Here is a 57671-nt window from a genome sequence, read left to right as displayed (position 1 = left end):
TTGTCTTTTTTAAGCACATATAATTCTAATTACTCTTTTTATTAAATCCGTTTCATTTAACCTTGATGCATTGATAAATATTATTTTAGGTATTTTAAACTTAGCAAGGTTTTTTTTACTATAAAATTTTGAAAAAAAATCTAAAAACTTAAAATTAAACCAATAATGGTATTCATTTATTTTAGAAAACATTGATCTTCTTGATATACTTTCCTTTATAGGCAGTGAAAAACAGATGACATGTGTCGGTTCTATGAAAAAATCTTTTTCATCAAGTTGCCTAAAATAATCTAACAACATTGAGTATTGCTTTTTGTCGTTTTTTATTTTTGCTCTAGCATAGCAATACGCCAATGTGGTTAAAAAGGTTCTATCTAACAAAATATAGTCGTATTTCCTTAGGAGGTTAGTGATTTTATTAAATTTCTGTCCTTCAGCGTCTAAATAAAGCATAGACACTTCTAAATCATTCTTTAAGTCACATAATTGTTGAGAAATCTCTAATTGAGGAATGTTAATACATTTTTTTAATAGATTTTTCTCAATAATTTTTCTTATTAAAGTTGTTTTCCCTGCTCCTGGCACACCCTCAAAAGCAATAATTTTTGTCATAAAATTATTTTATAATACGAAATTTATTGTTTTGTATGATAGCATATTGAAACCGCTCTTTCATTTTATTGCGCTCTGTGAATCTTTTTTTCTTTTTTGCCTCCTCAAGCCATACCGGCTCCTTGTTTTTAAGTTTTGGAATATTTCCTATCAATGAGCTTTTGTTCTTTAACGGTAACTGTAATATTTTTTGATAAATCAATTTAGTTCTTTCTGCGATATTTTTCCATTTAAAATCTTTACACATCATTGCCCTGCTTATTCGTGATAACATTATGGATCTGTCTTTGTTATTTATTAAATCAATGATAATTTGAGGATATTTTTTAAAATCATCTTCTATGATAATATTTTTTTTATTGGTTAGACCAGAAACAGCTACATTTGTAGCGATAACAGGTATACCTGCGGCTAAATAATTTAAAATTTTAATTCGCAATCCCGTTCCACTTAGAATCGGAGCCAACCCGAATGTAGACTTTCTAAATATTTGATTTAAATTTTTAACCGTACCCGTAAATTTGAAATTAGCGCTTTGATATCTGGCTTTAACCTTTTTTGGGCAATCACCGACAATTAAAAAACGAAAATTGTATTTTTTTAATTTAGGGTAAATATATTTATAAATTATTTTAACCGCTTCTAAATTTGGTTCAAAAAAAAGATTTCCTAAAAAAATAATTGTTTTCTCTTTAAAGTTTGGACCCCAATATTTAATATCCTCTGTATCAACCCCGCTCGGCATGACCGATATTCTGCTTTTAGATAGATTCATGTTTTTTATAAGAAATTGTTTGTCGTCTTTACTGAGACATATTAAATGGTCTATCGATTCGCCAACAGTCTCTTCTATTTTCTTTATTGTTTTAATCCTCGTCGCAGAAGCCCCAAGGTCTCTTGCTAAAGATCTGACCACATAATGCATTTCACTTACAAGATAAGTTTTGGTTAAATGCGATAGATTTATCCCCTGTAATATAATGGGTTCTAAATTATCAAATTGGATAATATCTATTTTTTCTTTTTTAATAATAGACGCAATTAGATCTAAATTATTGTAATAACATTCAATTGGAAAAATATATGTTTTAAATTTCTCTTTTTTGATTAACTTTAGATCAGACCAACCGCGATAACCGTGAAAAATTACCACCTCGACACCTGCCCATAGAAGAGATCTAGATAAATAATGAAATCTATTGGCGGCTCCATCAAAAGAAGGGATAAAATCACCATCTACAAAAACACCTAATCTTATTTTTTTATCATTATTTTTTCTCACAATAGCCCTTTTAATTAATAATTAAGGGGCTATTAAATTTAATAGCCCCTCCCTCAAACATCCCGTTGCCATTTAGGAAAAAAATACAGAATCTCCCTTGCCGCGCTTGCTTCGCTATTAGGCGAATGCACGGCATTATGTCTAAGATCTGTGCCAAAACGATATCTCAATGTATTCTCGCTATTATTTTGGGGATCAGTGACGCCTACTAACCTATTTAAAATTTCAGTGGCAGAATCTCTTTGTACCATTAAAATTTCCGATGGGCCTGAATCCATAAACGCGACAATGTTATTAAAGAATACTTCCTTAATATGCATGGGATATAGAAACATTATATCTCTTCTGCTAAGCACCCTCGTTTCTCTTGCTAACACCTTAAAACCTCTTTTTTCAAGAAATTCTATAATCTTTTTGACATAACCATTTCTTACAGCATCGGGCTTTATTAGAAAAAAAGATGTTTCCATTTGTTTCCCTCCTATGTTTTATTTGTACTATTAGTAGTATGAATACTTTTTATAATATTGTCAACTATTATACTCCGTTTCTGTCTCATTTTGACACCAATCAAGTATTCATATATAATTCAACTATACAATTACTTAATATTATGACTACACAATTATTTAAAATCACTCAAAATGTTATTATCCAGAATCAAGAAAAAGCTGTTTTAATCTTAAAACACAACACTGGCAAATGGCTCTTGCCAGGTGGGAAAATTCAAAAAGGTGAATCTTGGATTGATGCTTTAAAAAGGGAAATAAAAGAAGAAACAAAAATTACTGAATTTGAAGTAAAAAAGATATTAGACATTGACAGTTGGACAGAAAACGAAATTGGCTATTATGTTGCAACTTTTGTTGCTCAAGCGCTCGAAGCAGATAAAATCACTTTAAGCGATGAACATATTGATTATGCGTGGGTAAAACTTTCAGATTTAGATAATTATGATTTCTGGCATGAGAATATAAAAAAGAGAATTAAAAAAGCCTTATTATAAATTTATTGTGTCAATCAAAAAATCGCCCATTCGGCGATTTTTTTATACCTCTCGGTCTCTCGATAAAAAAGTCGGGCTGGGAGGACAGGATTCGAACCTGTATTGCAGCGTCCAGAGCGCTGTTGCCTACCATTAGCAGACCTCCCAATGTATTAATATTGTCTAAATGATATTAAATCTTTGCAACGATAAACCTCTTCTTTTCGTGAAATCTGAATATTTTTATATGTTTTATGCGGATTAAATCCTAAAATTCTTAACGCGCGAAAAACATTTTTAAGCAAAGATTCGTTTCTATTAGCAAATATAAACTTATAAGTATAGGTGGGCAAATGAACATTAAAAGACCCTTCTGCTTCAAATAACCCACGAAGGTATCTTATTAGATATTCCTTATTATTGCAAATCCAACGAGGAATATGAAAACATTTATCTCCCCTCGCGCCAGCGGGGATACCCAAGCGTTTACTAATATTTTTCTGATAAATTACAATGTTGATGCAATTACTTGTCTTTCTTTTTGATACCTTAGGTTTTTTGTTAAATGTTTGCTCAACCAATGTTGTATATCTATTCACAAATCCAGGATTGTTTGAGTTAGAATAAATTTCTAAAACTTCTGTTCTTGGAAATTTCCCAATATGACCATCTCCTAAAATCACACCAATTAATTCAGCTAAATCGCCTGTTTTTTCAAAAGGAGGATAATCTGTTTTTATTCGCCCTGCTTCAATTTCTTTCTGTCGCCACTGCTTGAAATTATCAATTTTATTTTTCTTAAAAGTTTTGGAAATTTTTGCAATGCTTAGGTGCGTATTTTTATTTAATCCCTTATTCCATGGAGATGGTCTATTCTTTAAGCTTTTTCTCCACTTAATATATCTTGGATCATTTTTATCTAATTTTTGCGATATAATAGGAAAAAATCCAACGCCTTTATCGCCAAATTGTTCTGCATACTCTTTAACACTACAATCATGCTTAGATTGTAAGTGTTTTTCTGTTATAAATTTAAAATAGCGGCCACAAAGCTTACACTTTATCATGCCACTATTATAACATAAAAACAATATTTTTAATACCACTTAGACGACTCCGTATCCACACCACTCCCTCCTATACTTTCAAATATCTCCTGACGGCGACTAGACTGCTTGTTGTTCCGAGGGCGATTCCGATGATGAGTTGCATCAGAAAGATAGCGAAGAAATTTGCCTGCAGGAAGTAAAAGAGGTCAGTTCCCGGCAGGTAAAGAGTAATCTTCGCGGACAAAGACCAAACGATAGGATACATTACGAATAAGGCGATTAAAGCGGCGATAATTCCGTAAAGCGCTCCCTCAACAATAAAGGGACCTCTGACAAACCAGTTGCTCGCGCCGACTAATTTCATTACTTTAATTTCTCGCCGAGCGCTGTAAATCGTCAAACGAATTGTGTTGAAAGAAACCAAAACCGCCAAGGCGGCGAGAACAAGCAAAACAATAAAACCAACCTGGCGAATACTTTTAGTAATAGCGGAAAGACGCGTAATGACCGCCTTGTTTTCTAGATAATTGATTTTATCAACAATTTCCTGATAATCGCCATTATTAAAGAACGCGACAATCGCTTCATATTGAGACGCCTGCTGCGCCTTAATATTTAAACTCGCTTCTAAGGGATTATTATCCAATTCGCCCAAACTCTGCATTAAAATTTCGTTGCTCTCGTGTTTTTCTTTAAATCTTTCCAATGCTTCGTCCGCGGAAACATATTCCGCGCTGCGAACCTCGCTTAGTTTAACTAATTTATTTCTAACTTCTAAAATATCTTCTTCTTCGGCGGTCAAATGGAAATAAACGCTGATGTCTATTTTGTCCTCAAGATTGGCTGTGAGCGAATTAATTAAAACATTGATTAGAAGCAAACTGGTAATGCCAAAAATAGCCAACGCCAACATTGAAATAGCCGAAGATGAAAGCCATTTATTTCTCCAAAAACTTAGCCAACCGGCTTTGGAAACCCTGATTAAAGATGTAATCATAATAATATATATTTCCCGTTTTGGGCGTCTTTTATAATCCTGCCCTTTTCGAGAGTGATGACCCTTCTGTCTAACCCGTTAATAATTTCGCGATTATGCGTTGATAAAACAACAATTGTTCCCAATTCATTAATTTTAATCAAAAGCCGAACAATTTCCCAGGCGTGAAGCGGGTCTAAATTGCCCGTTGGTTCGTCAGCGACTAAAATCTCGGGACGGTGCGCCAAAGCCCGCGCGATCGCGACTCTCTGTTTCTCCCCGCCTGAAAGTTGGCTCGGAAAATTTCCCGCCCGGTCGGACAAATTGACCAATTTTAGAAGTTTAGGAATGTCCCGTTCAATATCTTCGTCGTCTCTCCCCCCCACTTCCATCGCGAAAGCGATATTTTCGTAAGCCGTCTTTTCCGGCAAAAGTTTAAAGTCCTGAAAAACCATTCCAATCTTCCGCCGCCAAAGAGGCATTTCTTTCTCGGCGATTTCGCTTAAATCAAAACCGCGCCAAAGGATTTTCCCGCGAGTCGGAACTTCTTCGCGAATTAAAAGTTTAATTAAAGTGGACTTTCCCGCCCCCGAACGCCCCGCGATAGAAACAAACTCTTTATCTTTTATTTCCAAACTAACATTATCTATCGCCCTGCAATCCGGTGGATATATTTTTGAAACATTTTCAAATTTTATCATTTTACTTTTATGAACTTATCCAACTTCCCGTCCAAGACCCTTTCGGCGTCTCCAACCTTTACTCCCGTTCTATGGTCTTTGACCATTTGGTAAGGATGTAAAACATAAGAACGAATTTGATTGCCCCATTCAATATCCGTTGGCTGGCCTCTTAACAAATTTAATTCTTTTTGTTTATTCTTTAATAAATGAATATGAAGTTTGCCATAAAGCCATTTCATCGCCTGCTTCTTGTTATCGCCTTGCAATCTTTCGTTCTGGCAGCCAACAACAATCCCTGTCGGAAGATGCGTGATCCGAACGGCCGACTCTGTTTTATTGACATATTGCCCGCCCGGACCTCCCGCTTTATATGTCTCTACTCTTAAATCCTCTGGTCTGATAGTAATTTCTTTAAGTTCGTCCATTTCGGGCAAAACCTCAACCAAAGCGAAAGAAGTGTGGCGAAGATGATTGGCGTTAAAAGGAGAAAGACGAACTAGCCGATGAACGCCCATTTCTCCCTTAAGATATCCATAAGTGCTTGCGACTTCAACCACGAATGTCGCGTTTTTAAATCCCGCTTCCTTTCCTTCTTTAATTTGAAGAATGCGAACGGGCCAGTTTTTCTTTTTGGCGAACTTCAAATACATTTGAAAAAGCATTTCTGTCCAATCCTGCGCGTCGGCTCCTCCCGCGCCCGCGTAAATAGACAAAACTGCCCTTCGCCCGTCATATCCCGTTGATTTTTCCTCTAATTCACTCATTAGCGTATTCTAACACATTTCCGACTCTGGGGACAGTCCCCTCTTGGGGACTGTCCCTAAATTGCTAATTCGTGAGCCGAGGGTGGGAATCGAACCCACAACCTACGCGTTACGAGTGCGTTGCTCTACCCTTGAGCTACCTCGGCTTCGTGAGCGGGTGAAGGGAATCGAACCCTCGTCATCTGCTTGGGAAGCAGACGCTCTGCCATTGAGCTACATCCGCAATTATTCTACTGGAAAAAATACTCCCACCATTTCCAATAATTAGACGACTCTTCTTCTGTCGTCTCCGTATTATGGCTGCCATTAGATAAAGCGTCAAGATTAGAACTTGTGTTAAAATAGTCGGATAAAATAACAACCTTTTCGCCTGGTTTTTTCAGATTAAGTTTAAGACGAGCTTCTTTTTCTATAAACGACTCTTCTTTAAAATAGTCCATCAAATTCGCCAATTGCTGATTGCTTCCCTCTAACCGTTCAATCTCTAATTTTAAATTATCAACTTCTTTCGTTAATTGATGCTTGCGATAACTTTCTCTGCCTAAATTAATCACTAAATAAATCAAAGCCAAAACAGCTAAGAAGAGGAAAATCTTTGAACCCAAAACCTTTTTAATAATATTCTCGTCGCGAGATTGTTGAATCATTTGTCGTTTTGGTTTATTATAAAAATATGAAACTATCAACTAAAAACAAACTTTTTCGCTGGTCTTGGATTGTTCTTGCCGCGCTCGTTATTTTGAGCATGTCCTCTTTCCTCCTCGCGCCGATGTTTTAATCATACCTGTAATTTTTTACTTCTTCAACACCTTCAAAAACACATCTGAAGGAATATTGACTCTCCCTGATTGCATCATCTTTTTTTTACCCTTTTTTTGTTTTTCCAAAAGTTTTCTTTTACGGGAATAGTCGCCGCCATAAAGGTAGCCCGTCACATCTTTTCGCAAAGCGCTAATCGTTTCGCGAGCGATAACCTTTCCGCCAATCGCCGCCTGTAAAGCGATTGTAAATAATTGAGAAGGAATAACTTCTTTGAGTTTCTTAACCAAAGCCCTTCCTTCTTGGTCCGCCTTCGCGCGCGGGACAATCCGAGAAAACGCCTCTGCTTTTTCTCCGGCGATTAAAATATCAAGTCGCGTTAAGTCGGCTGGACGATAATCCGATAATTCATAACTCATGGACGCGTAACCGGCCGTTACATTTTTAAGTTTGTCATAAAAATCAATAATAATTTCGCCCAAAGGAGCTTCATATTTAATTAAAACTCTTTCACTGCTTAAATACTGGGTCTCGCCATAAATACCTCTTAAATTTTCCAAAATTTTCATTGTTTGACCCAAATAATTTACGGGCGTAATAATTTCCAAATTGATCCACGGCTCTTGGGTCTCCGCGAACCTGCTCGCGTCAGGAAAATCAGAAGCGGAAGAAATTACTTGATACCCTCTTTGTGAATCATCCAAAATACGGTAACTGACCGAAGGCGAGGTCGTCACCAAGTCTAAATCGTATTCCCTTTTAAGCCGCTCTGAAACAATTTCTAAATGAAGCATCCCTAAAAATCCGCAACGAAAGCCGCGTCCCAATCCTTCGCACGATTCTAATTCATAAACCAGAGAAGCGTCGCTTAAATTTAATTTAGCGAGTCCGTCTTTGAGAAGATCGTAATCGTTCGCGTCCACAGGATAAAAGCTGGCGAAAATGAGCGGACTCGGCTCTTTGTATCCGGGCAAAGGAAGAATAACGGGGACAGTCCCCATTTTGAATGGGGACTGTCCCCTTTTTGGCGAAATAATCGTGTCGCCCACCCGGCACTGCCCGATTTCTTTCAGGCCCGTGGCAACATATCCCGTTTCGCCCGCTCTTAATGTTTCTATCTTAACGAGCATTGGCCTAAAAACCCCAACCTCAATAACTTCCGTTTGAACTCCCGAAGCGAACATCTCTACTTTGTCACCCCTTTTAATTTCCCCATCCACGATTCTAATGTATGCGATCACGCCTTTGTATGTGTCGTAAGAGGAATCAAAAATCAAAGCCCTTAAAGGTTTTTCAAATTCGCCCGTTGGCGCGGGAATTTTTTTAATAACCTCTTCCAAGACCCGCTCCACATTCAATCCGCTTTTAGCGGAAATTTTAATAACATCTTCTTCGCCAACTTCAGTTAATTGGCTAATCTCTTTAATCGCTTCATCAACTTTAGCGTGTCCTAAATCAATTTTATTAACCACGGGGATAATAATCAAATTCTGCCCGCGCGCCAAATTAAGATTGGCGAGTGTTTGCGCTTGCGCTCCTTGGCTCGCGTCAACTAATAGAATTGTCCCCTCCACCGCCGCCAAACTCCGCGAAACCTCGTAAGCGAAATCAACATGCCCGGGCGTATCAATCAAATTCAAAAGATACCGCTCGCCCTTATATGTGTATTCCATCCGCGCCGGCTGAAGTTTAATCGTAATCCCCCTTTCTCTTTCCAAATCCATCATATCCAAAACCTGTTCCCGCATCTTTCTTTTCTCAACCGTCCCCGTCAATTCCAAAAAACGGTCAGCCAAAGTGGACTTCCCGTGGTCAATATGCGCGATAATAGAAAAATTCCGAATATGTGATTGAGGTATCATATTTTACTCCCTCCCGCTTCCAATTCCGAACCATGATATTTTCTTCCAAGGCAGGCGGCGCGATAATGCTTTGACAAATAAATCCAGTTCGCTTAATCGGAAGACCCAAGCGAAAAAGAAATACGACAAAACGCCGATTATGCCCGCCATTCCGCCCTGACAGCATATTTCAAAAACGCCCTTATGGCAAATAATTTCTCCGAAAGACCGCAAAAAAAGCCAACTCGCCAAAGCAGCGAGAAAAGAAGCTGAGACCATTTTTATTCCTGAAATAAGAACATCTTTTCCATTCAAATTAACGCCCGCGCCAAACTTTTTCCTAAGTTTCGCCCTAAAAAAGACCGCCAGTAAAATCAAATAAAAAATACTTCCTATGGCATAGCCAAGCGCCAAACCTGCCACGCCCAGCGAATAGGACAAAACCCAAGCCGCCGAGAGCCGCGCCGCCATTGCCGCGAAGCCGATTAAAAATGGCGTTTTGGAATCTTCCCAAGCGAAATAGCATCGCAAGAAAAGAAGAACCAACGCTTCGGCGAATAAAGCGATTGAAAAATACGCTAGTGTTTCCGCGGCTAAAGCCGTTTCTTGTGGACCGAATCGACCGCCTTGGAGAATGATACTAACGAGATGCGTTCGCAAAACAATAAACAAAGCAGACGATGGAAGAATAAAGAAAAGTATTTGGCGGACGGCGGAATAGAATGTTTTAATAAATCCTTCCAAATCATTTTTCTGCGCCGTTTCGGAAAGTTTGGGAAAAGCCGCCACAACGAAAGAAACGCCAAAGACACCCAAAGGAAAACTCCAAATATTCAAAGTCAAACTATAAATCGCGATGCTCCCAACCGTCAGAAGAGAAGCAAAAGCAGTCATAATCCAAATCGTAATCTGGGAAAGCCCTAAACTCAAGACCCGCGCGGGCATTAATTTGAAAATCCTTCTGACGCCGTCAAACCTGAAGTCAAAAACTGGACGCCACCTAAATCCGCAGAGAAAAGCAGTCGGAATTTGAATCGCCAAATGAAAAAAAGAGCCAAGCGCCACGCCATAAGCCAAACCTAAAAGACCAAAATAATTTGTCAAAACCAAAGCGCCAAAAATAATGCCTAAATTATACGCGATCGGCGCCATCGCGTAAGCGAGAAATCGACGAAAACTTTGCAAAATGCCTCCAAAAATCGCGGACAAACCCATAAAGAAAGGGCTTAAAAACATAATTCTGGTTAATTGGGAAGCAAGCGACAACTGCTCCGCGGAAAAACCAGGCGCGACTAATTTCATTATCCAAGGAGCGAAAATCGCCAAAAGAAAACACGCCGCCATTAAAGACAAGGCCATTAAATTAAGAACGCTATTGGCTAAATGCCAATGATTCGTATCTTGCGTTTTTTTATCTTGGTTGAGATAATTAACAAAGACAGGAATAAAGCCAGCCGAAACGGCGCCTAAAACAAGCAAAGAATAAATTAAATCCGGAATGCGAAAAGCGGCGTAATACGCATCCAACTCTCCGCCCGCGCCAAACATTCCTGCCAAAATTTTATCACGAATCAAACCCAAAAAACGACTTACAAAAGAAGCCGCTCCTAAAACAACAGCGGCCGAAAAAATCGTCTTTGATTGATTATTAAAAAATCGTTTTATCATCAAAATTCAAATGACGCGCCGATGAATTTATCTGTTTTTAGGTCGCCGTTAAAATTAATTCCTCCCGCGTTTAGTCTAGATGTTTCTGGATATCTCCATGAGACCTGCCAGTTAGACGGAAACTTTAATTGATGACTAAAGGCGCTTCCTAAACTGCCTAACTGCTTTTGCGTTAACAAACTATAACTATCAGTCGCCCCGGTCAAGCCAATCTTGAAAGGCAATTTGTATTTATAGGTCAAAACAACCGTTTCGCCCGGACTAACATAAGCCCAGTTGGCAAAAACTGTTTTGCCGCTTTCTTCAAAAATGCGCGTTCCAGTTTTAGAGTCAATAATCATACTACTCTCAATCTTCTCAACCAGCGGGTCTTTTTTAAAATTATTTTCTTCATAATCAATCGGCGGCTGATAAATTTCTAAACTTTGCCCCTCAGCGGAAATCAACTGACTCCCTAAAGGCAAATAAACCCTCAAATAATTCGCGTTAACTCTGTTCCACCAATCGTATGCCAAATCGCCTCCCTGATGCTGGCGAGTAATAGTGAGTGTGTCAATAACCGAACCGTCTCCTTGAATTTCCGCCTGATGAGCAATTGTTTCTTTAATCACCCAATCTGTTTTGTAGCCATTAATGTTTGACGAAACGACGCTTAAATAATCCTTATCCGTTGAAAGAATCTTTCCCGACCACCCCTCTTCGTCCGCTAATTTTTCCAAAGAAGGATTACTAAAAAACACTAAGATATGTTTTTCTTCTAAGCAATCAAAAATAATTTCCACCGCCTCTTTCTTTTTTTCCGCGGATAACTCGCCTATTTGTTTAATAAATTTCGGAGCAAAATCCGCCAAAATCTTTTTTGGCTGATTTAACTCTTTATCATAGTCGGTCTCCACTTTGTATTGAATTAATTCAACAAAACTGCTCGCGTCCAATTCAACGCCGTATTCCGGCATAGAAATAGGGCCAGTTAACGCCAAGAGGCGTTCAACTACAGTCGGTGTCAAACTAATCACACCATCAACCGTCGGCCCGCCTGTTTTTTCGTAGAACCAAGCCACTTTTTGGGCGGAAGTCGGAAAGTCAGCGAACCAGTTCGCGTCATGCATTGACCAAGCGGTGCTAATTTTTTGAATCGGCTGCGGAGGAATAATTTTTTCTCGCAACTGTCCGTCCGCGTTATAAATACCGTCTATGAAAAGGTTCGTCAACGCGCCTCTGTCTAATGTGATTAAGCCATAAGTCCCGATAAATCCGCCTGTCGCCCTCGCTTCACCGTTGTTTTGAAAAATTAAAAGATACTGGCGAGGATTATCATGCCCTAAAATGCTCAAAAATGCCACTGAATAATCAAGCGCTTGAGAAAGCGTTTCTTTAACCAAAGGCAAATTTTCTTTCAAAAAAAGAATGCCGCTTTGGATATCTTCCGGCAACGATTTGATTTTAATCTGTTCAATCTCCTGATTGGCCGTCTCAATCTCGGTCAAAGCCGCTCTTAAATTATCCTTACTTAAAGCGATTGAATCCGTTAGAGTCCCGCCTTGCGGCGATTCAACAAGATTAAATAAATTATTTAAAGAAAAAAGATTAACCGCCGCGGCAAGTCCTTCGCCCGCTCGCGCTAAACTCTCGCCAACTTTAACTAAATGACTGCCCGAAGAAATTAAAGAACCGCCCGGCATTTGTTCCAAGACGCCTAAAGTCAACCGACCTAATTGATTAATATCTTGATGCGCTTCAAAAAAATCTGAACGCGCCAATCCAAAATTATGCTCGGCATCCTGCCAATCAGACTCTTCTAACGACTGTTTGGCGGACAAAAGATTTTGATAAGCCGAAAGCCCGCTACTTAAAACATCCTCTTTGATTTTAAACCCATACCCAACCCAAGTGGCCGCCGGAACAATTAAAGCAATTAAAATCCCTGCCATTAAAAATTTAAACAAAGATTTATTCCCATCCGCCCGGACCTCTTTTTTATCCTCGCTCTCCGCGACTAAAACTGTTCCTCGCGCCACCTCGGGAAAATAAAATTCCTCTAACCCCGATATCCGTGGAAGAGAATTGAGGTCACGAGAATGTCGTTTTGAAAGGTCTGACCTTTGATTGTTTTTATCCAAAATATCCGCTTGCGCTTTTTCCTCTTGCGCTTTATTTTTTCTCTCCCCCTCTTCGGCCGCCCTTAAAAATTCTTCAAAATTTTCAATTTTATTCAACTCCGCCAAAATTTCCTCGCGAGTTGGCAAAACATCCAAATCGTCTGTATTTGTTAAAATAAAATTAAAAGATTCTTCTTTTGGCAAATCGTAAGGAATAAATTCTTTTTTCTTCTCCCCACTTAAATCCAAAATGTCGGTTATCTTCTCTATCCTTTCAACATCTAAAACGCCCGCCGCCGTAACGGGCTTAATATCATACAAAGCGGTAAAAACCCGCCCAAATTGTTTTGTCTTCCCCTCCATAATATACTTGTATTATACCACAAAATCTCCACAAGAAAAAATTTAACAAATCCGGGGACAGTCCCCATTCAGAATGGGGACTGTCCCCTCTTTAATTATATATCTTCACCGTTTCTCTCGCCATTTTTATCCAATCGTATTTTTTAACTCTTTTATATCCTTTTAAAATTAAATCTTTTCTTAACGCCTCGTTATCTAAAACCTCTTTAATTTTTTCCGCCATTTCATCTATGTTCTCTGAATTAAAATATACCGCCGCGTCTCCTAAAATTTCAGGCAGACAAGTCGCGTTTGAGGAAACCACGGGCAAACCGTAACTCATCGCCTCCAAAGGTGGAAGTCCAAATCCCTCACAGAGAGAAGGGAAAACATAAAGAGACGCCCCGCGATACAAAACTTCCAAATCGCTATCCGAAACAAAGTCGGTAAAAACCAATCCTTGAACATGAGAAAATTCTTTTTGAAGCCGTTGATAAAAATAGTCCATCTCCCCCACCAGAACTAATCTTAAATCCGAATGTTTAATTTTGGCAAAAGCCAAAATCAACCTTTCTAAATTCTTATGCGGGTAAGCATTCCCAACATAAAGCAAATAAGGGTTGGGGATATTAGATGGGGACTGGATATTAGGGGGCAGTCCCCCGCTTTCGGGGGCTGCTCCCGTCTGTATCACTCCCCCCTCATAAACCACCTCTATTTTCTCCGGACTAACTTTGAAATATTTTAAAATATCTTTTTTCGTATAATTAGAAATGGCGATAATTTTTTTCGCGCGACGCAAAGCGAGGGAAATAACAAAATGATAGGCAAAATTTTTAAACCAGTAAGAAAAAAAACCAAGCGTAGAAGCGCGGCGTGTGGGAAATCTTTTAAGAATTAAATCGTGGATAGTGACAACAAATGGTTTTGGGGCAAAAATTGGAACATTAAAATGAGGATAGTGTGTCAAGTCGGCTTTCTCGCGCCAAATTTTCCAAGGCATTAAAAACTGTTCTTTAAAACCATACCATCGGCAATCCGCCAAAACCTTTTTAAAATTTGGATTTTTAGGATAATATTCATCCCAATTTTCTCTTCTCAAAAAAACGAAGTATTTATTAATAACATCCTCCCTTTCTAAGTTTTCAACCAACTTCTGAACATAACGCCCCAACCCCTTTTGCTTAGGTCCGTAAAAACGCGCGTCAATTGCCATCTTACTTCGGATGGGGGCTGCCCCCGCAACGGGGGCAGCCCCCGTTTTCCCCAAAACAGCCATCGTCTTCTCCGCGCATTCTCGCCATGAGAATTTCTTCGCTTGCTCAAGGCCCGCCGCGATAATTCGTTTTCTTAATTCTTGGTCATTCAACGCGATTTCCATCGCCCAAGCAAGTTCGTCAATGTTGGCAGGGTCAACCATGAGAGCCGCTTTTCCAACAACTTCAGGCAGAGAAGAGTTACAAGAGACAATTACCGGCAAGCCGCAAGCCATCGCCTCTAAAGGAGGAAATCCAAATCCCTCAAAAAAACTTGGATAGACGAAAAGCTCGGCTAAGTTATAAAGAAATGGTTTGTCCGCATCTTCAACAAAGCCCGTAAAAAATATATCTTGGCTATATTTTGAATTTTGAGCCGCTTTGAAAATGTCTTTATAAAGCCACCCCTTTGTCCCGGCGATAACTAACTTCAATGACTTATCTTTTTTTAATAATTCAAACGCTTTAATAATACCGACAATATTTTTTCTCGGCTCAATCGTCCCGAAATATAAAATAAATTTATCGGGCAAATTATATTTCTTTTTAATCGCTTCTATCCAACAAGGGACAGTCCCTCGCGGCGAGGGACTGTCCTTGTCTATCTCTTTAAATCTTTCCGAAACCCCCGAATAAATCACCTCTATTTTTCTTTCATCAACGCCGTAAAGATTAACCAGGTCCGCCTTAGTTGAATTAGAAACAGCGATAATCTTGTCCGCTTTCTCCGCTTCTTTTTTTGTATTCATTAAAACCTTTTGCCACAATCTTTTTCTTTTAGAAAAAAATTCTGGATAATGCTCAAAGGACAAATCATGAAAAGTAATCACCTTACGACAATCGCGAGAAACGGGCGCGACAAAAAAATGCGGGTTAAAATAGACATCAATTCCGCCAAGCAGTTTGTCAATTTTTGGCGCGTTCAAATATCGCGCGACAGCAAAGAAAAAACGATTAGGGATTCTGCTGTCTTTAAGATGGACATTATCCAAACTAAGCCACGGATAATTCAGCTCCGCCTTGCGAAAAGCGTTGTAAAAAAGTTTGTAATTAACGCCCTTGTTCAAAGGCAAAAGTTCTGACAGGAGATTAATCGCGTATTCCTCCACCCCCGTCCTCGCCCCGCGCGCCAAAACTCTGATGTCAATTCCGATATTCATTTAGATACTCTTTTATTTTTTCCTACTTTACTTGCATATTCTCAGGGCAACCGTCATTGATTTCTCCTTCTCTTTCATTAATGTATGGTAAAATATCATTCGTGAAGCTGAATTTATGCCAGGGCTGTTCAACAAAAGACCAAAAAATATAATTTAGTTTCAATGTGTTTAAACCCATATCCCAAAATCCATCCAGAGTAAAAATTCCTTTCTTATTTCTTTCATCTTTCATTAAATTAGGTGTTTGAACGGCTACGCCCAAAGGCATTTTACCTGCGTATAGGGGGTAATAATCGTAAGCGGGTATTCTTTGTTTTTCAGGAAATCTTCCTTTATCAGGCACAAGGTCGGGACCGCCCGTACCAACTCCTGTTAAATAAAGATATTCAAAAAGATTAATAAATTCAGACGGACCATAATTCATGTACTGTATAACCACAGAATTGGGAAAAGCCAGAGCAGCTGCGTTATTTCTATGCATTATTCCGTCAACCAATTTTTCAACAGAATAACCCTCTGCTGTTGTAGTATCTATATCAAGAGCACTTTCCTCAAAAACTATTCCTTCAAAATTTTCTTTATCGTCAAATCTTTTTCCTAATTCTAATATAAGCAAGTTGAATCTTTCATTTACATTTGGGTCCCATATTCTCGAGACAGAACCCTTTCCTGATGTAAATAACTCAATGCCTCCATTATAGATTGGATCTTCATATAGATAATCAGGAACTGGCTTCTCACCTGCTTTAAATGTTCTATCTGATACTTGCACAAATAAGTGTTTATTATATTTTTTTACAAGTTCAAGCATCTCTTCAATTTTAGAAAAATCATAAACACCTTTTTCAGTTTCAAGTTGCCTCCACGTAAAGTAAGCTTGAAGTCCGGCAATATGATTTAAGGGGTTAGACAGAATTAACTCAATCTCATCAAGATCTTCTTCTGATGTAGGAAGAATATAATGGCCCGGATTCCATTTTTTGCAGGTAGTTAATGGTCCCTTTCCCCACTCGCTCATTAAGATGCCGAAGTCGCCTATGTCTATCTTGTTATCTTGGTTAAAATCAGTCATCTGTTTGTAAACTAAAACAGCTCCCGTAATTAATATGGAAAATAGAATGATGATTGTTATAATGATGATTGTTATAATGAGGGAGGTTTTGATTTTCATAAATTTTTGACTATTAACTAACCGTTATTAGAATAATATTATCTTAACCCCGCGCGCCAAAACTCTGATGTCAATTCCGATATTCATTTAGATACTCTTTTATTTTTTCCTTAAACCGCTCCTGGCTAAATTTCTCCGCCTGCTCTTTAATAATTTTTGGATTAAAATCGTCGGACTCAAATTGTTTTAAAGCGTCAATTAAACATTCTGTTGTCTGCTCTTTGAAAAACATCCCTGTCACTCCAGGCTGGACAATTTCCAGCGCTCCTCCGCCCTGATAAGCGATCACCGGACGGCCTGACGCCATCGCTTCAACAGGAACAATCCCAAAATCCTCTTCCTGAGGAAAGACAAAAGCCCGACAATGCGCGTAATAATCTCTTAACTTACTGTCCGGGACCAAACCAACAAACTCTATATTCCCCCGCGCCATTTTTTCCAACCGCGAGCGGTCAGGCCCGTCCCCCACAATTTTTAAAGGCCAACCAAGTTGGTTAAACGCCTCAATCGCCAAATCAAACCGTTTGTAAGTCAAAAGGCGGCCAACCATTAAAAAATATTTTTCTGGTTTTTCGGCTAAATAAAACAAGTCGGTTCTAATCGGAGGGTGAATAATTTCCGATTCGCGCTGATAATATTTTTTAATTCTTTTCGCCACAAAAGAAGAGTTAGCGATAAATCCGTCTACTCGCGCGGCGGCCTGCTCGTCCCAAAAACGAATATAATTCATAAAAAATGGAATAATTTTTTGCGCGGCTCTGGAGTAGCCAAACTCGTTAATATATTTATGCGAATCATCCCATGCGTAACGGATGGGCGTGTGGCAATAACAGATATGCTTTGTTCCTGGAGGAGTAATTACACCCTTAGCGTAACTGGAAGAATCGGAAAGAACCAAGTCGTATTGGGAAAAATCAAACTGCTCAATCGCGATTGGCATGAGCATTAAAAAAGAGCGATGATGGGATTTAACAAAGGGCGTTTTTTGTAAAAAAGATGTCTCAACGCGGCGATTCGCGAAAGCAAAACCAGTCCCTTTTTTGTCATAAAAAAGAGTGTAAATCGGCGCTTTTGGAAAGATCTGGCAAAACGCTTCCAAAACCCTCTCTGCCCCGCCGTACTGATTAAGATAATCATGAACCAAAGCAACGCGCATAATAATTAATTAACATGCCGACCTGTCCCTTACCAAAACAACAATTGTCTTTAATAAAATTTTAATATCCATTAAAAGCGACCATTTTTCAATATAGTATGTGTCTAATTTGACCTCCTCCTCAAAAGATAAATCCGAACTGCCGCTAATTTGGGCGAATCCCGACATGCCCGCTTTAATCGCGAGAACCTTTTTATGATGTTTTTGATACTGGGCGATTTCGTCTGGCTGATGCGGTCGCGGTCCGACCAAACTCATTTCTCCTTTCAAAACATTAATTAATTGGGGAAACTCATCAATCCGATATTTCCTCAAGAATCGTCCAACCGAAGTCACGCGTGGGTCTTTCTTTATTTTAAATAAAGGCCCGTCATCCCTCTCATTGTACGCCCAAAGAAATTTTTTCAAATCCTCCGCGCCATTCACCATTGAACGAAATTTATAAAGATTAAATTCTTTGCCATGGCTCACTCTTTTTAATTTAACCAAAACTGGCCCAGGCGAATCCCATTTAATCGCAAGCGCAGTTAAGGCGAAAAAGGGACTTAAAAAAACTATTCCAAAAATCGCTCCGCTCAAGTCAACGAATTTTTTAATAATTCTCCCCCATCCGTCCAAAGCGGTTCTTTTCAATTCAACAATTGGAATGCCTCCGATCGTTTCTACTGAGGTATTGCTCGTGAGTGTTTGGAAAAGATTAGGCGCGAATTTGAAGGACAAATGGTTTTCTTCGCAAAAATCAACTAATTCCAAAACCTTTTCTCTCGGCCAATCCGTATCGGCTAAAATAATTTCCTCAACGCCCGGATTGTTAACCTTGCTCCTGATTTCCGTCATGTCCGGCTCAATCAAATTGGCGGCTAAATAGTATCCTAAATTTGGATTTTGCTTAATGCACCCGCTAATCCTTTTACTAATACCGTCCCGACCAATAATCATAACCCTATGAGCGCCAAAATTGTATTTCCTAATTAAATAACTCCGCCAGAAATGGACAAAAAGCCGTCCAAAAAAAACAAAGGCGACTGACATTCCCCAGCCAGTGAGCATAATAAATCGAGAATCAAACCATTCGCGACTAAGAAAGATATAAAAAACCAAAGCAATCATTCCCGCCGAAACGCCGATTAATATCTTAAGAAAATCGTCCAGCAAAGACCGCCTGATTTGGATTTTATATAATCCGACTAAAGCGAAAATAATTAAAAGAAAAAGAGCCGCTCCAAAAACAAGCCAAAAATACCGTCCAAAAGGAAGGTTTAAGTAGAAAACTACTGGACGATATTGGGCAACCCATTCGCTCGTCCGCAGAAAATAAGCCGCCGCCCCCGCCCCCAAAAGCGCCAAAAAATCCAGCGGAACCAAAATAAATGTAAAAACCAATTCTGACTTCTTCATACCCCCATCTTACTCAATAAAACCCCTAAAATCAAGGAATCAAAAGAGAAAAGGTCTGCTATTTTAGGGGGGCAGCCCTCGCAGCGGGGACTGCTCCCGTCTTTCTCACCCCACAGAATGGGGGCTGCCCCCGCAACGGGGGCAGCCCCCATCTTCTAAAAATCAAGACAAACAAAAACCCGAGCAAATAATAAGCCGGGTTCTGTCTCACCCGCCATAGCCCAAAGGGCGACGGAGGGTCTTGGATAGTCATCTATCTAGGGTTAGCGTTGCCGCTAACCTCAAGCGAGCTACTTTTCATCATCCCGCAATATTGCGGAATGGTTTGCTCTTGCGTCAGGCAGGGCTTGCCACTCCGACAGGTCTCCCTGCGGAGAGAGGGGTCTTAATCCCTCACTTTTCACCTTTACCCCAGTTTTGGAGATTGCCCCAAAACCAAAGAAATATTGTCTCTGTGGCGCTTTCCCTAATCTCGCGACCGGCGGGTATTACCCGCTGCCATTTGCGACGCCCGGACTTTCCTCCCCACAAAATTGCGAGGCGACTATCTAATTTGCTCGGGTCCTCCCCATAATACCACACCCCCACCCTCTGTCAACCCCAATTGCGACTGGGGGCTGCCCCCGCCGCGGGGGCAGCCCCCATCTTAGTTACAGAAGCGTTTGTTTGTTTGATTTCTCATCTAAGGCGCGGTTGACCATTTCGTCGGCTTCTTTGTTCCCTCCGCGGAGAGTGTGTTGGAAATTGACTTGGTTGAAATCGAGCATTAGGTTCCAAACCTCTAAGAAAAGCGACTGAAGTTCGCCCTCTTTGATTTTGTATTGGTGATTTATATGTTTAACTAATAATTCACTGTCCGAAAGAACGGTTATTTCCGCTCCTTTCGCTTTTTGCTTGCCAAATAATTGTTTAACTTTTTTCAAAGCGAAAATAACCGCTTTGTATTCGGCTTGATTGTTCGTCCCCTCCCCGATATATTCTCCATATTTTTTTGACGCTTCTCCTTCTTGGATAATAACAACGCCAATCGCCGACGGTCCCGGATTTCCCCGCGACCCGCCATCGGTATAAATTTTAATTTTCATAAGTTTTTTGTATTTTTAATATCCACCACTTTTAATTCCAACTCCCGGCATCCGTTCCATTCGTTGATAATAAATTCAAAAACGATATCAACCGAGTCGCCTTTTTTAAGATGCTCGCCTCGCTCGCCTAATCCGAAAGCGATCGCTTTGAAATTTTTAGCTTTTTTCTGCTCGCTGTCAAACATCATTAAAGACAGTTTCAAGTGCTTGTCACCGTTGCCAACTGTTCTAATTTCGCTAATTTCCATTCCTTTCGCGCTAAATCTTGGTTCTAAATTACCTCTGCCAAAAGGAGTAAATTTTTGAATTTCGTCATAGGTCTGCCAATTCATTTCGCGAAGAGATAATTCCGCGTCAATTTCAAGCGAAGCAATCAACTCTTTGCCTTTCAATTCTTTCTCAACTATTTTTTTAAAAAAATCTTTCGCTTTTTTAAGATTTTTCTTTTTCATTCTAAATCCAGCCGCGTCTTTATGTCCACCATAATCGTCAAGAAAATCACTTCCTTGCTTGATAACGCCTACTAAGTCAACTTGCGAAGCGCTTCGGCCTGAAGCGTGAATTAATTCGCCCGCCTGATGATAAATAAACGCCGGACGGCAATATTTTGAAGCGATTTTTCCAGCAATTAAACCAACCAACCCGACCGGCCATTCTGCGCTGCCTTCAAAAATTAATTTAGAGCTTTTACCCTTTTTTTCTTTTTCCAAAATACACTTTTCTACTTCTTGAACAATTTTTGTGGTTAAATTTTGCCTCGCGGAATTATTTTGATTAATTTGCGCCGCCAATTCCATCGCTTCCCTTTTATTTTTCGTAATTAAAAGGCGAAGGGCGCTATTGGCGTGGTCCATCCTGCTGGCGGCGTTTAGTCGCGGGCCTATAACAAAACCAATTGTTCTTGTATCAAGATTTGTCAGAGGCGCTTCTCCGTTTAAAGAGGGCTTTGTGATGAGCGGGTCTATCTGCGAGACCTTCATTAATTCTTGAAGACCGAGCCATTTTGTTTGCGCCAAAACGCCCAAACCATATTTAACCAAAGTTCTATTTTCTCCGACAATCGGCATTACATCAGAAACAGTCGCGATCGCCGTTAAATCAAGAAGCCATTTTTTAAAAGTCTCATTTGAGGATAAAAGCGCGCAAGCCAGTTTATACGCGATGCCCGCGCCGCACAATTTCTTAAATGGATATTTATCTCCTTTTTGCAGAGAATTAATAATCGCGACCGTCTTTGGCAATTCATCTCTTAATTCGTGATGGTCGGTAATAATGACATCCATTCCCAAAGAATTCGCCAAACTGACTTCCTTTAAATCGGTGCTGCCGCAATCAACCGTAATAATTAAATTCACTCCCTCTTTCGAGAATTCTTTAATCGCTTTTTTATTCAAGCCGTGATTTTCTTTTTCTCTATCAGGAATATAAATTTTCAGTTTTTTAACTCCTAAATGTTTGAGCGTTAGACACAAAATGGCCGTTGAACAAACGCCATCAGCGTCAAAATCGCCGTAAATTAAGATCTTCTCTTCTTTTTCAACCGCCTGTAAAACGCGCTTAACTGCTTTTTTCATCCCTTTTAGCAAAAAAGGATTATGAATGTCCTCTTCATAATCAGAATTAAAAAATTCATCTATTTCTCTTTGCGTTTTCAACCCGCGCGCATAAAGAAGCCGCGCGGTTAGAGAAGAATATTCAGGAAATTTTTTAAAAAAACCGCTCGGCGGCGTTGGTTTAAGTTTCCATTCCATAAGATTTAAAAATTATTTTAGCGCTTCAATCCCTGGCAACTTTGCTCCTGTTAAAAATTCAAGCATCGCTCCTCCGCCGGTGGAAATATGGTCCATCTTACTCATTAAACCTAATTGTTCCAAGAGAGTTATCGTGTCGCCGCCACCAGCAAGCGCGAAGCCCTTGCTCCGAATAATAGCGCGGGCTGTTTCCTGACTGCCCGCCGCAAATTTATTCACCTCGAAAAGCCCCATTGGACCGTTCCAAATAATTGTTTTGGCTTGAGAGATAATCTTATTAAAAATATAACTTGTATCTATTCCGATATCTAAAATCATTTCATTCTCTCCAATATTTCCAACAGGAGCAATCCGCTTATCGGCGCCACCCAACGGATCGGTCGAAACAACAACATCTACAGGAATATGAAGTTTTGTATTAGTCAGTTGCAGTTTTTTAACCTCTTTTACCATGCTTTCTTCCGAGATTGAACGGCCAATAGCAAATCCTTTGGCGCTAATGACTGTATTCGCTAAAGCTCCACCAAGAAGAATATCGTCCGCTTTTTCTAAAAATTTCTCAATCACCTTAATTTTAGTTGAAATTTTTACACCGCCGATAATCACCACTAATGGATGGTCCGCGTTATTTAAAACATCTGAAAGAACTTTTACTTCTTTTTCCAAAAGCAAGCCCGCGCAACTGGGCATTTTTTTTGACAAACCGCTAATGGACGCGTAATCGCGATGAGATTGCCCAAAGGCGTCCATGACAAAAATATCCGCCAAATTAGCTAAAGAGCCGACAAAATCGGGGCTGTTTTCTATTTCCCCATCATGAAATTGAACATTCTCTAAAAGAATTAAATCCCCCGCCGCCATTTCTTTAATCTCTTTTTCAACCTTCTCGCCAATGCAATCATTAAGTTTTTTAACGGGCTTGTTTAATAATCGCGAAATTCTTTTTCCAACCGGGTCAACTCTTAATTGTTTTACCATATTGCCCTTGGGACGCCCCAAATGGGTTAATAAAATTACTTTCGCGCCTTCTTTAACCAAATATTTAATCGTTGGCAAAACAGCTTTAATTCTAAAATCACTGGTCAACTCTCCGTCTTTTAACGGCTCGTTAAAATCAGCCCTCAAAAGAACTTTTTTGTTCTTAAAATTAAAATCGCGAACTGTTTTCATAAAATTTCCTCCACATCTTTGACAATCTTTACAAACTCGCTGGCGTTAAGAGAGGCGCCGCCAATAAGCAGACCGTTCATCGCAGCTCCTTTGGTATAGTCGGACGCGTTTTGACTGTTGACGCTCCCTCCGTAAATTATCCTGACTTTTTCGGCGATGTTTCTGCTATAGAGATTTGTGAGCGTTTTTCTAATAAGCAAAGCTGCTTTCATTGCGTCATTTGGCAAACAAGGCATTCCCGTCCCAATCGCCCAAACCGGCTCGTAGGCAATAACGATTTCACCCAAACGGGAAGAAGAAATTCCGCTTAGGCCCTTTTCAACTTGTTCGCCCACGACCAAACTCATTTCGTTGAGCGGTTTGCCTTCTGCGGTAAAAGCGTCTCTCGCCTCTTCGCCAACGCACAAAATGGGCTGAAGGCGATTTTTCAAAACCGCTTTTAGTTTTTTATTGATAATTAGATCGCTTTCCTGAAAATATTTCTTTCTTTCTGAATGGCCGATAATCACAAACTCGCATCCTAAATTTTTAAGCATCAAAGGAGAAACCTCTCCCGTAAAAGCTCCTCTGTTTTCCCAGAAGCAATTCTGACCCCCCAATTTCAACGAACAGCGAGCAGGAAACAATGAAGAAAAAATAAATGGCGGGCAGATAACCACCTCTGTCTTTTTTATTCTTCTCAATTCTTTTTTTAAAACGCCAAAAAGATGCTCTGCTTCTTTTTTTGAAGCCGGGTTGCATTTCCAATTCGCGATGATTAATGGTTCCTTGCTCATTTATTGTTGTTTTTGCGAAAGATAATAAATACGATAAAAACGAAAAATACTAAGATAAAGAATAAGGAAATTTCTTTGTAATATCTCGTAAGCAATTCTTGATTCGCTCCGAAAAACCAGCCCAGGGCGGCTAAAATCATAACCCAAATTGCGGAGCCGAGCGAGGTGTAAAAAACAAAACTCTTAAAATTCATTTTTGAAAAACCGGCCGGAATAGAAACCAATTGCCTTACTCCGGGAACGAACCGACAAATAAGAGTTGAACTGTTGCCGTATTTTAGAAAATATTTTTCCGCCTTTTCTAATTTCTCTCCGTTAATTAAAAAGAATTTGGCAAACCTGCTTCTCGCCAACCCGTAAATAACTTTTCTTCCTAAGGTTAGCGCTAAAAAATAGTTGATGAGCGCGCCCAATAAACTGCCAATAACTCCAGCCAAAATCACTAAAAAAATATTCATCTCGCCTTGTTGCGCTAAATAAGCGGCCGGCGGAACAATGATTTCTGATGGAAAAGGAATAAAAGAACTCTCAACAGCCATAAAAAAAGCAATGCCCCAATAGCCCAAGGACGCGACGGCGTTAACAACAAAATTAGCAAGAGATTCTAAAATCATATCTTAAAATTACTGTTTCCTCAAAAACTCTGCCGCTTTTTCTGGTTCAATCGTGCTAATTTCTATACCAGCGCCCAATTCAAACCCCGCCCAGGTTGATGTTTTTGGAAAGATATTCAAATGCCAATGGTAATGGTCATAATTCGCTTTGTCAGAGGGGGCAGTGTGGATATAAAAATTATAGGCGGGGTCATTGAGGCCTTTGTGAATTTTGCTCAAAGCCGTTCGCAAAGCGTCGGCAAAAAGTTTCTTCTCACTCTCGGTAATTCTTTCAAAATACGATTGGTGCTCTTTTGGATAAATTCTTGTCTCAAAAGCGACCTGCGAAGCGAAAGGACAAAGAACAACAAATTTCTCGTTTTCATAAACAACGCGACGGCCATCTCTAATATCCCAATCAAGCATCGTACAATAAACGCATTTTCCTTGACTCGTGTAAAATGCCTCCGCGCCGTCCAAACTCCCTCTTAAATCTGGATCTATCACAGGAATGGCCAAGAGTTGAGAGTGAGGATGAGAAACCGAAGCGCCCGCCTCACGCCCGTGGTTGTGGAAAATAGAAATATATTTAATAAATTTTTTGTTCATTAAATCCAAATATCGCGCTTGATAAAGGTCAACGACCATCATTGTTTCTTCCAACGAAAAAAGCGCGAGCGGTCTCTCGTGAGGAGCAGTAATAATCACTTCATGATACCCAAAACCATTGATAATCCGATTAGGCCCTTCTTTCCGCTGACCCAGATCGTCACCTTCTGAAAAAGCGGGAAACTTATTGGGAATTGAAATCACAAACCATGAATCGCCATTATGTTCGCGCTTAGCGATAACATCTTTAATGTTTTCTGGTTGGCAAAAAGGACAGTCCTTTTTCGAGACAACTTTTTTGTTTCTTTCCTGTTTAGCAAAACTGCTTGGACGACGACTCCGACCGGTCGCGATCACGACCCAGTCATTGGAGACCAAATCCATCCGCAGTTCCGAAGGAAATTTGCTTTTAATTTTCTTTTTGATCATATCTTCCCCTAATTAAATTCCACCTAATTTTAAACAATTCTCTGAATGTGTTCAAGTATCCCTTTAAACTAACGCGGCTATTAGGATTATTAATCCAATAAACCGGAATAATCCCCATGCGATAACCAAATTTGCGAGTTAGAGCCAGCGCCTCAATATCAAACCCCCATTTGTCAATCAAACAACGCTTAAAAACATTATCCGCCGCTTCCGCCGTGAACGCCTTAAATCCGCATTGAGTGTCCCAAACGCCAGGAACAGCCACTAACTGAATCAAAACATTCCCCAAATTGCCCAATTGCCTTTTCAAAAACGACTGCGGAACAGCTTGCTTGGCGCCTTTCGCGTCCTTATTATCGCGCGAGCCAATTACTACCTGATAGCCCTCCTTGAAAAGAGGCGCCATTTTTTCAAAATGGTCAATCGTCGTTGCGTTGTCCGCGTCCGTAAAAAGACGAATCTCGCCCTTCGCCTCCAGCATCCCTTGCCTCACAACCCATCCCTTGCCGTGATTTTCCTTATTATCAATCAGCCGCAAATTCTTAATCAACCCGCTAAACTTTTCCACAATTGGGGCCGTTTTATCTTTAGAACCGTCGCTCACCACAACAATTTCATAAACATAATCCTGTTTGCTTAAATAATGGTCAATCGCCAACAAAGTGTTGCCGATGCTTTTTTCTTCGTTATAGGCCGGAATAACAATTGACAAATATATTTTTTGCATAAATTTTAAATTTTAATGATTAAATTTTAACTGCTTGTATTATACTATATTTTTAGATAGGATACAAAGAGAATTTTATGAATTATTACATTTTAACCTACGGTTGCCAAATGAATGTGTCCGATTCAGAACGGCTGGCGGCTCAATTAGAAAAGAAGGGACATAAACCAGTTAAAGAAATTAAACTGGCTAACTTAATTGTGATCAACGCCTGCTCCGTCAGACAATCCGCTATTAACCGCGTTTACGGCAAAATTAAAATATTAAATGAACGAAAACCAAAGCCGAAAATTATTCTTACCGGATGTATTTTAGAAAAAGACAAGAAAAAATTAAAAGACCGAGTGAACGAAATTTGGCCCGTCGCAGATTTCCAAACAAAACCAAAATGCAAATCATCATCCGAAGCGTTTTTGCCAATTATGAGCGGATGTAACAATTTTTGCTCTTATTGCGTCGTCCCCTACACGCGCGGAAGAGAGAGTTCCCGCCCCGCGCGAGAAATTATTAAAGAAATTAAAAACTTAATCAGCAGTAGATACAAAGAAATAACTTTGTTGGGACAAAATGTTAATTCATACAAAGATAAAACCAAAAAAATAAATTTCCAAAAACTTTTAAAATTAATCTGCGCTCTTCCGGGCGATTTTCAAATTAAGTTTTTAACTTCTCACCCCAAAGATATGTCGGACAAGTTGATTAGAATAATCGCTCAAAACAAAAAAATTTCAAAAGAAATCCATTTGGCGATTCAATCGGGCGACAATAAAATTCTCAAAGCAATGAACCGAAAATACACCGCTGAAGATTGCCAAAAACTAATTAAAAAAATCCGCCGCGCGATTCCCCAAGCGAAACTATCAACCGACATTATTGTCGGCTTCCCTAGCGAAACAGAAAAACAATTCCAAAACACAGTTAAAATCGTTCGGAAAAACAATTTTTACCAAATTTACGCCGCCGCCTACTCCCCCCGCCCAAACACAGCCGCCGCGAAATTAAAAGACGATGTTCATTTTATGGAAAAGAAAAGAAGAAAGAATATTATTTTGAGTTTGAGGCAAAATAAGTAAAAAGGGGGCTGCCCCCGCCGCGGCTAAATTTGGGGGCTGCCCCCGCAACGGGGGCAGCCCCCAAATTCAAATAAAAAAAGCGCCATTTTTTAGACGCTTTCGTTGCTTGGGTGGGAGAGATTGCCCGCAAGAAGGGGGTACGCACCGTAGCGGAACCACGGGTTCTTGTTTGAAGGGCAACCTCTCCATAAGGTTTTGGCGCCAAGGTCCAACCTTGGCGCCGTTCAAGGGGGAGGAAAATGAACTATTTAAAGTATACACATTATTGAAATTATGTCAAGTAAATACTCTCAAAATAAATTAATCGTTATTCTTGGTCCGACTGCTTCGGGCAAGACGAGTTTGGCTATTAAATTGGCAAAGATATTTTCCGGTGAAATTGTTTCTGCCGATTCAAGGCAGGTTTATCGCGAAATGGATATTGGGACCGACAAAATAGTTCCCGAGGGAATTCCTCATCATTTAATTGATGTTGTTAATCCCGACGAAAAATTCACCCTGGCTCAATACAAAAAAATGGCTATAAAAGCGATTAAAGATATACAAAAAAGAGGTAATGTCCCATTTTTGGTCGGCGGAACAGGATTATACATCCAATCTATTGTTGATAATCTCCAAATCCCAAAAGGAGAGTCAGACGCGAAAATGAGAAATAAACTTGAAAAAATGGAGAACGCGGAATTGTTTGAAAAACTTAAAAAATTAGACCCGGTTTGCGCCGCCGCGATTGATTCCAAAAACAAAAGACGCCTTGTTCGCGCTGTAGAGGTCTGTCTCGCGACAGGAAAACCTTTTTCTCAACAAAGAAAAAAAGGGAAACCGCTTTTTGATGTCTTGCAAATAGGAATTAAGCCAGACAAAGAAAAACTTGAAAAAAAAATAGCCCAGAGGGCAGATCAAATGATTCAGACCGGTTTAATAGAGGAAGTGAAGGGATTAATCAAAAGATACGGCTCAAAAATAATTTCAATGGACAGCATCGGATACCAAGAAATAATTGCTCATCTTCAAAACAAAATCACTCTTGAAGAAGCGAAAGATTTAGTTAAAACACATACTCGCCAATACGCCAAAAGACAAATGACCTGGTTCAAAAGAGACAAAAGAATCCAATGGATTGAAAATTACTCCCAGGCAAAAAAACTAATTGGAAATTTCCTTCTTTAATATTTCCCTGGCCACTTGCGGATTGGCTTGGCCTTTGCTTGCCGCCATGACTTTGCCGACCAAAAATTGGAGAGCATTTTCTTTACCCGAGCGATAATCCTCAACTGATTTAGAATTCTCCGACATAACTCGCTTAACTATTTTTAACAAATCTCCCTCGTCGCTTACTTGTTTTAACTCTTTCGTTTCCACAATATTAGAGGGATCCTCCCCTGTTTTAAACATCTCTTTCAAAACGGTCTGCGCGGCCGAACTGGAAATTTCCTTTTGATGAATTAAAGTGACAAATTCGGCGAAATTCTCCGGGCTAATTTTACATCCGCCTATTTTAACTCCATTATCAGCCAAAAGTTTTCTTAATTCGGTTAAAAGATAATTCGCCGTTAATTTTACCAACGGCTGTTTTTCGCTAATCTCTTTAATTTTCAGCCATGTTTTAAGTTCAGAAACAACCTGTTCAAAATAATCCGCGAAAAATTTATCCTCGGTTAAAATATAAACATCGTCTTTGATCAAATTATACTCCCTCTCAAATCTTTCTCTTTTCGCTTGGGGCAATTCTGGAATTTCTTCTTGAACTCGTTTTTTTATCTCCGCTAATTGGGTTAAGGGCGGCAAATCCGGCTCGGGGAAATAGCGATAGTCCTTCGCCGTTTCTTTTGTCCTTTGCGAAAAAGTTTTTTGCTTGTTCTCGTTCCACCCTCTTGTTTCCTGAATAATCTTTTCTCCCGCGTCAAGTAATCCGGCTTGCCTCTTAATTTCATAATCAACCGCTCTTTCAACAGCGCGAAAAGAATTTAAATTTTTAATTTCCACTTTCGTCCCGTTTTCTTCGCCGTCGTTTTTCAAAGAAATATTAACTTCGCATCGCATTTGCCCCTTTTCCATATTTGCTTCGGAAACTAAAAGATAACGCAAAATTAGTTGCAGTTCTTCGCAAAAACGGCGCGCTTCTTCCCCTGAAACAATATCTGGTTCAGTCACTAATTCCATCAGAGGTATGCCCGCCCGATTGAAATCAACCAAAGAAGAGTTATCGTTGGCGGAATGAACAAGACGACCAGTATCTTCCTCTAAATGGATGCGCGTAATCTTTACTTTTTTCCCGTCTATCTCCAAAAAACCGCCAGACGACAATGGCATATCATATTGGGAAATCTGATACCCCTTGGGAATGTCTGGATAAAAATAATTTTTGCGGTCAAACTTGGCTGATTTCGGAACCCGACAATTCAAAGCCAGCGCCGTCTTAATGACGCAATCAACCGCCTTTTGGTTGATAACGGGCAAAGTTCCGGGATGTCCCATACAAATAGGACAAACATTAGTATTAGGTTTTGTTTCGTCCAAATCGTTAAAACAGCCGCAGAACATTTTGCTCTCCGTCTTTAACGCGCTATGAATTTCTAACCCGATCACCGACTGATATTTCATGAGTTTAAATTAAATTTTTTAATAAAAAAGCGACTGTGAGCGGGCCCAAACCGCCAGGAACTGGCGAAAGCCATTTTGCTTTTTGCTTGACGCTTTCCTCGTCAATATCACCCGCCGTCCTCCCGTCCACTCGACTAATTCCTCCGTCTATTAAGATAACTCCCTGCTTAACCATATTTCCCTTAATAACTCCTGGTTTGCCAAGCGCGGTAATTAAAATATCCGCCTCTAATTTTGGGGGCAGCCCCCCAATCATTATTTCTATCTCTCTTTGTTTAAAAAACATGCTCATTCGTTCGCCAAAAATTTCTGAATTAACCAAAGCGATTATCTTTTTATTTTCCAAATTTTCTTTAGTCGCTTGAAGCGCTTCCCAGATGGAGAGAATAAAAGGCGAATCAAATCCGCTTTTAGGCAGAAGCCCATCAACATCTTTTTCAGGACTAATCTCTTTAATAATTCTATCAGGGCTAATTCCTTTTGGCAAAGGCATTTGAACTAAAATACCATTAATCTCCAAATTATTATTTAATTTTTTAATTACTTCTAAAATTTCGTTTTCAGATGAATTCGCTGGCAAAAAAAACTTCTTAATTCTAACCCCAATTTTCTCCGCCGCTTTTTCTTTCGCTTTGATATATAAAACAGAAGATGGATTATCTCCAACTAAAATAACCGCCAAGCAGGGGTTAATTCTTCTTCGCTCAATCTCTTTTTTAAGCCGAGCCAAAATACTATCGGCTATTTTTTTTCCGTCAATAATCTTCATTGCTTTTACATAATTGGAAACCGTCTCGCCATTTTAATCACTTCTTTTTTAATTTCTCTTCTAATTTTATTGCTATTAATATCTTTAATAATTTGAGCAATCCAAACGCCGACTTGTTTAATTTCTTTTTCTTTCAATCCCTTAGTCGTCACCGCGGGAGTTCCAATTCTAATCCCTGATGTTTCCCATTTTGAACGAATATCATAAGGGATTGCATTGCGATTGACATAGATGTTTACTTCTTCAAGCGCTTCTTGCACTTTCTTCCCTGAAACGCCAAGCCGCGTCAAATCAACCAAAACCAAATGATTATCCGTGCCGCCGGTAACCAAGTCCAGTCCTTCACTCAAAAGTGTCTCGGCCATAGTTTGGCTGTTTTTTAAGACCTGTTTTTGATAACTAATAAAAGTTTTTTGCCCCGCCTCTTTAAGCGCGACCGCTTTCCCTGCAATTTCGTTTTGCAAGGGCCCGCCTTGCAGGCCGGGAAAAACCGCTTTGTCTATTTTTTCAGCGATTTCTTTTTTATTTGAAAGAATTATCCCCCCGCGCGCGCCCCGCAAGGTTTTATGCGTCGTCATCGTCGCAAGATCGCAATGCGGAAAAGGGCTCGGATGAAGCCCAGCCGCGACTAAACCAGCAATGTGAGCGATATCAGCCATTAAATAAGCGCCAACTTCTTTGGCGATCGCACCGAATTTAGAAAAATCAATTTGCCGCGGATAACTGGAAGCGCCGGCGATGATTAGTTTCGGCTTTTCTTTCCTCGCTATTTTCGCAACTTCTTCAAATACGACTCTTCCGCTTTTTTTATCAACGCCATAAAAAACACACTTATATAATTGGCCAGAAAAATTAACTTCCGAACCATGCGACAAATGCCCACCTTGGTCAATCCGCATAGACAAAATTATGTCTCCTGGCTTAAGCAAAGCGAAATAGACCGCTTGATTCGCTTGCGAACCGGAGTGCGGCTGAACATTAGCAAAATTCGCGCCGAACAATTTTTTGGCGCGCGAAATAGCCGCTTCCTCAATTTGGTCAATGAACCTCTGCCCCGAATAATATCTTTTTTTCGGATAACCCTCCGCGTATCGCGCGCTCAAAATACTCCCCACTGCCCTCCTTACCGCCGGACTGGCATAATTATCCGCCGCAATCAAATTAAGCCCATCCTGATGACGGGCAAACTCCAATTCAATCAACTTGCTAATTTTAGGATCTGTTTTGATAAACATTTATAAAACGACAATACTTAAACTTGTTTTTCTTTTTTATCAGTAGTCACCCTGCCTCCTTGCCATTGCCCACGGTATAAGTGCGTCTTGCCATCAACTTTGTAAAACATAGCGTGTACCACTCTTGCCCCAAGTTCAATTTCCACATCAACTGGACCGAGATTAACAAAACCAAAATTTAATTCACCACAATAACCAGGGGAAGCATTGCCTGTTAATAACATCATCCCCGAACGAAAAATAGTTGTTCGCGGACGAAAAAGTATTAATATGTCATCTGGAGTATTAACTTTCTCAATTGTTTTTACTAAATAATAATTACCAGGTTTGAAAACAAAACTTGTTTTTTTATCTTCATTAAATTTAGCTAAAAGTTTTGTATCAGGCGTCTTTCTCTCTTCAATCCCTAAAAATGATTTTCCGCTAATTTCATAAACTTCATCTAATCGCAAATCAAAACCGGCGCCCTCTGGATTTTCCAACTCGCGCTGGCAAAGACCCTCCACCAACTTTTTGTCTTTGACTAATTTATGTAATTTGTCTATACCTAAAATCATAAAAACTGCGACTGTCGCGATTAAAATAGCATGCTTTATTTTATGCTAATCTAATGTGCTCCAGGCGTAAAATAAATTTCACTACTCTTGATATTACAGTAAAATTACCAAAAAATAAAGCCCCATTAGGATTTAATCCCGATAGGACTTTGTTTTTTTTACTAATCACATTAACGCTGATAATTCCTTTTCGCCTTCCACTCTAGCTGGATGAAGTAAAAAAGGAGTCACCTCGGAAGTACAACAAATACTTTTTCCTGGCTTGAACTTTTTGCAAAGAACCCCTTTTAATCCATGCTTTTCAATAGCCGGACTAGCTCCTGTTTTCAGATTAATGTCTTTTATATTTTCATCATGTTTCTGACAACAAGCAAAAGTTTCATCCGGCAATGGTTTAAAAAAGAGGTAACCTGCGCAATGTAAACATTGTTCCATTTTATCCCTCCTTTCCGACGAGTCCTCCAATTCTCATTAAAGCCACCACCCATGTATGTTCATAAACATGAAGGTCTTTTGAAGAAACAACCATACATCCGTCACCCACGCCAATTTCGGAAGACATATATTCCTTAAGTAATTGGATGCCTCCTAAATTAACTGGAAAGCCGCCCCAGTGGTCCCATGAACGAAAATAAACCCAAAAATGAAGTTTATTATCATCAATCCATGTATCAATTCCCCGTAAACACTGAGAACTGGGATTGCTTTTTCCATTCCACTCATTGCTTCTTCGATAATCTTCAATAATCCCGCCTGTGACGCGTTCTTTTACAGAAACACTTTCGTTATAATTAACGCCTAAATCGTAAAAATACAGTGTTTCTGGTCGTCCAACAGTCATATAGCAATGATTATTTCCATAGCCGCATTCCTTGAAATGCCGTATCACCCACTCAATTTGCCAATGTAAATCCTCTCCGTAAGTATAATGCTCATTTGGCTGTTTAACCGGAGTCATGAGGTATGTCAAATATTCTTCTATATCATCTTGTGTTGTCGGAGGAGGTATATTTGACCCTTCAGGCATAATCGGCGCCAATGGTCTAACACCTGGATGTTTAATGTCAATAACTATAGGAAGACCGGAACGATAGATACCTTCGTAACTTCCTTTGGTTATGAGATACTTCCTTCCTTCTGTCATAATTTTATTAAGCGCCTGAAACCATGCGTCATTCAGCGATGTCGCTTCTAAAAAAGCAACTCTATTCATATCCTACACCTCCTTTTCTTTGAATTTATAATCAGTTCTCTCGCCTACTTGCTTTGCCATATAGACAGATATCTCCATAATTCTTTCCTCTGTTAATTTAATGAACTTAACGGAAACGCCTGTCTCAAGAAGTTTATGTTCGCTTGCTCTTCTTTCATCAATAGTTAAATGTGGATTTTGAAGATAATCCTTCCAAACTCGCAATTCTTTTATCCCGTGAACAACAACTACATCTCGAACGCATTTCGGACAAGGATAACTAGTAATAAAGAGTGTTGATCCCTGCGCTTCATTTCTCGCGCAACGACTAAGCGAATTAACTTCTGCGTGAACCGCTTGGCAGTAAATTTTAAAAATTTCTCTGGTTTTTTTTATATCGCCGCCATTAGTTTTTACTTCTTCAAAAGCTAATTTGTCATAATAACAATAACCCAACTCCCTACAACTAGTAATCCCAGGCGCCGCTCCATTATATCCCGTTCCAATAATTCGCCTGTCTTTAATTAAGACGGCTCCAATAGGTCTTTTAAGGCAACTGTGGCGAACAGCGCAACTTATCGCTTGAAACATAAATATTTCATCCCAACTCGGTCTTTTATCCATTATATTTCCCTCCTTATTTCCTAAATTGTTAAAAAACAAATGATTTGGGGACAGTCCCCGTTGCGGGGACTGTCCCCAAAGACATTACTTCACCTCTATTCCCATACTTCTCGCTGTGCCTTCTATAATTTTTTCGGCTTGTTCGATGGAATACGCGTTAAGGTCAACCATTTTCTTTTCGGCGATTTCGCGGATTTGCTCTTTAGTCACTTTTCCAACTTTAGTTTTAAGAGGATCTCCCGAACCCTTTTGGACTCCAGCCGCCTTTTTGAGCAAATCAGACGCAGGCGGAGTTTTTAACTTGAAATCATAAGTCCTGTCTTCATAGACAGTTATTTCAACAGGAATAATATCGCCCGCCATTTCTTTGGTCGCTTCGTTGAATTTAAGACAAAAATCTTGAATATTCAAACCATGCTGACCTAAAGCCGGTCCAACCGGAGGCGCCGGATTAGCTTGCCCGGCCGGAATTTGAAGTTTAATAATTGTTTTTATTGCTTTTGCCATAATTATAATTTTTTAATCTGTAAAAAGTCCAATTCTACGGGCGTCTCGCGACCAAACATTGAAACAAGAACTTTGACCTTTCCTCTTTTCTCGTCAATCTCTGAAATTTTTCCGTCAAATTCCTTGAACGGCCCATCGGTAATTTTAACTGCGTCGCCAACCGCGACATTAATCTTATACTTCGGTTCTTCCACGCCCATTCTCTTCTGAAGCGACTTAATTTCATCCTCCGAGATAGGGGTCGGAATCGTCCCCGCGCCGATAAAACCCGTCACCCGCGGCGTGTTGCGAACAACATACCAAGAAGCGTCCGTAACAATCATTTCCACTAAAACATATCCCGGATAAATTTTTTCTTCAAAAACAAACCGCTTACCACCTTTAATTTTAATTTTCTTTTCCGTAGGAACCAAAACATTAAAAATTCTATCTTCCATTCCCATTGACTCAATCCGCTGTTTTAGATTTCTCTCAACCGCCTCCTCGTAGCCAGCGTAAGTGTGGAGAACATACCAATTTCTCCCTTGTTGTATTTGTTTTGCCATATTAAATTACAAACTTATTTAATAACCAACTGAATAAAAAGTCCAATCCGCCTAAAAAAGCGGATAAAACCAAACTAAAAACAATCACAGCCGTTGTGTATTTAATCGTTTCCTGACGCGTCGGCCAAGTCACTTTTTTTAATTCAAGGCGAACTTCACTGAGAAATTCCGCCACTTTTGCTGGTATCTTGCTAATTTGCATTGTATTAAAAAAGCCCCAAGGGACTTACTGTCCGTATCTTAGTTTAATCATTCAAAAATGTCAAGGAAACAACCAAAAAAGAAATTAAAGGTCTGACCTTTAATTCTATTGTTAAATATCCAAATTTTTCGCTTTCTTCGCGTGGGTTTGGATAAATTTCTTTCTGGGCGCGACTTCATCTCCCATTAGAATATCAAAAATCTTGTCCGCTTCTTTGGCGTCTTCAACCATAATTTGTTTCATAACCCGATTGGCGGGATCCATCGTTGTTTCCCATAATTGGCTTGGATTCATTTCTCCCAAACCCTTGTATCGTTGGATATTAACGCCCTCATTGCCCATTGAAGAAACAATTTCATCTCTGTCTTCAATTGTATAGCAATATTCAACCCTTTTTCCTTTCTGCAGGCGATAAAGGGGCGGTTGAGCGACATACAAATAACCGCGGTCTATAATTTGCGGGAAATATCGGAAGAACAAAGTCAAAAGCAAAGTGGCGATATGCGAGCCGTCCACATCGGCGTCCGTCATAATAATAATGCGGTGGTATCGCAATTTTTCAATATCAAATTCCTCGGCAATCGCCGCCCCCAGCGCGATCACAAGCGTTTTAATTTCAGTTGAAGTAAGCGCTCGACTCAACCGCGCCTTTTCCACATTAAGAATTTTCCCTCGCAAAGGCAAAATCGCCTGAAAAGACCTATCCCTCCCCTGTTTGGCGCTGTTATGGACAAAAACGCCGGAAGCCAAAGCAAAATTATGGGTCCCTTTAACCTCCAAATCATAAACATCAATTTTTTTTCTAAGTTTAATTATCCTTTTGATTTTATGATTATAGTTTTTCACCGCCTCATAAACCGCTTCTTTGTCGCCGTTAAAAAACCGAGCGCAAAAAGTATTGAACTTCAAAAGATTATTATTTCTAATCAATGTTCTTTCGTAATCATATTCACGAAAAGAACCATATTTCTCATAGACCTTTTTTAGAAATTCTATCGTGTGTCTATAATAGGTCTTGCTATACGCCTTTTGCCGCTTTTTTCTAAATTCATCCGTCCATTGCTCTTTTGTTTTTTGACTTCGCCAAGTTAACATCTCCGCGTCTAACCATTGCTTTTTGGCAAGCAAAGAAAGTTCTTCTTTTTTCTCTGGATTTGATTTAAAATATTTTCTGACGCGTCTCGCCTGTTTGAGTCGATTTGATTTATCGCCCCAATACTTCTTTTGAACATCATTCAATAATTTATTATTCTTTTCCCTGTAATCAGGTGAATTGTTATAAAACTCCAAAAACTTTTCAACCATATACTGCTTATATTCCTTATTTTGCCATTGTTTTTTTGCTCTCCGACTAAGCATTTTTTTCATTTCTGGAGTAGTCATCGTCGCTCTAATTTTTTCTCTAAATTCTGTCGTTTGATGTATCTTTCTTACTTTATCTTTTACATCCTCTCGATGAATAGTAAATTCCAACATCCGACAATGATGTTTTAGGTGTTCATCTTTATCCATCTGCTTAATGTTATCTGGATTATTATTTAATTTATTAAAATCAATATGATGCTTATGAACATTGATTTTATTGGAATATATTTTATTTCTTAAATTATATTCATCAGCCAAAAGATGGGTAAAAATCCATCTTTCCTTTCCGTCTTTTAATTCTGGGCTTAAAACCATTTCATATCCTTCAATAGTAATTCGCTTCTCTTTTTTAGAAAGTTTTCTGTAAAGCGGCATTAAAGAATCTTTATTAGTTAAATCTTTTATTTGTTTGTATTTACCATCCCTTGTCATAAACTTGTGGTCGGGCGTGCAAATAATTTCCTCGTTGTTATCAAGAATTACTTTAATAACCTCCGCGTTCTTTTTTGTTTTTCTGACATTTCTAATTTGCTCAATACCAATCAAGCCATCTTTTTTGATTGTATAACAATAATTCTTTTCTCCTCTTTTCTGCTCCTTAATTAATTCTATAAAATCTAAATTTCGTCCATCAGTTAAAGCAATTTTGGTTTTTCCGTCGAAACAACCTCCGGCGGAATCGCCTTCCACTATGTAGATTTCTGAATCTTCGGGGTTGCGATTGGAGCAGTCGGCTAATTTCCCTGGCAAAGCCATGCCTTCCAAAACGCCCTTTCGGATGACCGTTTCTCGCGCCGCTTTAGCCGCTCGGCGCGCTTTTGCCGCCAAGAGACATTTCGCCATAATCTCCTTTGCATCTTGGGGATGCTTTTCTAAAAATTCTTCCAACGCGTCTGAAACAATCGCGTCAGTCGCCGTCCGCGCCTCGGTATTGCCCAACTTCGCCTTGGTCTGCCCTTCAAATTGCGGCTCTCTTAATTTAACGCTTATCACCGCCGTCAGCCCTTCTCTCACATCATCGCCGCTTAAATTTTCATCTGACTCTTTTAAAAAACCATTCTTCCGCGCGTAATCGTTAAGCGTTCTTGTTAAAGCCGTTTTGAAGCCAGTTAAATGCATTCCGCCCTCGCCCGTATAAATATTATTAGCAAAACTTTCTTCATATCCTTGAATATCGTCTGTGTATTGAAAAGCCGCCTCTACCATCACATCCTGCTTTTCCGCGGAAACATAAAAAATATTACTATGTTTTGTTTCTTCGCCGCGATTTAAATATCCAATATAAGAAACAATTCCGCCCTCAAAATAGAAAGAATAACTTTTGCGCGGCTCTTTTCTTTCGTCTTTGACGACTATTTTAATCCCCTTGGTTAAATACGCCTGCTGCCGCAATCGCTTTAATATCTTAGACCACTTAAATTCAATTTTTGGAAAAATTTCTTTGTCTGGTTCAAAAATGATCGTCGTTCCGTTTCTGCCGCATTTGCCTTCTTTTTTAACATCTTTTTTGGGCTTGCCCCGTTCATATTCCTGAACATATAAAAAACCATCGCGGCAAACTTCCGCCCGCGTCATCACGGAAAGCGCGTTCACAACTGAAACACCGACTCCGTGCAACCCGCCTGCGATTTTATATGACTCCCCGCCGAATTTGCCGCCCGCGTGAAGAGTGCACATGACTGTTTCCAAGGCCGACTTTTTCGTCTGCGGATGCTTGTCAACTGGAATCCCTCGCCCATTGTCCGTTACTTTGACCCTATTATCAGGTAAAAGAACAACCTCTATTTCGTCGCAAAAACCAGCCATCGCTTCATCTAAAGCGTTGTCAACCACTTCCCAAATAAGGTGATGAACACCTTCAATACCAGTTGAACCGATATACATCCCTGGACGCCGCCGCACGGGATCAAGCCCTTCTAAGACATAAATGTCTTTTGCTTGGTAATTTGAATTGTTATTATTTTTTTTAACCATAACTATTTCTGTTTCCGCACTTCCCACCCTCCTTCATCTTCCAACGCTTTCATAACTTTCTCCTGTAAGGCGTTGACTTCTTTGTCGGTTAAGGTGTGGTCGTCCGCTTGATAAATAACGCGGAAAGCCAAACTTTTTTTGCCATCTGGGATTTCCTCTCCTTCGTACATATCAAACAAATCAACATCGCTGATTAACGAACCGCCCGCTGTATTAATTAAATTCATCACTTCAACTATCTTTGTTCCCGGCTCAACCAACAAAGCGACATCTCTGACCACGGCTGGATATTTTGAAGGAGGCGAATAAATTCTTTCTTCTGTCGCCAATTCAACTATTTTTTCAAAATCAAGTTCGAAAATATTGTCTCCAATCCAACCTAATAAATCATTTCCCACTATCACTTTCGCTCTCTTTAAATCATCTCTTTCTAATTCATCCTCATACCAAACATCGCTAATTTGCATTTTATTCAATAATGTCTCAATAATTCCTTTGAGGCGATAAAAGTCAGATGGGAACAAAGCGGCGCCCAATTTTTTCTTTTCAATTACCTTGTCGTTATCCCTTTCAAAAACCCGACCAATTTCAAATAACCTCACTTCATTAAAATATCTTTTATTGCTTTCAATGTTTTTTAATAAATTAAGCGCTAAAGAAGGACGCAAATATTTCTGCTCCTGGCTAATTGGATTGGCTAATTCAATTTCCGCGTCGCCAATCAATGAATAATTAAGCGCCTCGCTAAAACCAAGATTAACTAAAATATCTTTAATTTTATTCTGGTAAATCAAATCATCATTTCGCTTGGGAGGGATGAGAGCGGCCAAAGGCAAACGGCTTGGAATTTTTTCAAATCCATAAAGACGTCCAACCTCCTCAATTAAATCCTCTTGGATAGAAATGTCCAAACGGGCCGTCGGAACGGTGACTGATAGGGACAGTCCCTCTTTCAGAGGGACTGTCCCTATCTTAACGAAACTTAACTTTTTCAAAATAGCAATTATTTCTTTATCTGAAATATTAACTCCTAACAAACTCCTGACTTTTTTCGCGTCCAATTTTATCGTCTTCGGCTTAACTTTGTTCGGATAAATATCAACAACTCCTTTAAGAATTTGTCCATCAATTAAAGCAACCGCCATATCCATCGCCGATGAGGTTAAATTTGGGTCAAGCCCGTTTTCAAAACGCCACGAAGCGTCCGTTCTTAATTTTAATTGATTAAACGCCTTCCGAATAATTCGCGAATCAAAATTAGCTGCCTCCAAAACAATTCTTTTTGTCTCCTTATCAATTTCCGCGTCCTTCCCGCCCTTCATGCCGGCAATACAAAGAGGGCTCTTCTCGTCCGCAATCACTAAAATATTTTCGTCTAATTCGTATGTTTCGTTATCTAAAGAAATGATCTTCTCTCCCTTTTTGGCTCGGCGGATAATGAGAGTTTTTGGCTCACCCGCTATTTTGTCAAAATCAAAAGCGTGCATGGGCTGTCCTGTTTCCAACATAACATAATTAACGGTGTCCACGATGTTGTTAATCGGCTTTAAACCACAAACTTTGAGCCGTTCTTGAATCCATTCTGGCGAAGGACCAACCTTAACATCAACCACCATCCGAGCTGTATAACGCGGACAAAGTTTTTTATCACCGACTTTAATTTTAAGAAAATCTTTAATATCTTTGTTTTGCGTTTTGATTTTTAATTTTGTCGCCGACGCGCCATAGCCGCTTTGGCGACGGCGCGAGTTTTGAATTTTGAGTTTTGAATTTATGATCGCCCCAATTTCCCGCGCGACACCTAAATGCCCAAGGCAATCATGCGCCCGGTTCGGCAAAACATCCACATCCAAAGCGTAATCACTACCCACCCGTTCAATCACCTCTGTTTCAAAGGAATGCGAAGACAGCAAATCCGCCAGTTTTTCCGGACTGGGAAGTTTTTTATCAAAAAAAGATTGTAGCCAATTGTATGAGACCTTCATTAGAATTGTTTTAAAAATCTTAAATCGCTCGCGTAGAATAATCTGATATCATCAATTTTGTATTTCAGCATTGCCAAACGATCTGGACACATTCCAAAAGCAAAGCCCTGCCATTTGCTTGGGATATATCCAACCGCTTTAAAAACATTTGGATGAACCATCCCCGCCCCCATTAGTTCTAGCCACTTTTGCCCTTTTCTTCTCGCGTCAATTTCAAAGCCCGGCTCAACAAAAGGAAAATATCCGGGTCGCAAACGCATTTCAATATCTTGGCTAAAAAACCTTTTTAAAAATTCCTCCATTACTCCCTTAAAATCCGCCACCGAAACATCTTGGCCGATCATTAAACCCTCTACTTGATTAAATTGAACATCATGAGAAGCATCAGTCGCCTCGTGGCGAAAACAACGGCCGGGCGCGATAATTCTTAAAGGCGGATTGTTCTTTTCCATGTATCTAGCTTGAATATTTGAGGTGTGCGTCCTTAAAAGCAAATCAAAATCCTTCAGCCAAAAAGTGTCCTGAATGTCTCGCGCGGGGTGGTCTTTGGGAACATTAAGAGCATCAAAATTATAATGCTCGCTCTCCACTTCTGGACCTTCGGCGACCGTAAAACCCATTGATTGGAAAATTTCTTCTATCTGTCTTTGAACAAGAGTAATCGGATGAAGATGACCATCGGGAACTTTAGCCCCAGGCGCAGTTACATCAATCCATTTTTTATCTTGCCCGCCTTTGACGGAAAATTTTTCCCTTTTTTCTTTAACCGCTTCCTCTAATTCCTTTTTAATTTGATTAGCGAGACGCCCTTTTTCTTTTCTCTCTTCCTCCGTCAAATCCTTCAAAGAACGCAAAATCTCCGTCAATTCGCCCTTGCGGCCAAAATATTGACGATATATCTCTTCAAGCGCCTTAATGTCTTTTGCTTGTCTTATCTCTTGAAGGGCTTTTTGTTTAAGTTGATTAAGCATAAAAAATTTTATGTCCTATGTCCTAACCACCATTCCGCTATCCCAACTATACCTACTAACAAAATTAAATGCCACCACGCCAACGCTCTTTGGCTTTGCAGAATTAGAGCGGAGACGAGAATAACCGATAAAAGCAAGCCCTGCCTGAAAGAAATTTCCAATTGCCTAAAAACGCGATTTTCCGATAAAAAGAATCCTTTTCTGTGGGAAATCCATCTAATAAACAAGCCTGTCAAAGTGAAAATTCCCGTGGAAGCGATGGATAAACTTAAGTAAAATAGGACGAGAATAGAGGGGCTGACAGGGGTTGGACTAAGATAAATTAAAATAGCCGCCAAACAGGCGCTCGCCAATAAAACGGCAATAAACAACCCTGATAAATAAACAGATAAATTCATACCCTATTGTATTGGGTGTATTTTACCACTTCTCACCTTTTGGGGCAAGTGGACATAAAAAACTTGCTATCAAACAAATTATCCCCTATAATAGCAACGCGGGGTGGAGCAATGGCAGCTCGCGAGGCCCATAAATAAAATTGTGGCGCAGGATGGCGACATCTTGTGGAAAATTCCCGAAATTGCTGGAAAACCGTCAGGGTTATATAACCCTCGGCAATCGGCAGCCAAGCCCTAATACATATTAGGGAAGGTTCAGAGACTATAATGGGAACATCTTTTTTAGGCAAAAAGATGATGGGATAGTCCATTCCATTTGGAAACAAATGGCTAATACAGATTTCTTCTATAAATAGAAATCGCAAAGAACCTTGAGGTTGCAGGTTCGAATCCTGCCCCCGCAACAAGGTTATTAATTTAAAACCCACCCGAGGCAGGAAGCAGACTGGTGTCTGAGGTCGTCTCATAAGCGACCTATGGTGGGTTCGATCCCCACTCCTGCTACTTTAGAACCTGCGAAGGGTCTAAAACAATGGGGGCGTAGCTCAGTTGGTTAGAGCATCTGCTTGTCACGCAGAAGGTCGCCGGTTCGAGCCCGGTCGCTCCCGCATTTATATCATCTCCAAGTCCTCTAACGCCTTTTGATAGATTTCTATCGCTCTTTTGGCTTGGGGACGGGTTAGTTGGAAATCGGGTTCATGGACGACGCGGTTGCGGACGCGGTGCGCTTGCCAGACCTCGTCAATGTTGGATAGTTGGGCGGCGGTAATTTTTTTAAGCCGCTCCCCCATATCATCTCCGACATAGCCGATTTTTTTGAGCAAGTCGTCCAAAATTTTATCCGCTTCAATCACTGCCAGCTTATAACTGCTCTCATCTTTCTTTTCTATTTTTTCCAAAACCGATTCCCATTCTTTGCTGACAACTTTCGTTGATTTGCCCGCGGACGAAACGCTTCCCGCTACTAATTCCAATGATTTTTTAACGCTTTTTCTTAATCGGAATGTTAAGAAGAAAATAATAAAAAGGAGCAAAGCAGAAATAAGAACAGAAATTACTTTCAAAATCAAAAGATTTTCCTCCCAGTCGGAAGAAAGAAAGTAGTCATTGATTTTTTCCTGAATTTTAAGAAGTTTTGTAAGCATAAATTTTTATTTGGGGACAGTCCCTGTTGCGGGGACTGTCCCCAAATTCTCATAAGCGCGCGCTATTTTAAAAATATCATTTTCTCCAAATTGTTTACCTATAATTTGCATGCCTATCGGCAAAGGACTGTTGCTTTTAATAGGAATAGAGATAGCGGGTAAACCAGCTAAGTTCGCGGAAATTGTGTAAATATCCGAAAGATACATTGAAACAGGGTCGGCTATTTTCTGCCCGATTTTGAAAGCGGGCGTGGGCGCGGTCGGCGTGATTAAAACATCTACTTTTTCAAACGCCTTCAAGAAGTCGTTCTTAATTAAAGTTCTCACTTTTTGCGCTTTAAGATAATAAGCGTCGTAATAGCCAGCCGACAAAACATAAGTCCCGAGCATAATTCTTCTTTTGACTTCATCGCCAAATCCCTTTTGTCGCGTTTTTAAGTATCCACCCAATAAATCTTTGTCAATTTCCGAAAGCCCGTATTTAATTCCATCATAACGGGCTAAATTAGAAGACGCTTCGGCGGGCATAATAATATAGTAAACGGGCAAGGCGTATTCGGTGTGAGGCAAACTTATTTCCACAATTTCAAATCCCATTTTCTCGTATTGAGAAATTGCCCCCCTCACCGCCTCCTCCACTGCCGAGTCAATCCCCGCCACAAAATATTCCTTAGGAATTCCTATCTTAAGATTGGAAACCGAGTTTCCGGCGGAAACTTGGTTTCCGAAATTAAAACTCGTCGCGTCCATTTCGTCTCTACCATTAATCGCCTCAAAAATAATCTGACAATCCTCGGTCGTTTTCGCGAGCGGTCCGATTTGGTCCAAAGAAGAAGCGAAAGCGATGAGCCCATAACGAGAAACCGAGCCATAAGTCGGCTTTAATCCGGCCACCCCGCAAAAAGAAGCTGGCTGGCGGATAGAACCGCCTGTGTCAGAACCCAACGCGTAAATACACTGGTCATCGGCGACAGCCGCCGCGGACCCGCCCGAACTTCCGCCTGGAACACGACTCAAATCGCGCGGATTTTTAGTCGGACCAAACGCCGAATTCTCGGTTGAAGACCCCATCGCGAATTCATCCAAATTTGTTTTGCCAACAAAAACCGCGCCTTGTTTTTTAAGTTTTTTAATAACTGTCGCGTCATAAGGCGCGATGTAATTTTCCAAAATTTTTGAGGCGGCCGTACACTGAACGCCGTCAATCATGATATTATCCTTAATCGCGGCAGGAATGCCCGCCAAAAGACCAATTTCTTCGTTATTAGCAATCATTTTGTCCACCTTTTTGGCTTGCGTCAACGCCATTTCTTCGGTCAAGACCAAATAGGCGTTAATTTCTTGATTACGCCTTTTAATCTGCCCCAAAACCGCCTCGGTCAGTTCCACCGAAGAAAATTCCTTCTTCAAAAGGCCTTGATGAGCTTCTTTAATTGTAAGTTGATTGAGATTCATAATATCGCTTTTACTTTCACATATCCATCTTTCGTTTCTGGCGCCGCGTTCAATAATTTTTCTCTTTCCCTTTCGCGCTTCACTCTCCCTTTATCCTCGCGGACAACATTTTCCAACCCCGTCACCTGCGCGGTTGGCTCAATTTTATCCGTCTTGACTTGATTCAATTTATCAACAAACTCTAAAACAGCCGAAAGTTCCCCGGCAAATTTTTCCTTTTCATCCTGGCTCACTCCCAACCGAGCCAGCCCAGCCACATATTCAACTTCTTTTTTTGTGATTTTCATAACATTCTTAAAAACTCCTTCTCGTTAATAATCTTCACTCTTAACTTCTCCGCTTTGGCGTATTTTGAGCCGGGATTTTTTCCAGCGACAACAAAGTCGGTTTTTGGGGAAATTGAACTAGAAACACTTCCGCCCATTTCCCTGATTTTCTCTTTCGCTTCTTCTCTAGTGTATTTTTCCATCTCGCCCGTTAAAACGAATGTTTTTCCTTTAAATTTTAAATTCGCTTGCCGAGGCGCGAGCGCTTCAACTTCAATCCTATAACGATTCAACTCTTTAAGCAAATTGATATTCCGTTTATCTCTAAACCAAGCATATATCTCTTCCCCCCCCACTTCTCCGATGCCGTGGATGTTTTCCAAATCCTCAAGCGACCGACTCTGAAAAAAATCCATCAAGTTCTTGGTATTTTTAACCTTCGCGCCAGAGTCCTGAATTAGACGCGTTAATAAAAGCGCTGTTTCTTCGCCAACATAGCGAATGCCAAACGCGAAAATTAATTTAGGAAGCGCGATTTTTTTGCTTTTCTCAATCGCATCTACTAAATTATCGGCTGATTTCTCGGCGAACCTCTCTAAAGGAATTAAATCGCCCCGCTCCAAAGAAAAAATATCAGATGGCTCGGAAACCATCCCTTCATCCATTAATTGATTGACTATCTTTATCCCCAGCCCGTCAATATTAAAGCCCTTTTTTGAAACAAAATGCGCTAGCCGCTCTTTTTGTTGAGCGCCGCAATTCTTGCCAACGCAACGATGCGCCACTTCGCCCTCGGAACGGATAACCGCCGAACCGCAAGCGGGACAAGTTTTTGGCATTTTAAATTTTTTCTCATCGCCCGTTCGCAAATTTTTAATTACTTCCGTGATATGAGGAATGACATCACCCGCGCGCTGGACAATTACCGTGTCGCCGATTTTGACATCCAACTTTTTAATTTCATCCTCATTATGCAAGGTCGCCCGAGTAATCAAAGCGCCTCCAATTTTGACTGGCTTTAGTAAAGCGACTGGCGTTAAAACGCCTGTCCTGCCCACTTGGATAATAATATCCTCAACAATAGTCGTCCCTTCTTCCGCCGCGAACTTGAAAGCGATCGCGCCCCTCGGCGCTTTCCCGACCGCGCCCAATTTAGAAAAAACTTCGTTGCTGTTAACGCTCACAACAATTCCGTCAATTTGATAGGCGAGTTTGCTTCTTTCTTTATCAATTTCCCGCCAAAGATTAACAACTTCCGATAAATCAGAACAATATTTATCCTTCCCGACCTTAAATCCCAAAGCGCGCGCGATTTGATGTTTGTCTTGATGCGTTTTTTGACCCAAATCGGTCATGACATCATAGGCCAAAAAATTCAATTTTCGGGAGGCGGCGATTTTCGGGTCCAACTGCCGAATGCTTCCCGCCGCCGTATTGCGCGGGTTGGCGTAAAGAGGCAGACCACTTTTGGCGCGTTCTTGATTAGCGGCCTCAAACGCTTTTTTTGACATATAGACCTCGCCGCGGATAATGATTTCTCCCTTCTCAATCAACGCCTTGGTTTTTTTCTCAATTTCAGGCGAAGAAAAATCCTGGCGAATTTCTAACTTCAAAGGAATGGAAAAAATTGTTTTCAAATTCTGCGTCACATCCTCGCCCACCTTCCCGTCCCCGCGCGTGGCTCCCTGAAAAAAAACTCCATCTTTGTAAATCAAACTCACGGCGAAACCGTCCACTTTTAATTCTGAAAAATAATCTATCTTTTGGGCGGGCGCCAATTTCTGAATCCTCTCCCGCCACTCATCCAATTCCTCATCCGAAAAAACATCTTCCAAAGAAAGCATGGGCAAGTTATGACGGACTTTTTCAAACTTATCCAACGCCTTCCCACCCACCCTCTGCGTCGGCGAATCGGAAGTAATTAAATCCGGATACAACCGCTCCAACTCCGCCAATTCATGCTTCAAAGAATCCAAAGCCGCGTCGCTCATAACAGGCGCGTCCAAAACATGATACCGATACCGATGCTCATTAATCACATCCCGCAATTTGGCTATTCTCTCTCGGGCTTGTTGTTTATCCATACCTTTATTATATCCTAAAACTATCTATTTTCAAGAAATCAATTTTGGAGTAATAGTGTGTTAGACCTCGTGTGTTAAATTAAAAAGGTCAGACCTTTCCATTAGTTTGTCACTAAATAATAAGCAGTCGCGAGAATGTCGTTTTGAAAGGTCTGACCTTTTTAATTCAGTCCCCAAACAACCATTTTTCAAGAAATGTCAATCTTTGCGGGAGGGGGTGGAGGTGGTATACTAATTTTATGTCCTTCACTCATCTTCATGTTCACTCGCACTATTCTCTTTTGGACGGGCTCGCTAAAATCGGGCCTTTGTTGGATATGTGTCAGGAGTTGAAGATGCCTTCTATCGCTTTAACCGACCATGGCTCTATGTATGGGCTGGTTGAATTTTATCGGGAAGCGAAAAAGAGAGGAATTCGTCCAATTTTAGGAAACGAAATGTATATTGCGCCCAATGGAATGTTCCAAAAAAGGCCGAATATTGATAATAAATCGTATCACTTGGTTTTGTTGGTTAAAAACGAAGAGGGCTATCGCAATTTAGTTAAACTGACGACCAAAGCGTATTTAGAGGGCTTCTATTACAAGCCGCGCGTTGACAAAGAACTTCTTAAAAAACATAGCAAAGGGTTAATCGCCCTTTCCGCCTGTATTGTCGGAGAAATTCCTCGGACAATTATCAACGGCCACTTGGACGAGGCGGAAAAATTGGCGCTTGAATATCAGGAAATATTTGGCGCGGGCAATTTCTATTTAGAAATCCAAAACCATCCTGATTTACCTGAACAAAGAATCGCCAACGATGGAATAATTAAAATCGCGCGAAAAAACAATATCCCCTTGGTCGCGACGAACGATGTTCACTATATCAAACCCGAAGACGCCGAAGCGCAGGATGTTTTGATGAGCATCCAAATGGACAAGAAAATGGACGATGGAAACCGTCTCTCTATGAAAGAAAACGATTTTTCCTTGCGGCCGATTGAGCGAATGGTCGCGGATTTCAAAGACACGCCTGACGCGATTTCTAATACCCAAAAAATTGTCCAGCAGTGCGATTTTGGATTTGTCCTTGATACAATTCAACTCCCCTCTTTTGAAGTTCCCAAAGGAGAAACGCCCGACGGCGTTTTGGAAAAAACTTGCCGCCAAGAATTGAAGACCCGCTATCCGGACGGAACAAGCAAAGAGATTATAGAACGGCTTGATTACGAATTGAAAATCATCAACAAAATGGGTTTTGCTTCATATTTCCTGATCGTCTGTGATTTCGTGGACTGGGCGAAGGAGCAAGGAATCGGAGTCGGCCCAGGCAGGGGTTCAGCCGCGGGCTCGCTTATCGCCTTTTTGCTTGGCATTACAGAAATTGACCCGCTTAAATACAATTTGCTTTTTGAACGGTTTTTAAATCCCGAGCGCGTTTCAATGCCTGATATTGACTTGGATTTCGCCGACGACCGCCGCAACGAAGTCATTGAATATGTCGCGAAAAAATATGGGCAAAACCATGTCGCCCAAATTATTACTTTTGGGACGATGGCGGCGCGCGGCTCTATCCGCGATGTCGGACGCGCCCTTGATTACCCTTACATCGTTTGCGACCAAACGGCGAAAATGGTTCCCTTTGGCTTGTCGCTCAAAGAGGCCGTTTATGAATCGCAAGAACTTCACAAAGCGTACGAGTCAGACCCGCAAATTAAACGGCTGATTGATATGGCGATGAAACTTGAAGGGGTTGTCCGCCACGCCTCAACCCACGCTGCCGGGGTTGTGATTACGAAAGAACCGCTTGATGATATGGTTCCCTGCCAACGCTCCGGCAAAGATGACCAAACGATCGTGACACAATATGAAATGCACGCGATTGAACAATTAGGCCTCTTAAAAATGGATTTTCTCGGGTTAAAAACTTTGACGATTATTCAAAACGCGCTTCGACAAATTAAAGAATTAATCGGAAAAGATATTGATTTGGCTAATATCCCCATGGACGACGAAGAAACATTCAAGGTCTTTCAGGAAGCAAACACGACTGGCGTCTTCCAATTGGAATCAAACGGAATGAAGAGATATTTAAGAGAATTAAAGCCAACCCAATTTGAGGATATTGTCGCTATGGTCGCGCTTTACCGCCCCGGTCCAATGGAATTTATCCCCGACTTCATCGCCCGCAAGCATGGACTAAAAGAAGTCAGATACATCCACCCACTCCTTGAACCAATCCTAAAAAACACTTACGGCGTTTGTGTTACTGGCGACTCTTTTGTCCAAGAAGCAAATCCTGGCGGAATATTGCGCATAGACGAAGCGATTGGTTCTTCTAAGCAACTTTATGTTCAATCATGGAACGGAAAATCTTTCGTCAAAAAGAAAATTATTAATAAATTTATTAACGGGATAAAAAATGTTTATGAAATTCGATTGCGAACAGGAAAACAAATCAAAGCTACTGCCGACCATGAATTTTTAACTCCGGATGGATGGAAAAAATTAAAAAATCTGGAAAAGGGCGACTTTATCATGACCCCTAAAAAACTTTTTTCCGGAATAAAGAAATTCAACGAAGACAAACTCAAGGTTTTGGCATATTTAATCGCCGACGGCGCTCTGTCAAACCATAATTCGTGCTATTTAGTTAATAAAGACGAAAAAATATTAAACGATTTCAAAAAACGCGCTAACGCCTTTGATAATCTAAAAATCACATTCAGCGAACATATTAGAGGCGTCAAGCGCGCCAATCCATCAAAGAAAATTACCACCAAATACCATCAACCTAATAGTTTGTTGGAATGGATGAGAGAGTTGGGGTTGAAAGATAAAAAAGGCGGCAAAAAGTCAGTTGACAAATTTATACCAAAATTTGTCTTTGAATTAGATAATCAATGTATCGCGGCGTTTTTAGCGACTTTTTGGGACTGCGATGGCGGGATATCGCTAAAATCCGCCTATCTAACCGCGATTTCCAAAAGAATTATTTACGATCTCCAAACTCTTTTATTAAAATTAGGCATCAACAGTCATATCTACAGAGTGGAAAAATATAAAAACCAGCGCGATGAGATGATACAATCTTATCGGATAATTATTTACAATTTGCGAGAATTCTATAATCAAATAGGCCATCTAATGATAACTGATAAGAAAAAACGACTTGCTGAATATTTAAAGCGACCAATAGAAGATTGCAAGGAATTTGTTCCGAGAAAACCGTTTCTTAAAAAAATTATTGAATATCAAAAAAAATATTCCATTTCGCAACGATCTCTCTCAAATATTTTGAAGATAAGTCGAAAGGGATTTTTTGGCAAAGAAGGAAAAATAAAAAATCGCTTAAATTTGCAAGTAGCGAATAAAATCGCTTATTTCCTTAAAGATAAAGAATTAATAAATCTATGCCAAAACAAACATGCGAGATGGGAAGACATTGCTTCTATTCGGCGTAAAGGAAAAGAAAATGTTTATGATTTAGAAGTGGAAGGAACACATAATTTTATTGCCAACAACATTATTGTACACAATTGCGTATATCAAGAACAGTTGATGAGAATCGCGCGCGATTTGTCGCTTTTTACTCCGGCTGAGGCGGATACGCTTCGCAAAGCGGTTGGAAAGAAAATTAAGAAACTTTTGGACGAGCAAGCGAAGAAAATGATTGACGGAATGATTAAGAATAATATCAGCCGTCAAATCGCCGAAAAGGTCTGGCAGATGGTAGAACCGTTCGCTGGCTATGGATTTAACGCCGCCCATGCGACTTGCTACGCCCTAATCGGCTACCAAACCGCCTATCTTAAAGCCCACTACCCAACCGAATTTATGGCGGCCGTCATGACCTCCGACCAAAACGATATTGAAAGAATTTCTTTTTTGGTTGATGAATGTAACCAAATAGGCGTCAAAGTTTTACCTCCTGACATTAATGAAAGTAACCACGATTTCACCAAGGCGGGAGATAGAATCATTAGGTTTGGTTTAAAAGCGGTCAAAAATGTGGGTGATAATGTCGTTCATGCTATTGTTGAAGAAAGAAAAACAAACGGCGCCTTCAAATCAATCACCGATTTCTTGGAAAGAGTTAATTCAAAAGACCTTAATAAGAAATCGCTGGAAAGTTTGGTTAAATGCGGCGCGTTTGACGCCTTTGGAGAAAGAAATCAACTTTTGAACGCTGTTGAAATGATGTTAAATTTGGCGCGCGAATCGCAAAAAAACAAAGCGAACGGACAAATCAGTTTGTTTAGCGACCAACCAATGGTCGCGCCGTCTTTCAAATTGCCGTCCGCCCCTCCCGCGGAAAAAAAAGAACTGCTTGGTTGGGAAAAAGAACTGCTCGGTTTGTATATTTCCGAACACCCCCTTAAAGCGTATCAAAAACAATTGGCGGGAAAAACTATAAAATGCCAGAGTATTTCCAAAAACCACGCTGGCACTAGAATTAAAGTCGGAGGTATTATTAACCGTATTAAAAGAATTAATACGCGAACAGGACAACCGATGCTTTTTGTTGAAATTGAGGATATGACTGGACGAATAGAAGCGTTGGTTTTCCCAAGCGTCCTTGCGAAAAACCCCGATATCTGGCAAGAAGAGACGATTGTCCTTCTTGGAGGTCGTCTAAGCGACCGAAACGACGACTTGAAGATACTTTGCGATAGTGTTAAAGTAATAGAGTAAATTATGTTTAAACTACTAAAAATTGAAATCATTCGCCATTCTTTGGCTCATATTCTCGCCGCGGCTGTTCAAAAACTTTATCCGGAGGCGAAGTTTGGCATTGGTCCAATTATTGAAAACGGATTTTATTATGATATAGATTTTACGGGGACAGATTTTACGGGGACAGTCCCCGCAAAGCAGGGACTGTCCCCTGATGACCTGCCTAAGATAGAAAAAGCGATGAGAGGACTAATTCAAAGAGGCGTAAAATTTGAAAAAGAAGAATTAAACGCTGAAGAAGCAATTAAATTATTCAAAAAATTAAAACAGCCGTATAAGGTGGAATTGATTCAAGATTTAGAAAAGGTCACTATCTACAAGACCGGCGACTTCACTGACCTTTGTCTTGGCCCTCATGTTTCTTCAACTAAAGAAATTAAATTAGACACTTTTAAATTAACGAAAATCGCCGGCGCTTATTGGAGAGGCGACGAAAAAAATAAAATGCTGACGCGGATTTACGGCATCGCCTTTGAAAGCAAAAAAGAATTGGACGAATATCAAGCGATGGTGGAAGAAGCGAAAAAGAGAGACCATCGAAAATTAGGCAAAGAATTAGATTTATTTGTTTTTTCCGATTTGGTTGGTCCAGGATTGCCTTTATTCACGCCTAAGGGGGTAATTATAATTGACGAATTAAAAAAACATATTGAATCGGTTTGTAGAAATTACGGTTTTGAAAAAGTAATGACTCCTCATTTGGCCAAAATAGAATTATTTGAACTTTCGGGACACGCCAAAAAATTCAGCGAAGAACTTTTTCATGTCACTTCGGAAAAAGGACATAAATTCGCCATGAAGCCGGTTCAATGCCCTCATCAAACGCAGATTTACGCTTCAAGGACAAGGTCTTATCGCGATTTACCGATCAGATATATGGAATCAGAGAAACAATACCGAGCCGAAAAAACGGGGGAAGTCGGTGGCTTAAATAGAGTTTACGCGATTACAGTTGAAGACGGACATTCTTTTTGTAAAATTGACCAAGTTAAAGATGAAATTAAAAATATGGTCAATATTATTAAAGAATTCTATACCGCCTTGGGTCTTTGGGAGAACCATTGGGTGTCTTTGTCGTTAAGGGACTATGACCACCCCGAAAAATATATAGGAGATTCAAAGGATTGGGATAAATGTGAAAAAATCTTGGCTGAAGTCGCCGACGAAATGAAATTAGACGCAAAAAGGATGGAAGGTGAAGCCGCTTTATATGGGCCAAAACTTGATTTTATGTTCAAGGATTCATTGGGCAAAGAAATACAAATTCCGACCGTTCAGTTGGATTTTGCCACGCCCAAACGCTTTGATTTGACTTATATCGACGAGAAAGGCAGAGAAGTAAACCCCGTTATGGTTCATCGCGCCATCCTTGGGTCTTATGAGAGATTTTTAGCGTTATTGATTGAACATTTTGCGGGCGCCTTCCCTGTTTGGCTCGCTCCCGTCCAAGCGCGAATTATCCCCATCAGCGAGAAATTCAACAAATACGCCAAGGAGGTCGCCAAACAATTAAAGAAAGAAAATATCCGCGTTGAAATTGACGAGAGCGACGAAACGCTTGGCAAAAAAATTCGCGCAGGCGAAACGCAAAAAATCCCCTACCTCCTTATCGTCGGCGAAAAAGAAGAAAAATCAAAAACCATCGCCCCCCGCCAAAGACAAAAAGGCAATCTCGGCGCGATGGAAGTTGGGAAGTTTATTGAGAAAATGAGGGAAGAGATTGAGGGGAAGAAGTAGTTTAAGGCAGGGTTTGGGGGCTGCCCCCGTTGCGGGGGCAGCCCCCGTTTTAATCCCAAGGGGACAGTCCCCGGAATAAAAAAAGCCACTCTTCTTTATAAAGAGCGGCTTTTTTTGTTTTTGAAAAGGTTAAAAGATAAAAGGTACAAGGTTAAGAAACTGCCCGACGAGCGCGCAAAAAGCCACCGCGACGGTCAGGAGAGCGCCAGCCGACCTCGAGCCTGCCACCGTACCAGTCGACACCCGGCACATGGCCATCAGAATAGCGCGAACCCGCGCAAAGAGTAACATTATCTCTATCTAAGTGTTTGCCAGTTTCTTTGAAATACTTGAGCTCGTGAATGAGTCGCTCTTCCAAAGTAATGCCTGGAATGTTTTTGTTTTTTAGGTCGTCAGCAGATAGATTTTTTAATTCTTCATCCGCTTCAACTCTGTCTCTGACCCAAATGGCGTAGGCGCCATTTTTGGCTGTTCTTTCGGATTCTACAATTTCATCCAAATTCTTGTCTGTCCATTTCCAACAGGGGAATAGTTCTTCGCATTTGTCGTAGAGCAATTGCGGTGTCATTTCTTTCGCCACGATAATCAGATGGTCAAAACCTTTTTGCTTGTTTGGAATTTGCAGGTTTGAAAAATCTGCTTCAATTCCAAGTTCGCTGTAGAAGTTTCGCCAGTCAACAATTAAAGCCGGAATGTTTGGTTTCTCCTTAAAAACTATTACTTTTCGCCCCTCAATAAGCATCTGTAAGCCTTGATTTACATCTTCTGGATTTAAGGCACCCTTGAAAAACCTATTTTCCAGTTCTCGCCGCCTTTTGTGAAAAATCTTCTCTTGTTCGTCTGTAACAACAAATTTTCTCGTCGTCATAACAAACCTCCTTTATCCAATTTTTAAGATACAATTTTCCGCTGAAAATCAGCAGACCCTACTTGTGTAAAATTATATGTTATCTTTCGTTATTTGTCAAATTTTTTAGATGTTTGGGGACGATGAATGGGGGCTGCCCCCGTTGCGGGGGCAGCCCCCATTTTAATCCCAAGGGGACAGTCCCCTCTGGGGGACTGTCCCCGGAACCTTATTCTGTAAGCACCCTCGCCCCTCTTTCTGTTACGGCAATGGTATGTTCGAAGTGGGCGGAGATGCTGTTGTCGGCTGTTTGGTAGACAAAGCCATCGGGGCCCTTTTTTATTTTCGGCTTTCCTATGGTGAGCATTGGCTCAATCGCCAGAACCATGCCGACTTTTAATTCGGGTCCTTTGTGTCTTTGTCCGAAATTGGGAATTTCCGGGTCTTCGTGGAGGCGGCGACCGATGCCGTGTCCGCAGAGTTCACGGACGACTTGAAACCCCTGTCCTTCAGCGTGACTTTGGACCGCTTGGGCGATATCGCCAATTGTTTTGCCCTGTTTAACCCTGCCAATCGCTCTTTTGAGCGATTTTTTAGTCGCTTTAATTAAACGGCCAACTTCCGGGTCAATCGCGCCAACCGGAACTGTCGCCGCCATATCGGAATAAAAATCATTGTAAAGAATACCCAAGTCCAAACTTAGAATATCTCCCTCAACCAATTTTCTGCCAGAAGGAACGCCGTGAACAATTTGTTCGTTAATTGAAGCGCACAAAGCGGCGGGAAAGCCCCGATAGCCCTTAAAAGCCGGCTTGGCGCCGGCGTTTGAAATAAGTTTCTCCGCGAGATTGTCCAATTCTTTGGTCGTTATCCCCGGTTCAACCTTGTTTTTCAATTCCCTAATAATCCCAGCCAAAATCTTGCCTGCTTGAGTCATTATTTCAATTTCTTGAGGTGTTTTTATGGAGATCATAGTAGTTTTCTTATATCCTCATAAACCTTCTCTATGGTTTGTTCGCCGTTGATTCTAATTAAAGCGCCTCTTTTTTCGTAGTAGTCAACTACTGGCTGGACATCTTTTTTGTAATAATCAAGACGGGCTTGAATCGCCTCGGGTTTGTCGTCGGAACGCGTTTCTAATTCTCCGCCGCATTTATCGCATTTTTTTAAATTCTTAAGGTCGTCCACCCAGGGAATAATCCGTCTGCAATCTTTGCAGACGCGCCTTTTAGTCAAACGCCCAAACGCTTCTTCTTCTGAAATATCTATTAAAAAAACTTTGATGTCTTTCCATTCATACCACTCAAAAACATCGTCCATTAGTTTCGCTTCCGCCAGCGCGCGCGGGCTTCCGTCAATAATGAGACCTTCTAAAACATTTTTGTTTTTTATTTCCTCAACTTTCGCGCTCCAAATTTGAAACATTAAAAAGGACGGCGCTAGTTCGCCGTCTTTTAAGACCTTTCTTAATTTTAACCCCGAAAAATCGTTATCTTTCGCCCTCTCTCGCAACAAATCTCCACTGCTTAAATAATCAAAACCAAACTCCTCCCGCAAACGAGTCGCCTGCGTTCCCTTGCCGCACCCCGAACGGCCGAATAGAATAATAATTTTAGGTCGGTTTGACATTTTAACGCTTGAATTTAATTAAATCATTTTTAGAAATACCGACTTGCCTTAAAATGCTTATAATTGTTCCCTTGGGAATATCTTTATTTTTAAATGGGACAGTGACCATTTTGCTATTAAGCGAATGACGAAAAATAAAATGACTTCCCGTGGAATGATCTATTTCAAAACCTTTTTCTTTGAGAATTTTGATTAGTTTCTTGGAAGTCAAAACAGGCAATTTAGACATAATTAAGCGCAAGCGAGATTTCGCTTTATATCTGAAATTTCCAAATCAACAGAACCAATAAAATCGTTTTCATCGCTTGGAATTGGTTCGTTGTGTTTTTTTAAACTGACTAAATATCCTTTTATCGCGTCTTCTGCCATTTTTTTTGCTTCTTTTAAATTCTTACCATAAGTAACACACCCAGGCAAACTAGGAACGGTCACCGTAAATCCGCCTTCTGGTTCTGGGCGCAAAATAATATTATATGAAAATTTTCTATCGCGCATAATTTCTTTATTATTCTTATTCTAATTCCAGCCCAAATTTTTGTCAATTTTTAAAATCCCTCGTAATCCCTCATTGTCAGTTGAGAATTGACTTGGCGGATTGTGTCTAAGACGACGGAAACGACAATCAGCAGGGCTGTTCCGCCAATGGCGAAACCGAAGGCGGTAATGCCTGTCGCGCCTTGAATGATTGACGGCAAAACGGCGATGAGACCCAAAGAAATGGCGCCAAAAAGAAGAACGCGGTTGAGGATAAAATAAAGAAAAGCGGCAGTCGGTTTGCCCGGTCTGATGCCTGGAATAAAACCGCCCATTTTTTGCAGATTATTAGAGACATTATTTGGGTCAAAAGTGACCGCCGTGTAAAAGTATGTGAACAAAACAACTAAAGCGAAATATGTAATTCCGTAAAACCACGGGTCTTCAAAAAGTCCGCTCACTATTTGCGAAATACGCGCAAGCCAGCCAATACTGGAAGCGCTCAAGAACCCGGCGACCATTCCAGGAAAAAGCATAATTGACAAGGCGAAAATAATTGGAATAACGCCCGCTGGATTAACATTTAATGGCAAATAGGTGGAAACGCCGCCATAGACCTTGTTGCCCCGAATTCGTTTTGCGTAAGAAACGGGAATATTGCGCCGCCCTTCGGTAATGACCACAACGGCGGCCGTAATAACTAAAGCAACAGCGAAAAAAGCAAGATAGGAAGGAATTTTAGAAACATCATAAGTAACCGCCAATTCTCTGATTGACATTGGAACGCTGGAAATAATTCCCGCAAAAATTAGCAAAGAAACTCCATTTCCAATCCCTTTTTCTGAAATCATCTCGCCCAGCCACATTAGAAATACCGCCCCCGCCGTAATAACAGTAATAGAAGTAATCCATTGCAAAGCCGACAAAGAATCAAGAATTCCCTGTCGACTTAAAAGCGTGAGCATTCCGTATGATTG

General features: G+C 40.4%; 51 protein-coding genes, 5 tRNA genes and 1 other RNA gene (1 of these 57 cut by a window edge). 7 read left to right on the top strand and 50 right to left on the bottom strand.

Annotated features, from left to right (window positions below; all coding sequences use genetic code 11):
* Positions 1–9: 9 nt before the first annotated feature.
* Genes KKF19_02500 through KKF19_02490 form a run of 3 tightly spaced genes read right to left on the bottom strand, consistent with a single transcriptional unit; the run spans position 10 to position 2364 of the window.
* Positions 10–612 (bottom strand): hypothetical protein, encoded by a 603-nt coding sequence (locus KKF19_02500; protein ID MBU2579803.1) that lies wholly within the window; start codon positions 610–612, stop codon positions 10–12.
* Positions 613–616: 4 nt separating this feature from the next.
* Entirely contained in the window at positions 617–1894 is a 1278-nt protein-coding gene (locus KKF19_02495) for a glycosyltransferase family 4 protein (protein MBU2579802.1), read from the bottom strand.
* Between the two features lie 53 nt (positions 1895–1947).
* Entirely contained in the window at positions 1948–2364 is a 417-nt protein-coding gene (locus tag KKF19_02490) for a nucleoside-diphosphate kinase (protein ID MBU2579801.1), read from the bottom strand.
* A 143-nt stretch (positions 2365–2507) separates the two neighbouring features.
* Here KKF19_02490 and KKF19_02485 point away from each other — a divergent pair, with 143 nt between their 5' ends.
* Complete coding sequence (locus KKF19_02485) at positions 2508–2900, top strand: NUDIX hydrolase (protein ID MBU2579800.1); 393 nt, start codon at positions 2508–2510, stop codon at positions 2898–2900.
* Between the two features lie 76 nt (positions 2901–2976).
* Here the strand turns inward: KKF19_02485 and KKF19_02480 are convergent.
* From KKF19_02480 to KKF19_02370, 23 genes are all read right to left on the bottom strand, one after another.
* Positions 2977–3047 (bottom strand) — tRNA-Gln (locus KKF19_02480).
* A 5-nt stretch (positions 3048–3052) separates the two neighbouring features.
* Complete coding sequence (locus tag KKF19_02475; GenBank protein ID MBU2579799.1) at positions 3053–3970, bottom strand: LAGLIDADG family homing endonuclease; 918 nt, start codon at positions 3968–3970, stop codon at positions 3053–3055.
* 46 nt (positions 3971–4016) lie between these two features.
* Entirely contained in the window at positions 4017–4925 is a 909-nt protein-coding gene (locus tag KKF19_02470; GenBank protein MBU2579798.1) for an ABC transporter permease, read from the bottom strand.
* Positions 4922–5605, bottom strand: coding sequence for a cell division ATP-binding protein FtsE (gene ftsE, locus KKF19_02465; GenBank protein MBU2579797.1), 684 nt, complete (start codon positions 5603–5605; stop codon positions 4922–4924). The genes KKF19_02470 and ftsE overlap by 4 nt, the downstream gene beginning before the upstream one ends.
* The gene (locus KKF19_02460; GenBank protein ID MBU2579796.1) at positions 5602–6351 is read right to left on the bottom strand and encodes a PCRF domain-containing protein; all 750 of its coding nucleotides are present in this window, start codon (positions 6349–6351) and stop codon (positions 5602–5604) included. The genes ftsE and KKF19_02460 overlap by 4 nt, the downstream gene beginning before the upstream one ends.
* 74 nt (positions 6352–6425) lie before the next feature.
* A tRNA-Thr gene (locus tag KKF19_02455) sits at positions 6426–6497 on the bottom strand.
* A 6-nt stretch (positions 6498–6503) separates the two neighbouring features.
* A tRNA-Gly gene (locus KKF19_02450) sits at positions 6504–6574 on the bottom strand.
* Positions 6575–6581: 7 nt separating this feature from the next.
* Complete coding sequence (locus KKF19_02445; protein ID MBU2579795.1) at positions 6582–6998, bottom strand: septum formation initiator family protein; 417 nt, start codon at positions 6996–6998, stop codon at positions 6582–6584.
* Positions 6999–7145: 147 nt separating this feature from the next.
* The gene (gene lepA, locus KKF19_02440; protein MBU2579794.1) at positions 7146–8972 is read right to left on the bottom strand and encodes a translation elongation factor 4; all 1827 of its coding nucleotides are present in this window, start codon (positions 8970–8972) and stop codon (positions 7146–7148) included.
* 3 nt (positions 8973–8975) lie between these two features.
* Complete coding sequence (gene murJ / locus KKF19_02435; protein MBU2579793.1) at positions 8976–10619, bottom strand: murein biosynthesis integral membrane protein MurJ; 1644 nt, start codon at positions 10617–10619, stop codon at positions 8976–8978.
* Positions 10619–13081, bottom strand: coding sequence for a DUF4012 domain-containing protein (locus KKF19_02430; GenBank protein MBU2579792.1), 2463 nt, complete (start codon positions 13079–13081; stop codon positions 10619–10621). Before KKF19_02430 ends, murJ begins: the two co-directional genes overlap by 1 nt.
* 91 nt (positions 13082–13172) lie before the next feature.
* On the bottom strand, positions 13173–15476 hold the full coding sequence (locus tag KKF19_02425) for a glycosyltransferase family 4 protein (protein MBU2579791.1): 2304 nt from the start codon (positions 15474–15476) through the stop codon (positions 13173–13175).
* Between the two features lie 22 nt (positions 15477–15498).
* A complete protein-coding gene (locus KKF19_02420; GenBank protein ID MBU2579790.1) occupies positions 15499–16647 on the bottom strand; it encodes a hypothetical protein in 1149 nt (382 codons plus the stop codon).
* A gap of 70 nt (positions 16648–16717) precedes the next feature.
* The gene (locus tag KKF19_02415) at positions 16718–17803 is read right to left on the bottom strand and encodes a glycosyltransferase (GenBank protein ID MBU2579789.1); all 1086 of its coding nucleotides are present in this window, start codon (positions 17801–17803) and stop codon (positions 16718–16720) included.
* A gap of 9 nt (positions 17804–17812) precedes the next feature.
* A complete protein-coding gene (locus KKF19_02410; protein ID MBU2579788.1) occupies positions 17813–19201 on the bottom strand; it encodes a sugar transferase in 1389 nt (462 codons plus the stop codon).
* Between the two features lie 176 nt (positions 19202–19377).
* An RNA gene (gene rnpB / locus KKF19_02405) (RNase P RNA component class A) lies at positions 19378–19761 on the bottom strand.
* Between the two features lie 90 nt (positions 19762–19851).
* Complete coding sequence (locus KKF19_02400) at positions 19852–20286, bottom strand: ribonuclease HI family protein (protein ID MBU2579787.1); 435 nt, start codon at positions 20284–20286, stop codon at positions 19852–19854.
* Positions 20283–22037, bottom strand: a complete 1755-nt coding sequence (recJ, locus tag KKF19_02395) for a single-stranded-DNA-specific exonuclease RecJ (protein ID MBU2579786.1) — start codon at positions 22035–22037, stop codon at positions 20283–20285. Before recJ ends, KKF19_02400 begins: the two co-directional genes overlap by 4 nt.
* Before the next feature lie 12 nt (positions 22038–22049).
* Positions 22050–23207, bottom strand: coding sequence for a phosphoglycerate kinase (locus tag KKF19_02390; protein ID MBU2579785.1), 1158 nt, complete (start codon positions 23205–23207; stop codon positions 22050–22052).
* Positions 23204–23983, bottom strand: a complete 780-nt coding sequence (gene tpiA / locus KKF19_02385; protein MBU2579784.1) for a triose-phosphate isomerase — start codon at positions 23981–23983, stop codon at positions 23204–23206. The genes KKF19_02390 and tpiA overlap by 4 nt, the downstream gene beginning before the upstream one ends.
* Positions 23980–24597, bottom strand: a complete 618-nt coding sequence (locus KKF19_02380) for a DedA family protein (GenBank protein MBU2579783.1) — start codon at positions 24595–24597, stop codon at positions 23980–23982. The genes tpiA and KKF19_02380 overlap by 4 nt, the downstream gene beginning before the upstream one ends.
* 9 nt (positions 24598–24606) lie before the next feature.
* On the bottom strand, positions 24607–25614 hold the full coding sequence (locus tag KKF19_02375) for a DUF4921 family protein (protein ID MBU2579782.1): 1008 nt from the start codon (positions 25612–25614) through the stop codon (positions 24607–24609).
* Positions 25595–26341 carry a glycosyltransferase family 2 protein gene (locus KKF19_02370; protein ID MBU2579781.1) on the bottom strand — a complete coding sequence of 249 codons (747 nt, stop codon included), beginning with the start codon at positions 26339–26341 and terminating at the stop codon, positions 25595–25597. Before KKF19_02370 ends, KKF19_02375 begins: the two co-directional genes overlap by 20 nt.
* Before the next feature lie 77 nt (positions 26342–26418).
* On the opposite strand from KKF19_02370, the gene KKF19_02365 reads away from it, so the two are divergent.
* Together KKF19_02365 and miaA are read left to right on the top strand one after the other, a co-directional pair.
* Positions 26419–27414, top strand: coding sequence for a MiaB/RimO family radical SAM methylthiotransferase (locus KKF19_02365; protein ID MBU2579780.1), 996 nt, complete (start codon positions 26419–26421; stop codon positions 27412–27414).
* Positions 27415–27687: 273 nt separating this feature from the next.
* A complete protein-coding gene (gene miaA, locus KKF19_02360) occupies positions 27688–28581 on the top strand; it encodes a tRNA (adenosine(37)-N6)-dimethylallyltransferase MiaA (GenBank protein ID MBU2579779.1) in 894 nt (297 codons plus the stop codon).
* On the opposite strand, the gene gatB is transcribed toward miaA, so the two are convergent.
* The 14 genes from gatB to KKF19_02290 all read right to left on the bottom strand — a co-directional run bounded on the left by gatB (position 28558) and on the right by KKF19_02290 (position 42339).
* Entirely contained in the window at positions 28558–30015 is a 1458-nt protein-coding gene (gene gatB, locus KKF19_02355; protein ID MBU2579778.1) for an Asp-tRNA(Asn)/Glu-tRNA(Gln) amidotransferase subunit GatB, read from the bottom strand. The genes miaA and gatB overlap by 24 nt on opposite strands.
* Positions 30016–30019: 4 nt before the next feature.
* Positions 30020–30784: a bifunctional 5,10-methylenetetrahydrofolate dehydrogenase/5,10-methenyltetrahydrofolate cyclohydrolase gene (locus KKF19_02350; protein MBU2579777.1), complete on the bottom strand. Its 765-nt coding sequence runs from the start codon at positions 30782–30784 to the stop codon at positions 30020–30022.
* Positions 30785–30789: 5 nt separating this feature from the next.
* Positions 30790–32019 carry a serine hydroxymethyltransferase gene (locus KKF19_02345; GenBank protein ID MBU2579776.1) on the bottom strand — a complete coding sequence of 410 codons (1230 nt, stop codon included), beginning with the start codon at positions 32017–32019 and terminating at the stop codon, positions 30790–30792.
* Positions 32020–32036: 17 nt separating this feature from the next.
* Positions 32037–32576 (bottom strand): hypothetical protein, encoded by a 540-nt coding sequence (locus KKF19_02340; protein MBU2579775.1) that lies wholly within the window; start codon positions 32574–32576, stop codon positions 32037–32039.
* 165 nt (positions 32577–32741) lie between these two features.
* The gene (locus KKF19_02335; protein MBU2579774.1) at positions 32742–33011 is read right to left on the bottom strand and encodes a hypothetical protein; all 270 of its coding nucleotides are present in this window, start codon (positions 33009–33011) and stop codon (positions 32742–32744) included.
* 1 nt (position 33012) lies between these two features.
* Complete coding sequence (locus KKF19_02330) at positions 33013–33603, bottom strand: hypothetical protein (GenBank protein ID MBU2579773.1); 591 nt, start codon at positions 33601–33603, stop codon at positions 33013–33015.
* 189 nt (positions 33604–33792) lie between these two features.
* Complete coding sequence (locus KKF19_02325) at positions 33793–34392, bottom strand: hypothetical protein (protein MBU2579772.1); 600 nt, start codon at positions 34390–34392, stop codon at positions 33793–33795.
* A gap of 84 nt (positions 34393–34476) precedes the next feature.
* Positions 34477–34899, bottom strand: a complete 423-nt coding sequence (gene rplK / locus KKF19_02320; GenBank protein MBU2579771.1) for a 50S ribosomal protein L11 — start codon at positions 34897–34899, stop codon at positions 34477–34479.
* A gap of 2 nt (positions 34900–34901) precedes the next feature.
* Entirely contained in the window at positions 34902–35444 is a 543-nt protein-coding gene (nusG, locus tag KKF19_02315; protein ID MBU2579770.1) for a transcription termination/antitermination protein NusG, read from the bottom strand.
* Between the two features lies 1 nt (position 35445).
* Positions 35446–35646 (bottom strand): preprotein translocase subunit SecE, encoded by a 201-nt coding sequence (secE, locus tag KKF19_02310; GenBank protein ID MBU2579769.1) that lies wholly within the window; start codon positions 35644–35646, stop codon positions 35446–35448.
* A 111-nt stretch (positions 35647–35757) separates the two neighbouring features.
* Positions 35758–38985, bottom strand: a complete 3228-nt coding sequence (gyrB, locus tag KKF19_02305; GenBank protein MBU2579768.1) for a DNA topoisomerase (ATP-hydrolyzing) subunit B — start codon at positions 38983–38985, stop codon at positions 35758–35760.
* 2 nt (positions 38986–38987) lie between these two features.
* A complete protein-coding gene (gene pheT, locus KKF19_02300) occupies positions 38988–40970 on the bottom strand; it encodes a phenylalanine--tRNA ligase subunit beta (GenBank protein ID MBU2579767.1) in 1983 nt (660 codons plus the stop codon).
* On the bottom strand, positions 40970–41941 hold the full coding sequence (gene pheS / locus KKF19_02295; protein ID MBU2579766.1) for a phenylalanine--tRNA ligase subunit alpha: 972 nt from the start codon (positions 41939–41941) through the stop codon (positions 40970–40972). The genes pheT and pheS overlap by 1 nt, the downstream gene beginning before the upstream one ends.
* Before the next feature lie 8 nt (positions 41942–41949).
* Positions 41950–42339, bottom strand: a complete 390-nt coding sequence (locus KKF19_02290) for a hypothetical protein (protein MBU2579765.1) — start codon at positions 42337–42339, stop codon at positions 41950–41952.
* Between the two features lie 432 nt (positions 42340–42771).
* Here KKF19_02290 and KKF19_02285 point away from each other — a divergent pair.
* Positions 42772–42843: transfer RNA gene (locus tag KKF19_02285), tRNA-Met, on the top strand.
* A 30-nt stretch (positions 42844–42873) separates the two neighbouring features.
* A tRNA-Asp gene (locus KKF19_02280) sits at positions 42874–42947 on the top strand.
* A 3-nt stretch (positions 42948–42950) separates the two neighbouring features.
* On the opposite strand, the gene KKF19_02275 is transcribed toward KKF19_02280, so the two are convergent.
* Genes KKF19_02275 through ligA form a run of 4 tightly spaced genes read right to left on the bottom strand, consistent with a single transcriptional unit; the run spans position 42951 to position 47289 of the window.
* Positions 42951–43484 carry a hypothetical protein gene (locus tag KKF19_02275; protein ID MBU2579764.1) on the bottom strand — a complete coding sequence of 178 codons (534 nt, stop codon included), beginning with the start codon at positions 43482–43484 and terminating at the stop codon, positions 42951–42953.
* Positions 43485–43490: 6 nt separating this feature from the next.
* Positions 43491–44939, bottom strand: a complete 1449-nt coding sequence (gene gatA, locus KKF19_02270; GenBank protein MBU2579763.1) for an Asp-tRNA(Asn)/Glu-tRNA(Gln) amidotransferase subunit GatA — start codon at positions 44937–44939, stop codon at positions 43491–43493.
* A complete protein-coding gene (gene gatC / locus KKF19_02265) occupies positions 44936–45226 on the bottom strand; it encodes an Asp-tRNA(Asn)/Glu-tRNA(Gln) amidotransferase subunit GatC (GenBank protein ID MBU2579762.1) in 291 nt (96 codons plus the stop codon). Before gatC ends, gatA begins: the two co-directional genes overlap by 4 nt.
* Positions 45223–47289, bottom strand: coding sequence for an NAD-dependent DNA ligase LigA (ligA, locus tag KKF19_02260; protein MBU2579761.1), 2067 nt, complete (start codon positions 47287–47289; stop codon positions 45223–45225). The genes gatC and ligA overlap by 4 nt, the downstream gene beginning before the upstream one ends.
* Positions 47290–47528: 239 nt before the next feature.
* Here ligA and dnaE point away from each other — a divergent pair, with 239 nt between their 5' ends.
* Together dnaE and thrS are read left to right on the top strand one after the other, a co-directional pair.
* Complete coding sequence (gene dnaE / locus KKF19_02255) at positions 47529–51965, top strand: DNA polymerase III subunit alpha (GenBank protein MBU2579760.1); 4437 nt, start codon at positions 47529–47531, stop codon at positions 51963–51965.
* 3 nt (positions 51966–51968) lie between these two features.
* On the top strand, positions 51969–53744 hold the full coding sequence (gene thrS / locus KKF19_02250) for a threonine--tRNA ligase (GenBank protein ID MBU2579759.1): 1776 nt from the start codon (positions 51969–51971) through the stop codon (positions 53742–53744).
* 151 nt (positions 53745–53895) lie between these two features.
* Here thrS and KKF19_02245 read toward each other — a convergent pair whose 3' ends face one another.
* The 6 genes from KKF19_02245 to secY form a co-directional block, all read right to left on the bottom strand.
* Positions 53896–54612, bottom strand: coding sequence for a hypothetical protein (locus tag KKF19_02245; protein ID MBU2579758.1), 717 nt, complete (start codon positions 54610–54612; stop codon positions 53896–53898).
* A 208-nt stretch (positions 54613–54820) separates the two neighbouring features.
* The gene (gene map, locus KKF19_02240; GenBank protein ID MBU2579757.1) at positions 54821–55564 is read right to left on the bottom strand and encodes a type I methionyl aminopeptidase; all 744 of its coding nucleotides are present in this window, start codon (positions 55562–55564) and stop codon (positions 54821–54823) included.
* Positions 55561–56220, bottom strand: a complete 660-nt coding sequence (locus KKF19_02235) for a nucleoside monophosphate kinase (GenBank protein MBU2579756.1) — start codon at positions 56218–56220, stop codon at positions 55561–55563. Before KKF19_02235 ends, map begins: the two co-directional genes overlap by 4 nt.
* Before the next feature lies 1 nt (position 56221).
* On the bottom strand, positions 56222–56431 hold the full coding sequence (locus tag KKF19_02230) for a type II toxin-antitoxin system HicA family toxin (protein MBU2579755.1): 210 nt from the start codon (positions 56429–56431) through the stop codon (positions 56222–56224).
* Between the two features lie 20 nt (positions 56432–56451).
* Entirely contained in the window at positions 56452–56715 is a 264-nt protein-coding gene (locus KKF19_02225; GenBank protein MBU2579754.1) for a type II toxin-antitoxin system HicB family antitoxin, read from the bottom strand.
* 50 nt (positions 56716–56765) lie between these two features.
* Positions 56766–57671, bottom strand: the 3' portion of a protein-coding gene (gene secY, locus KKF19_02220) for a preprotein translocase subunit SecY (GenBank protein ID MBU2579753.1). It continues 378 nt past the right edge of the window; 906 of the gene's 1284 nt are visible here — the last part of the coding sequence; its start codon lies off the right edge, out of view; it ends in the stop codon at positions 56766–56768.

Source organism: Patescibacteria group bacterium, from assembly GCA_018830295.1.
Classification (GTDB): Bacteria; Patescibacteriota; Minisyncoccia; order Portnoybacterales; family UBA2143; genus JAHJSM01.
This window is presented reverse-complemented; position numbering and strand designations above follow the sequence as displayed.

Bases quoted from the DNA above. Each gene is read 5' to 3' on its own strand.
- KKF19_02375 (MBU2579782.1), bottom strand. From the start codon at position 25,614: ATGATCAAAAAGAAAATTAAAAGCAAATTTCCTTCGGAACTGCGGATG.
- KKF19_02470 (MBU2579798.1), bottom strand. From the start codon at position 4,925: ATGATTACATCTTTAATCAGGGTTTCCAAAGCCGGTTGGCTAAGTTTT.
- rplK (MBU2579771.1), bottom strand. From the start codon at position 34,899: ATGGCAAAAGCAATAAAAACAATTATTAAACTTCAAATTCCGGCCGGG.
- KKF19_02400 (MBU2579787.1), bottom strand. From the start codon at position 20,286: ATGAAAATTAAAATTTATACCGATGGCGGGTCGCGGGGAAATCCGGGA.
- KKF19_02345 (MBU2579776.1), bottom strand. From the start codon at position 32,019: ATGTTTATCAAAACAGATCCTAAAATTAGCAAGTTGATTGAATTGGAG.
- KKF19_02390 (MBU2579785.1), bottom strand. From the start codon at position 23,207: ATGAAAACAGTTCGCGATTTTAATTTTAAGAACAAAAAAGTTCTTTTG.
- KKF19_02350 (MBU2579777.1), bottom strand. From the start codon at position 30,784: ATGAAGATTATTGACGGAAAAAAAATAGCCGATAGTATTTTGGCTCGG.
- secE (MBU2579769.1), bottom strand. From the start codon at position 35,646: ATGCAAATTAGCAAGATACCAGCAAAAGTGGCGGAATTTCTCAGTGAA.
- map (MBU2579757.1), bottom strand. From the start codon at position 55,564: ATGATCTCCATAAAAACACCTCAAGAAATTGAAATAATGACTCAAGCA.
- KKF19_02335 (MBU2579774.1), bottom strand. From the start codon at position 33,011: ATGGAACAATGTTTACATTGCGCAGGTTACCTCTTTTTTAAACCATTG.
- pheS (MBU2579766.1), bottom strand. From the start codon at position 41,941: ATGCTTAATCAACTTAAACAAAAAGCCCTTCAAGAGATAAGACAAGCA.
- KKF19_02490 (MBU2579801.1), bottom strand. From the start codon at position 2,364: ATGGAAACATCTTTTTTTCTAATAAAGCCCGATGCTGTAAGAAATGGT.
- KKF19_02245 (MBU2579758.1), bottom strand. From the start codon at position 54,612: ATGACGACGAGAAAATTTGTTGTTACAGACGAACAAGAGAAGATTTTT.
- pheT (MBU2579767.1), bottom strand. From the start codon at position 40,970: ATGAAGGTCTCATACAATTGGCTACAATCTTTTTTTGATAAAAAACTT.
- KKF19_02275 (MBU2579764.1), bottom strand. From the start codon at position 43,484: ATGCTTACAAAACTTCTTAAAATTCAGGAAAAAATCAATGACTACTTT.
- KKF19_02290 (MBU2579765.1), bottom strand. From the start codon at position 42,339: ATGAATTTATCTGTTTATTTATCAGGGTTGTTTATTGCCGTTTTATTG.
- KKF19_02235 (MBU2579756.1), bottom strand. From the start codon at position 56,220: ATGTCAAACCGACCTAAAATTATTATTCTATTCGGCCGTTCGGGGTGC.
- KKF19_02340 (MBU2579775.1), bottom strand. From the start codon at position 32,576: ATGATTTTAGGTATAGACAAATTACATAAATTAGTCAAAGACAAAAAG.
- KKF19_02370 (MBU2579781.1), bottom strand. From the start codon at position 26,341: ATGCAAAAAATATATTTGTCAATTGTTATTCCGGCCTATAACGAAGAA.
- KKF19_02415 (MBU2579789.1), bottom strand. From the start codon at position 17,803: ATGCGCGTTGCTTTGGTTCATGATTATCTTAATCAGTACGGCGGGGCA.
- recJ (MBU2579786.1), bottom strand. From the start codon at position 22,037: ATGGAATGGAAACTTAAACCAACGCCGCCGAGCGGTTTTTTTAAAAAA.
- KKF19_02365 (MBU2579780.1), top strand. From the start codon at position 26,419: ATGAATTATTACATTTTAACCTACGGTTGCCAAATGAATGTGTCCGAT.
- murJ (MBU2579793.1), bottom strand. From the start codon at position 10,619: ATGATAAAACGATTTTTTAATAATCAATCAAAGACGATTTTTTCGGCC.
- tpiA (MBU2579784.1), bottom strand. From the start codon at position 23,983: ATGAGCAAGGAACCATTAATCATCGCGAATTGGAAATGCAACCCGGCT.
- lepA (MBU2579794.1), bottom strand. From the start codon at position 8,972: ATGATACCTCAATCACATATTCGGAATTTTTCTATTATCGCGCATATT.
- KKF19_02225 (MBU2579754.1), bottom strand. From the start codon at position 56,715: ATGCGCGATAGAAAATTTTCATATAATATTATTTTGCGCCCAGAACCA.
- KKF19_02410 (MBU2579788.1), bottom strand. From the start codon at position 19,201: ATGAAGAAGTCAGAATTGGTTTTTACATTTATTTTGGTTCCGCTGGAT.
- gyrB (MBU2579768.1), bottom strand. From the start codon at position 38,985: ATGGTTAAAAAAAATAATAACAATTCAAATTACCAAGCAAAAGACATT.
- ftsE (MBU2579797.1), bottom strand. From the start codon at position 5,605: ATGATAAAATTTGAAAATGTTTCAAAAATATATCCACCGGATTGCAGG.
- KKF19_02460 (MBU2579796.1), bottom strand. From the start codon at position 6,351: ATGAGTGAATTAGAGGAAAAATCAACGGGATATGACGGGCGAAGGGCA.
- gatA (MBU2579763.1), bottom strand. From the start codon at position 44,939: ATGAATCTCAATCAACTTACAATTAAAGAAGCTCATCAAGGCCTTTTG.
- KKF19_02500 (MBU2579803.1), bottom strand. From the start codon at position 612: ATGACAAAAATTATTGCTTTTGAGGGTGTGCCAGGAGCAGGGAAAACA.
- KKF19_02325 (MBU2579772.1), bottom strand. From the start codon at position 34,392: ATGGATAAAAGACCGAGTTGGGATGAAATATTTATGTTTCAAGCGATA.
- nusG (MBU2579770.1), bottom strand. From the start codon at position 35,444: ATGGCAAAACAAATACAACAAGGGAGAAATTGGTATGTTCTCCACACT.
- thrS (MBU2579759.1), top strand. From the start codon at position 51,969: ATGTTTAAACTACTAAAAATTGAAATCATTCGCCATTCTTTGGCTCAT.
- KKF19_02445 (MBU2579795.1), bottom strand. From the start codon at position 6,998: ATGATTCAACAATCTCGCGACGAGAATATTATTAAAAAGGTTTTGGGT.
- gatC (MBU2579762.1), bottom strand. From the start codon at position 45,226: ATGAAAATCACAAAAAAAGAAGTTGAATATGTGGCTGGGCTGGCTCGG.
- KKF19_02330 (MBU2579773.1), bottom strand. From the start codon at position 33,603: ATGCCTGAAGGGTCAAATATACCTCCTCCGACAACACAAGATGATATA.
- KKF19_02420 (MBU2579790.1), bottom strand. From the start codon at position 16,647: ATGAAAATCAAAACCTCCCTCATTATAACAATCATCATTATAACAATC.
- KKF19_02430 (MBU2579792.1), bottom strand. From the start codon at position 13,081: ATGGAGGGGAAGACAAAACAATTTGGGCGGGTTTTTACCGCTTTGTAT.
- dnaE (MBU2579760.1), top strand. From the start codon at position 47,529: ATGTCCTTCACTCATCTTCATGTTCACTCGCACTATTCTCTTTTGGAC.
- ligA (MBU2579761.1), bottom strand. From the start codon at position 47,289: ATGGATAAACAACAAGCCCGAGAGAGAATAGCCAAATTGCGGGATGTG.
- KKF19_02485 (MBU2579800.1), top strand. From the start codon at position 2,508: ATGACTACACAATTATTTAAAATCACTCAAAATGTTATTATCCAGAAT.
- KKF19_02380 (MBU2579783.1), bottom strand. From the start codon at position 24,597: ATGATTTTAGAATCTCTTGCTAATTTTGTTGTTAACGCCGTCGCGTCC.
- gatB (MBU2579778.1), bottom strand. From the start codon at position 30,015: ATGAAATATCAGTCGGTGATCGGGTTAGAAATTCATAGCGCGTTAAAG.
- KKF19_02425 (MBU2579791.1), bottom strand. From the start codon at position 15,476: ATGAATATCGGAATTGACATCAGAGTTTTGGCGCGCGGGGCGAGGACG.
- miaA (MBU2579779.1), top strand. From the start codon at position 27,688: ATGTCAAGTAAATACTCTCAAAATAAATTAATCGTTATTCTTGGTCCG.